Below are 57,671 nucleotides of genomic sequence, written 5' to 3'. Positions count from 1 at the left end.
GCTCCGTCGCGAGCAGCAGCAACGCTCGGTCGTCTGCCACCGCCTCGTGCAAAGCGAGCACGACGGTGCAGCCGGCGCCGGACGCGTTGTCCTGCTTCACCAGCGTGGCGGCGATGGTGACACCGGCCGCGAGGTCGATGCCGCGCGCCAGCCGGCTGCTGGTCTCCGCGATCCAGCGCTCGAGATCGCCGAGCGTCCCGGTAGGCACGTCGACAAAGCGCACCGGCACCGCGGGCAGAAAATCCGACACGGCGATGGATCGTCCGCTGGCATCCTCCACGACGACGAGGCGAAGCGCGTCATGCCGCTCGGCCAGGCGCTGAATCGCATAGCCGACATCCACGGCGGAGATCTTCGGCCCGACGGCGATGCTGACGAAGCGGCACGGATTGCGGTCGTCACAGGCGGCGGCGACCAGCTCGACGCTCAGGCGGGCGCTGTGACCCTCGGCCTGCACCGCCCGCTTGCGGCGGACCGCGATGGCGGCGAGGCCCTCAATGGTCGGCTGTTCGAAGACGTGCTTCAGCTCGATGTCGAGGCCGGCCTCATAGGCGCGCGCGACCAGCCGGATGGTGAGGATGGAATCGCCACCGACGTGGAAGAAATTGTCCTGCACGCCGACCGGCCCGTGGCCGAGCAGATCGCTCCAGATCCGGGCGAGAATTCGTTCTTCGGGCGTGCGGGGTTCGAGGGATGCTTCGGGCAGTGTCTCCATCACGTCCACCTGCGGCAGCGCGCGTGGATCGACCTTGCCGTTCGCAGTCAGCGGCAGGCGGTCGAGAATGGCGTAGGCCTGCGGCAGCATCTGCCGAGGCAGGCGCTCCTGCAGATAATTGCGTAGCTCGGTCGCCGTGAGCGCCGTGCCGGGCTTCGGCGTGACGTAGGCTACGAGGTCGCGATCGCCGCTCGCCCGGCGGGGGGCGATGATCGTCGCACCGCCGACAGCGGGATGCAGCGCCAGCATCGCTTCGATCTCGCCCAACTCCACCCGAAAGCCGCGGATTTTCACCTGCTTGTCGGCGCGGCCGAGGAACACGATGTTGCCGTCCGGTCGCCAGCGGCCAAGATCGCCGGTGCGATACATCCGCGCCTCGCCGGCGGGCGCAAACAGATCCGGGCGAAAGCGCTCGGCGGTCAGCTCCGCGTCGCCCATGTAACCCAGCGCTAGCCCATCGCCGCCGACCCAGATCTCGCCCACCAGTCCCGGCGGCAGCGGCCGGCCGGCAGGGTCCAGCAGATAGGCGGTGCTGTTGGGGATCGGCGTGCCGATCGGGATGCTCAGCTCGTCGTCGCGCAGGCCGGCGATATCGAAAGTGGTGCTGAAGGTGGTGTTCTCGGTCGGGCCATAGCCATTGAGCAGAACGAGTCCCTGGTCGCGGCCGGCAGCCAGAACCGCCCGCGCTGCGACCGGATTGACCACGTCGCCGCCGGTGATGACGAGGCGCCGGCCGGCGAAGGCCGAAGGGTCGATGGCCGCGATCTGCTGGAACAGGCCGGCGGTGACCCACAGCAGCGAAATCCGCGCCTCCGCCAGGAACAGCCGCAACGCGCGCGGATCCATCACCATGGTGCGATCCACCGGCAGCAGCGTGCCGCCATTCAGCAACGGCAGCCAGATCTCCAGCGTCGAGGCATCGAAGGCGGGATTCGAATAGACCGCGGCGCGTAGTCCCGGCGCCGCGAGGCCGCGCGCGCGCGCCAGCCGCACGATGGCGCGATGCGGCACGCACACCGCCTTGGGCGTGCCGGTGGAGCCGGAGGTGAACATCACATAGGCCGGACTTGCCGCCGCCACCGCGCATCCGGGATGCGGAGCTGCCGTCTCCGCGTCGGCGAGGAGCTTGGTCCAGTGTAGCGTAGTGCATCCCGCGGTCGGCTCGGAGTGGTCGAGCGCAACGGCATGCCGGGCACCGACGCATCGGGCGCGGAGGTCACGCTGCTCGGCAGGATATGACGGATCGACCGGCGCAAAGGCGGCGCCCAGCGCCAGCACAGCCAGTTGCGCTTCGATCAGCGCCGCCGAGACCGGCAGCGCCAGCATCACCACGTCGCCGGCCGCTACTCCGTCCGCGGCGAGCACGGTGGCCAGCCGCCGGACCCGCGCGGCGAGCTCGCCATAGGTCAAAGAGATGCCGTTGTCTTCGATGGCGACTGCGTCGGGATGCCGCGCCGCATACCGAAAGAACAGTTCGATGGCGCTGGCGTCGCGCTCATAGTCCAGCGCCGAGGTGTTGAACTCACTGATCAGCGCCGCCCCGTCCGCCAGCGATAGCAGCGGAATTTCCAGAACTAATTGCTCCGGCTGCTCCGCCAGCGCTGCGGCGATGCGACCGAACCAGACGAGCACGGCGTCGATGGTTTCCGCCTCGAATAGGTTGGCGTCATAGCGGCACCACAGCCGCAGGCCGTCCTGCGAGGGGGCATACACCACCGACAGCTCCGCCTTGGCTTCCTGCCCGAGCTGCTCCGGCAGGATTTCGAAACGGCAGCCGTCCTGTGCGGTGATGGGAGCAGGCGGTGCCTCTGCGGCTCCGAATAGGATCTGCATGAAGGGGGCAGCCTCGCCGCGCCGCTCGACGCCGCTCGCCTCCACGATCCGTTCGAACGGCAGGTCGCGATGCGCCATGGCCGCGCGTAGTGTGTCGCGCACGTCGGCAAGAAGTGCTGGGAAGCGCGCATCTTCGCCCACCACGGCCCGGATCGGCAAAGTGTCGACCAGCAGGCCGATCAGCTCCGCGAGTTCGGGGCGGTCGCGCTTGGAGGCCGGAATGGTGACGACGAGATCGTCCAGGCCGCTCCATCGCCGCAACACGACGAACAGCAAAGCGAGATACAGGCTGAATTCGCTGGTGTTGTGCTGCCGCGCCAGCGCCGCGAGTGCGGCAGAGACGTCGCCTGGCACATGCAGATGCGCCTGAGCCGAGCGGGCGCTGTCGGTGTCGGTATCGCTCGGCCGCCGGTCATAGGGCAGGTCGAGCCGCGCCGGGGCGCCCCGCAGGCGCTCGCGCCATGCCGCCATGGCGGCGTCCGAAGCAGGGCCTGCGGCGCCGAAGCGTTCCTGCTCCCAATCGGCGAAATCGGGAAATTGCAGCGGCAGAGCGGGGCGGGTGTCGGCGCGTCCCGACAGCACGTCGTCATAGGCCGCGGTCAGGTCGCTCAGAAACAGCTCGAGCGAGGCCCCGTCGCAAACGATGTGATGAAACACCGCCACCAGTGCGGCGCCTGCATCCGCGGCGATCAGCAGGCAGAACCGGGCGAGCGGCCCGGCCGACAGATCGAACGGCTCATCGACCATCGCCTGCGCCCGCGCCCGCAGTTCCGTCTCGAAGGCTTCACTGCCGTAACAGACTTTGGTCTGAATCGCCGGCAAGGGGAACGAGCCGTCATCGGCCACGGCCTGGACCGGCGCGCCGTCCACCAGCGGAAAGGCCGCGCGCAAGACATCATGACGCCGTACCACCGCATCCAGCGCGGCGCGTAGCGTCTCCACATCGACCTGCCCGGAGATGCGCACGAGCAGCGGCATCGCGAACAGCGTGCGTCCCGGTCGCAGCAGTTCCGCCACCCGGATCTGGCGTTGGCCGAACGAAAGCCCCGCGATGTAGCCGTTCGCCATCAGCGGCATTCCGGCGGTGGGGCGACAATCAAGTTGGTAGCTCCACCCGGGTGCGTCGGCGCACGGCCAGCTCAGGGCCCGGCTGCACTGTGGCCGAGGCCGCGTCGATCCGTTCCGCCAGGGCGGACAGCTGCGGAGCTTCGAACAGGTCGCCGAGCGTCGCCGGCAGCGCGAGATCCCGGCGCACCCGGGCGATCATCCGCATCGCCAGCAGCGAACTGCCGCCCAGCGCGAAGAAATGATCGTGGCGCCCGACCTTGGCGCCACCGAGGAGTTCGCTCCAGATCGCGGCCAGCGAGGTCTCGAGAGGTCCTTGCGGCGGGGCCTCGCTGGCGTGGGCCAGGAAAGCGCGAGGCAAAGCCATGGTGTCGACTTTTCCGCTCGCAATGCGCGGCAGGCGTTGATGTCGCACGAAAGCTTGCGGGATCATGTAGGCGGGAAGCCGGATGGTGAGCTGCCTGCGCAGTTCCGCATCGTCGGCGGCGCCGGGTCCGGCTCCAAGATGCGCCACCAGTCGCGCCGGCTGCCCGTCGGTCTGTTCGACCACCACCGCGGCTTCCAGAATGCCCGGATGGGCCCGCAGCGCCGCTTCGATCTCGCCGGGCTCGACACGATAGCCGGCTAGTTTGACTTGTCGGTCCCGACGGCCATGGAACAACAGCCGCCCATCGAAGCCAAGCGAGACCTGGTCACCGGTGCGATACTCTGGAATGTCAGAAAGCGGAGTCCGTAAGTCGCCCCCCGGCGTCGCGCCCACATAGGCCCGCGCTACCGCCGGCCCGGAGACAATCAGTTCGCCGATCGTGCCGAACGGGCAGGGCCGCCCCGCGGAATCCACCACATGCAGGCGGGTGCCAGGGATCGGATGGCCGATGGCGACGCTCGTGCCGGTGGTCTGCGGCCGACAGCGCTCGACGCAGACCCAGACGGTCGCCTCGGTGGGCCCGTATTCGTTGCACAGCACCGCATGGGGTGCACCGCCCGCATGAGCTGCTACCAGCGCCGGCGGGCAAGGCTCGGCGGCCACCTTGGCCATGCGCACGCCAGGGAAACCCTGCGGGCCGGCGGCGTCGAGCAGCATCGCCCATAGCGACGGTGTCATGCACACATGAGTAGCGTCGGCGCTGCGTATCAGCGCGACCAGCGCATCGACATCGCGCGACGAGGCGGCATCGGGCATCACCAGCGTGCCGCCATCGCACAGCGTGCAGAACAGCCCGGTCACCGATCCGTCGAAAAACAACGGGAATGTCAGCAGGAAACGCCCGATCGGCAGGTCGGCATTCTCCGCCGTGCTGGCGGCGACGTGATAGCGCAGATTGTCGTGGCCGACGCTGACGCCCTTCGGCCGCCCGGTGGAGCCGGAGGTGAAGATCACATAGGCCTCATCCGAAGCCGCCGCTCGCTTCACCGCGTCGAGATCCAACGACTGCGGTGCGATATCCTCCACCGCGAAGGTCATGATGCCCGGAAACGCTGCGGTCGATGCGCGGCGGGTCACCACCGCCGCGATGTCCGCGCTGTCGAGGATCATGGACCGCCGCTCGGCCGGGGCCTCGGGATCGAGCGGCACATAGGCCGCCCCGGCACAGAGAATGCCGAGGATGGCGGCCACCGCCTCCGGGCCATGATCGAGCATCACGGCGACACGGCCGCCGGGCTGCACCCCGGCAGCAGCAAGCCGCGCCGCAAGCGCGGCGGCGCGGGCGCCAAGATCTTGATAGGACCAGACACGGTCGCTCGCCATGATGGCCGGCGCGTCCGGCTGCGCGCTCATCTGCGCGAGAATCAGATCCAGCACCGTGCCCGTCGGTGCGGGTAGCGGCCCGCCCTGCAGCGCGGCTTCGATGGTCGTTCGCAGCGACTCGGACATCACGTCGAGCGTGTCCGCCGCTGCGCCGAGTTGTGCCGGCAGCCGCCGCAGCGCAGTTCCGAGCATGTCGAGAAGCTGGCGCGCCTGCTCGGTCGAGACGTGCTGGTGGTCGAACATCAGGCGGAGCTCGAAGTTTTCGCCGATCTCCACCATCAGATTGAGCGGCATGTCCGGCAGCGTGACGTCGCCGCTGGCGGCGATCTCCAGGCCGGCCGTCCGGAACGCAGCGACGAGCGCCAGAGGATAGGTCTGCACCGCGATCAGGCTGCGCAGTGGCAGCGCATCGCTCGGCAGGCCGAGCAACTCGCGCATGGTGTCGAGGCCCAGCGGCCCGGCCTCGCGACCCGCGACGCGGGCGAGCTGGAGTTCGGCCAACCATTGCCGCAGCGGCGTGGTATCGCGGCGGACGCGGCTCGGCAGCACGCCGATCTGCGGTCCGACCATATGGGTCGAGCGATCGCCCAGCAGCTCCGGCGGCCGTACCGTCTCCACGCAACCGAACAGCAGATCGTCGGCACCGCTGCTGCGCGCCAGCACCAGGGCCCACGCGCCTTCCACCAGCGTACTCAAGGTCAGCCGCTCGGCTCGCGAGACCTGATTGAGGCGCTCAGCAACATCGGCGGGAAGTATGCTCGCCACCTCACCGATGCGCGGTCCCGATCCGGCGGTGCTGCGGATCACGGTGTCCGGCGCATAGCCGGCCAGCACGGCGCTCCAATGCCGGTTCGCGGCCGTCACATCACGGCCCTGCCACCACTCCACGTAACGGCGAAAGCAGACGGCAGGCGGAAGTGATTCGCCTCGGTAAAGCGCCAACACCTCGTCCAGGATGTCGCCCAGCGACCAGCCATCGACGGTGAGGTGATGGCGTGTCCACACCAGCAGATGGCGGTTTGGCGCCAGGGTCAGCAGTCGAACCCGCATCAAGGGCGGACGCCGCACATCGAACGGGTGGGCGCGGTCATCTTCCAGCAAGGCATCGAGCGCGGAGCGCCAGTCGTCCTGTGCGGTCCAATCGATTCGTTGCACCTCGAAGGCCGGGGCGGCAAGAACCATCTGAGTCGGCGCGCCTTTGAGCTCCCAATGAAAGCCCGAGCGCAGCGCGGCGTGGCGCGTCACGACGGCCGCCCATGCGGCGCTGAATCCGACTGCATCGAGCGGGCCGGTCAGCAGCGCCCACCATTGGCCCATAAAGAGAGGTTGATCGGGATAGCTGGCGCAGCGCACCAGCATCGCGCGCTGCATATCGGTCAGGCCGTAGATGTCTTCGATCGGACCTCGGGCCAATGATTTGCCTTTGAAAAGCAGAATGCAGCGCACGCGGCCTGTTCGCACGTCACAGGCGGGAAGAAACTGCGGTCGACCTCAAGTATGATTCCGCACCGAAATGCCTGGAATCGCCCTCGCGCCGCGACGTGACGGTCACCCGCGAATCACCACCCGAGCCGCGACCTGGCATCTTGATACCAGCATTTGCGAACGACTTGCGCGATAGTTGGCGGCGGTCATCGACCGCCGCCGCAATCGTCAGAGGCTTTCGATGTAGAAGCCTTCGCCCTTGATGTCGCCGTCGCACAGCTTCTGGAGCTTCTCGACGATGCCGCCGCCGTCCTTGGCCCGCGGATTGGTGGACATCTTGTCGAAAGCGGCTTCGCTTTCCCACACCGTGGCGACGCCATACATCGACGGGTCCTTCTTGGACTTCATCAGTCCAAAGCCGACCAGACCTTCGATGACGTCCTTCGGCTTCTTGCCGTCGGTAGGAAGCATTTCCTTCTCGAGAAGCGCGCGCGCTTCCTTCTCGCTTCCCGCCTTCACGTGACAACGGGAGATTGTCATGAACATATTAGCCACGGCGATTCCTCCATCTAAAGTTGTAGGACTGGCTTACAGGGACCCGGACCGAATCGCAACTGGCATATTTTTCTGTTTTTAATCAGTAATTTAACTTATCAGGATCAATAACGATAAGGAAATTAAAAATTGTGATGATATAGAATTATCAACTATCACGTGCGAATCACGCGCGGCTTTACACAGGGCGTCGGTACAATGACACGCGGCCGGTTTGCCGCGATGGGCCGGTGGGCGTCCGAATAAGGGATGGGAATGGCGGGTCCGAAGTCAGCGTGGCGTTGCCGTGGCGCGGTTCGCGGTGAAGCCTTCGTGCGGATGGCGGAGTGGCCGCGCATGGCCGGTGACGCGCGGGCCGGAGCGTGGCCACTTGGCGGCGATCGGCGCGCAACCGCTGGACCCGTGCGCAACGCAGCGCCGGCCAAGCGCTCGATTCGCAGATCCCATTATCGCTTAGGCGAATGGCGAGATGACCGGAAACAGATTGCCGCGGATCGGCGCGCCGACGGCGAGGTCCACCTCGAATCCCTCGGCCACCAGCCGATCGACCACGACACGGCCGTGAGGCGCAAGCACCGCGGTTTCGTCGACCCAGCGCGTGACCATACGGCGGCTGTCGTGCGTGAGGTTGTTGCCCGCGGAGCCATGCAGTGTCCTGGCGTGGAAGACGAGGCAATCGCCCGGCTCCATGTCCCAGCTCAGGATGTCGTAGTCCTCGCGGCGCGCCTCGATGTCGGGCACGCGGGAGAACGTTTCGCGCGCCGCGATATCGAACTGCCCATGGTAGCGGGCATAAAACTCTTCCACCGCCGGCAGGTCGCTCTCGGCGTTTTCGAAGAAGTTGGCCGGCATGAACAGCTGATTCCAGCGGTGCGAACCGCGCACGAATTCCAGCGCGGCTTCACGCGGGATCGGGTCGAGCGTGACCCAGACCGAGCAGAACGGTCCGAGGACCACATTGTCATGGTGCCAGGGCGTGCGCGCCTGCGTGCCGGGGCTTTTGGAGAACCAGGTGTCCTGCAGCAGTCGGACGGTGCTGGTCCGCAGGCAGCGGGCGGCGATTGCGGCCGCCGGCGACTGGCGGGCGAAGGCTTCGAATTGCGGGATTTGCCGACGCGACCAGATGTCGGAGTAAAACGCGCCTTCGCCTTCGGGCGAAAAACTCTGGAACATCGGGCCGGGGTGCTTGAGATTGCACCGGATGCCTTCCGCCGCGAGGTCGACCCAATCCTGTGCGAAGGCGCCGCGCAGGCAGATCGCGCCGTCGCGATCGAGCGACTGGACAAGGTCCTCGTCGATCACCGCGTTGTCATTCGGCATGCAACCTCCTGCAATATTCCGCGGCAGAACGTTCGGTTCGGGGGGCGTACTCGTGGGCGAGCACGCCCAGAGCAAAGCGCCGGGCGAACTGCCGAGCGGTCACCGAACACGACGCGCGCAGGATGCGGCACATTGCAGGGCACTGTCCAGCCGCTATACATCTCGTGACGGCGTTTCTGTCGAGGTCGCGCATCGAAACCGAACAAGCCCTCGCTGCCGCCGAGATCCTGCGCTGGGTCCGCCGGATACCAGGCGCGCCAGTGGTCATCTGCTTTCCCCATGCGGGTGGCACCGTGCTGTCCTGCATGGGTCTGGCTGCCGCGCTGCCCGATGATCTCTCCATTGCCACCGTCGTTCTGCCGCGACGCGACGTCGGCGTGGCGGTTGCGGACGCGAGAGGGATGGGCGGCGCCGTGGCCGAAGCGATCGCTCTTGCGTTGGGCGACCAAACCGCCGGGCTGACGCTGCTGGGAAATAGCTTTGGCGCCTTGCTGGCCTTCGAGACGGCCGTCGCGCTGGAGAGGCTCGAAGCTCACGCCGCACAGCGGCTGCATCTCGTCGTCTCCGGATTTCGCTCGCCGAGCCGGCCGCCTTGCGATGCTCCGCTGCACCGATTGCCGCGCGCTCGCTTGCTCGCCGAGCTGCGCGAATGCTTCGGCGCCGTCGGGCCCGATCTCGGCGATCTGCTCGGCGAAGCGCAGGAAGCGGAACTACGGGCGGACATCGAGGCCTGCGAGACCTACCGGCTCGGGACCACGCCGCAGCTACGCTGCGCGCTGTCGGTGATCCGCCTGCTCGCCGATCCTTCGGTCTCCGACGAGGAATGTCGTGCGTGGCGCGAAATCTGCGCCGGCCCCGTGCGTTTCCGCGCGCTCAAGTCGGGCCACTTTCCCTGGACCGGCGCCACCGCCGCGTTCGCCGACCTTGTGACGGAGCTGATCGTGGTCGCACGCTCTGTTTCCGCGGTACCTGAACCGGCCTTGGCCGGGCGATCCATCATCCAGTCAGCACAAAAACCCTAAGGGTCGCCATGTCCAATCGGCATTTCGAATGGTTCAAGAAGAGCGAAACCGACGACGAGGTTCAGCACAAGCTGCAGCGGCTCTACGGCCTTGCATGCGATCGCCTGGCCCTCAACCCGGACAGCAGCTTCATCGCGACCGCGATGGCGGCCAATCCGGCGGAAGCCCGACGCGACCCGGTGCAGCGTCTGGCGCACCACCTGTTCACCTACAAACTGGCGATGCCGAGCGGCGCTTGGGGCCTGCTGGGGCTCGGTCTGCTGCATTCGCTGCTTCAGGAGGTCGTTCGGGAAGACGGCAAGAACCACGTTCCGGTCGCCATCCCGCGCGCGGACGCTCGTGATCTCGATGGTCTCGCGAGTCGGTTGCTGCTGCCAGAAGTGGACCAGAAGGACGTGCGCCGGGCGGCGGCCTTCGTCGACTATCTGCTGAAGGAGCTGGGGCCGAAAGGCTTCATCAAGTTCGGCCGCGAGATGGGGATCGCCGGGACCGCGGATTCCGCCAGCCAGGCGGCCGCTGGCCTCTCCGCCGCTGCCCTCGAACTGAAATGGCAAGAGGCGTCGAACGGCGGTCCGGTCCGCAAAGGACCCGTGCATCTGGTGATGTGGGTGGCGCGGGCGGCGGCGCAGCACAGGGTGCTGCTGTTCTGGTTCCTGCTCGCCAACGCGGTGCAGATTCTCTACGCCGTCACCGTGCCGGTGCTGCTGCAGTCGCTGTTCGACAAGGGCATCAAGCCGAGCGATGTGGAGGCCATCAGCCTCTATCTGGCCTACCTCACTTTGGGCTTTCTGGCCGCGTCCGGATTCGGCGTGGTGCTGGACTACACGCTGGCCAAGCTCGGACCGCGCATCCTCAACGACCTCCGCGAACGGATGTTTCGCAAGATCAACGCCATCGATGCGCGCGAACTGGCCAGCTCCAGCACCGACGAGATCATCGCCCATTTCTCCAACGACATCACCGTGGTGGAAAAGGCCGTGATCTGGGCGGTGCCCGGGCTGTTCTCCAAGGGGCTGATGCTGATCGGCTCCGTCGTGGTGGCGTTCACGCTGGACTGGCAATTGGCGATCGTCACCCTGGTGACACTGATCTTCGCGTTCTGGCTGCCGCGCGGCGTCAGCAAGCGCGCCGTGCGCTACAACTACGAGCGCGGCGCCAAGGACGCCAGGCTTGCGCAGATCGTCAAGGAGACGCTGCTGATGCAGCGGGTGATCCGCATCTTCGGTCTGCGCGACTTGCGGTCGACGCTGTTCGCCGGGCAGATCGGCCAGGTTTTCACCGCGAGCTACCATCAGTACTTCTCGTCCGGCCTGGTGGGCCGCCTGACCAGTTTTGGTGTCAGCGCCGCGCAACTGCTGGTGATCGGGCTCGGCGCCGTGCAGTCGGTGGACGGGCTGGTATCGTCCGGCACGATCGTCGCCTTCATCACGCTGCTGATCACCATCGGCGGCGCGGCCGGCTTCATCGGCGCGCAACTGCCGCTGCTGATTCAGGGCGTCGGCGGCCTCGAGCGAGCGCAGGACCTACTCGCCAAGCCCGATGCCGCGCCGGATCCGGAACGGCCGGAATCGATCGGCGGGGTGGTGCATTCGCTGCAATTCGACGAGGTGAGCTTCAGCTATGACGGCAGCAGCCCGGTGCTGGACAAGATCTCGCTGACGATCGACTGCCCGCGGCGGGTGATGGTGGTGGGGCCGTCCGGCTCCGGCAAGTCGACCATCCTGCGCCTGATCGAGAATCAGTTCTCGCCCGGCAGCGGCCACGTCCGGTTCAACGGCGTCGATCTGCGCCTGCTCGGCGAAGCGCAGGTCCGCTCGCTGATCTCGCTGGTGCCGCAGGACACCATGCTGTTCCAGACCTCGGTGCGGGAGAACATCCGCATGGGCAAGCTCGACGCCACCGATGCCGAAGTGGAGGCCGCCGCGAAGGCCGCCGACATCCACCCGATCATCATGTCGCTGCCCGACGGCTACGACACCAATGTGGGCGAGGCCGGCAACAAGCTGTCCGGCGGACAACGTCAACGCCTCGCCATCGCCCGCGCCATCCTGCACAATCCGCAGATCATGCTGCTCGACGAGGCCACCTCGGCGCTCGATCCGGCGAGCCGCGTCGCCGTGGAGGCGACGTTGCGCAAGGTCACGGCCGGGCGCACCGTAGTGTCGGTCACCCACGACCTCACCCAGTGCGAGCACGCCGATCTGGTCTATGTGGTAAAGGCCGGTCGCGTGGTCGAGAGCGGCACCCATCAGGCGCTGCTGGCCGCCGACGGCGTCTATGCGGATCTGTGGCAGCGCAGCGTGATCGCCGGAGCCGAAGGCGCCGTGCCGCGCGATCAACTGCTCGACCGGCTGCGCAAGCGTCCCATCCTCAAGGGCGTGCCGGCCGACTTCGTCGAACGTCTGCTCGCCCGCATGACGGTGGAAGCGGTTGCGCCCGACACCGTGCTGATCGAGGACGGCAAGCCGGCCGACCGCCTGATCGTCATTACTCAGGGCGAGGTGCAGCAGAGCATTCGTCTCTCGGATGGCACGTTCATGGCGGTGGAGGCGCTCGAAGCGGGGGATACGATCGGCGAATATGCGGCGCTGGAAAACGCCGAAGAGTTCACCCGCGTGGTGACGCGCAAGGCCTGCCAACTGTTGACGATCGATCGCGCGGCGCTGCGGGCGCTGCTCGCCGAGGATCCAGACATCGAGCAACGGATCGTGACGATCCTCGCGGCGCGCCATGAAGCCATGACGCAATATTGCGCCTGGCAGACGTTGCAGCAGCATGCGCGACCGCAATGAGTCCTGACGCGCCCGCCGGCAGCATTGCCACCCGCCTCGCCGCGCTTGCCGCGGCGCCCGACAGCCGCTGGACGATCAGCTTTCTCGATAGCCATGGCGCGGTGGCTGAGCGCTGCGGCGCGGCGGAGCTGGCGGCGCGGGCCGCCGCGGTGGCGGGCTTCCTGGAACGGCAGACCGCGCCGGGCGCGCCGGTGCTGCTAGTGTTCCAGCCTTCGGTCGACTTCCTGGTGGCGTTCCTCGCCTGCCAGTGGTCGGGACGGCTCGCCGTGCCGATCAACCCGCCGCGCCGGCATCGGCTGATTGAGCGGCTGCAAGCGGTGGCCGCCGACAGCGGCGCCGCGGTGGCGCTGACCGGCGGCGTGGCGGAGTCGGCGCTGTGGCTGGCGGACAGCGCGGTGCTCGCGGCGATCCGTTGGCAGGACATCGGCGGCATCGACAGCGACCCCGCGCTGGCGGGTCCGCTGCGCGAGGTCGATCCCGCCGCGACCTGCTTTATCCAATACACCTCCGGCTCGACCGCGCTGCCTAAGGGCGTCGAGGTCAGCCATGACAATCTGATGGCGGATATGGCGCGGATGCAGGACGCCTGGGGCCTGTCGCCATCAAGCACGATGGTGACGTGGTTGCCGGCCTTCCATGACCTCGGCCTGATCTTCGGCCTGTTGCAGACGCTGTTCACCGGCTGTCCGGTGGTGCAGATGGCGCCGAACAGTTTTCTGCAGCGCCCGGTGCTGTGGCTCGAGGCGATCAGCCGCTTCCGCGGCACGCACACCGCGGCGCCCAGTTTCGCCTACGATCTCTGCAGCCGCCGGATTCCGCCCGAGCAACGCGAAGGGCTCGATCTCTCCAGTCTGGTGATGGCGATGAATGCCGCCGAGCCGATCGATCCGCGGGTGATGCAAAACTTCATCGAGAATTTCGGCCCGCATGGTTTTGACGACACGACTTTCGCACCGGCCTACGGCCTTGCGGAATCCACACTCGCGGTCACTGCGAGCCCCGTCGCTGTGGCGCCACGGCTGTTCACGCTGGATGCGACTGCCCTGGAGGACGGACGGATCGCTTTCGACGGTGCTGCGGCCCGACGGACGGCGATCGCCGGCTCCGGCACGCCGCTGGCCGACGTCACGATCGCCATCGTCGATCCCGAGACCGGACGTCGTCAGCCTGCCGACCGGGTCGGCGAAATCTGGCTCGGCGGTCCCACCATTGCGCGCGGCTACTGGCGCAGGCCGGAAGAAAGTGCTGCGACGTTCGGCGTTCACATCGCCGGCGAAGACGACACGATCGGATATCTTCGCACCGGCGATCTCGGTGCGATGATCGATGGCGAACTCTGCGTCACCGGCCGCATCAAGGATCTGATTATTCTATCGGGCGCCAATCACTATCCGCAGGACATCGAGCGAGCGGCGCAGGCCGCTCATTCGGCGCTGCGCGTCGACAGCGGCGCCGCGTTCAGCATTGCGGGCGAGCAGGGCGCCGAACAGGTCGTGCTGGTGCAGGAGCTGGAGCGCACCCAGCGCCGCAGCGATCCGGCGCCATTGTTCAGCGCGATCAGCACGGCGGTCTGGCAGACGCTTGAACTTCAGTTATCCCGCATCGTGCTGGTGGAGCCGGGCGCGGTGCTGCGCACCTCCAGCGGCAAGATCCAGCGCGCGGCCAACCGCCAGGCCTGGCGTGCCGGTGCGCTGCCGGTGATCGCCGAGTGGCGCGTCGCGGGAGAGCAGATTCGTGAGGTTGCGTCCGGGACTAACAGCTCGCTGCCGCCGGGTGACGCGGCGGCGCTAGATCGATGGCTGCGCGAGTGGTTTGCGCGGCGGCTCGAACTGCCGCTGGCGGAGGTGCGGGGGGATCGCGGCGTCGGCGAACTCGGCCTCACATCGGTCGATGCCGTCGAACTCGCCGGCGCGCTCGGCGCGCATCTCGGCCGCAAGCTGCCGCAGACTCTCGCCTATGATCACCCAACGATCAACGCCATGGTGGCGCATCTGTGCGGATCGCCACCGGCGTCTCCCGCCCCAAGTCCGTCGCCGCGCGCCGGCGGCGACCTGGAGGAATTGCTATCGATGATCGAGGGAGGTGGCCGTGGCGACCACTGAGGACCGGCGCGCCAACCTCACCCAACGGCTGGGCCGGCTGCGTCCGGAGCAGATCACCGAATTGATGCTGGCGCTGGAAGGCCGCATCGATGCGCTGCGAACCGAGACGGCGAGGGTCAGCCAGCCATTGGCGATCGTCGGACTTGCCGCCCGTTTCGCCGACGCCGGCTCGGCGGAAGCCTATGGCAAAATGCTGTTCGAAGGGCGCGACGCGGTTCGCGCTGCGCCTGCGGATCGGCCGGAGCGCGACGGACTGCCGCCGGGCGGCTATCTCGACGGGGTCGAGCGCTTCGACGCCGGCTTCTTCGGGCTGCGGCCGGCCGAGGCCGACGTCATGGACCCGCAGCACCGGCTCGCGCTGATGCTGGCCTGGCAGGCGCTGGAAGATGCCGGCTATGCGGATGCTGCGCTGCGCCCGCGCGCGACCGGAGTTTTCCTCGGGCTCGGCGCCAATGACTACGACGCCAGATTTCACACAAGCGACAGCCTCTCCCCTGCGGCCATTCTGGGCAATGCCGGATCGATCGCCGCCGGACGGATCAGCCATTGGCTGGACCTCACCGGCCCCGCTCTGGTGATCGACACCGCCTGCTCGTCGTCGCTGGTGGCGGTTCATGCCGCCTGCCGCGCGCTGCGCGCCGGAGAATGCGACCTCGCGCTCGCCGGCGGCGTCAATCTGGTGCTGGACGCGGCTGTTACCACGGCGCTCGCCGCCGCCGGGATGCTGGGGCCCGGCCATGCCTGCCGCAGCTTCGACGCCGCGGCCGACGGCTATGTGCGCGGCGAGGGCGGCGGCCTCGTGGTGCTGAAGCGGCTCGCCGACGCCGAGCGCGACGGCGACGCCATCCGCGCCGTCATCCGCGGCTTCGCGATCAATCATGACGGCCATTCCAGTGTGCTCACCGCGCCGAACGGCGCCGCCCAGCAGGCGGTGATCGTCGCCGCGCTGGCCGATGCGGGTCTGTCGTCGCGCGACGTGCAGGCCGTGGAATGCCACGGCACCGGCACGCCGCTCGGCGATCCAATCGAGGTGCAGGCGCTCGCCGCCGCCTATGGGCGAGATCGCGACGTGCCGCTGCTGCTCGGCTCCGCCAAGACCAATATCGGCCATCTGGAAGCCGCGGCCGGCATCGCCGGCCTGATCAAGATGGTGCTGGCGCTGCAGGCCGGACGGCTGCCGGCGACGCTGCATCAGTCCAACCCCAATCCACGCATCGCCTGGAGCGATCTAGCTGTCCGCGTCGTCGACCAGGCGATGGATTGGCCTGCCGCTACGCACCGGCGTGCCGGCGTGAGCAGTTTTGGCTTTTCCGGCACCAATGCGCATCTGATCGTCGAGCAGGCGCCGCCGCGTGCCGATGCAGTTGCCGAACAAATTCTGCCGACGATCTTGGCGTTCTCTGCGCGCGATGAGAGCGGCTTGCGCCGGTTCGCCGCCGCGCTGGCCGATCATCTGACCGCTTATCCGGAGACGCCGCTGGCGGGCGTCGCCGCGACCCTTGCCAGCGGGCGCGGGCGCTTCGCCCATCGCGCCGCCTGCCTGGCGCGCAGTCACGACGAAGCCCTCGCAGGTCTGCGCAGCATTGCTGAGGGCGAGCAGCCTGTCGCCGGGGCCAGCGGCGTCGCCGGGTCGGAGCGGCCGAAAATCGCCTTCCTGTTTTCCGGACAGGGCAGCCAGTGGCCCGGCATGGCGGCGGATCTTTATGCCGCCGACCCGATCTTTCGCGACCGGCTGGACACGGCCGCGCGCCGGCTCGGCACCGATCCCGCGGCGCTGCGATTCGATTCCGCCCCCGGCGGTCGGGCGCCCGACACCGCCGAGGTGCAGCCGGCGCTGTTTGTGCTCGAATACGCGCTGGCCGCACGCCTCGCGTCCTTCGGTGTGGTCCCCGACATCGTGGCCGGGCACAGCCTGGGCGAATGGTCGGCCGCCTGTGTGGCCGGGATGCTGCCGATCGAACGCGCGCTCGATGTGGTGGCGGCGCGTGGCCGGCTGATGGGCGCGCTGCCGGACGATGGCGAGATGGCGGCGGTGTTTGCGCCGATCGCGCGCGTCGCGCCGCTGCTGCAGCGTTTCGGCGCGCGCCTCGACATCGCCGCGCTCAATGCGCCGGACGAAGTCGTAGTGTCGGGCGACAAGGCGGCGATCGCGTCGTTACTTGTGGATCTGGACGCCGCAGGCATCAGCTGCCAGCGCATCGCCACCAGCCACGCCTTCCACTCGCATCTGATGGACGCCGCGGTGGTGCCGTTCGAGCAGGTGGTGCGCGACGCCGGCTTGTCGGAGCCGCGGCTGCCGGTGGTCTCCAATGTCACCGGAAGCCTCGCGGCGGATTTTCAAAACCCAGCCTATTGGGGGCGGCAGATCCGCCAGCCGGTGCGGTTTGGCGACAGCCTCGAGACGATCGCTGCTTACGGTGCAGATGTCGTGGTGGAGATCGGCCCCGCCGCGACCCTGGTCGGCTTTGCCCAGCGCGCTCCCGGTTTCCAGGACAAAGCTACGCACTTCATTCCCACGATGCGCCGCAACCGCACGGCGGCTGATACTTTGGCGCTCGCGCTGTGCCGGCTGTTCGCCGCGGGGATCGACATCCGATGGCCAATGAGCGGCGCGGCGCGCGTCAACCTGCCCGGCTATCCCTTCGCGGGAGAACGCCACTGGATCGCGTCGCCGGGCCGGCCGGCGGTCGCGCAACAAGCCGTCTCCGCAGCGCCCGCGTCGCAGCCGGCGGTGACCCCGGCGCTGAGCCCGGAGGAAGTGCGCGCCGCCATTGCGGCGAGCCTGCGCCGCAGCCTGCAACTGGACGAGGCGGCGCTGGCCGGCGATGCCGGCTTCTTCACGCTGGGGGTGGATTCGCTGGCTTTGATGGAAGCGATTTCCACGCTCGAACGGCGCTGGAAAGTGGCGATCCCGCGTCGCGAATTATTCGAGACGTTGACGACGCCACGCGCGCTGCTGGAGCGCGTCGTCAGCGAGGTGGAGGCCCGCGCGCCTGAAACGGCCGCCGCGTCCTCCGCCATGTCGCAAGTAACAGGTGTGTCTACCCTCGTCATGCACCCCGTCGCGCGCATCGCGCCGGCGGGGTCGCAGGCCGAGCCGATCAGCGCAGAAGGCAAAACCTTCATCGCGGATTTCGCCACCCGCTATGGCGCAGCCAGGCAAGCGTCGCGCCGGCAGCGCGAAACTTTTGGCGCCGTGCTGGCCGATAGTCGCGCGGTGGCGGGCTTCCGGCCCGAGACCAAGTCGATGCTCTACCCGATCATCGGCATCAAAGGTCAGGGCAGCCACATCATCGATGCCGACGGCAACGACTATGTCGACCTGACCATGGGCTTTGGCGTGCAATTGTTCGGCCACAACCCGCCGATGGTGGTCGAGGCGATACGAAGCCAGCTCTCGGAGCAGGGCCTGTTCCTCGGGCCGCAGGCGGAGAAGGCCGGCGAGGCCGCGGCGCTGATCGCCCGCCTCACCGGCAATGAGCGGGTGTTGTTCTGCAACACCGGAACCGAGGCGGTGATGACCGCGCTGCGTCTCGCCCGCCATGCCACCGGCCGCCCGCTGGTGGCGATGTTCGCCGGCTCCTATCACGGCCATTTCGACGGCACGCTGGCGCGCGCCGCCGAGGGCGGCAGCCTGCCGCTCGCCAGCGGCACGCCGCTCGGCATGTTGGCCGACGTGGTGGTGCTGGACTATGCCGATCCCGAGGGCAGCCAGGCCGCGCTGGAGGCGCTGTCGGACCGGCTCGCGGCGGTGATCGTCGAGCCGGTGCAGAGCCGGCGCCCGAGCCTGCAGCCGCGCGCTTTTCTGCAATGGCTGCGCGGCTTCACCAGCCGCGCCGGCGCCGCCCTGATCTTCGACGAAGTGCTGCTCGGGTTTCGCGTGGCGTCCGGCGGGGCGCAGGCCTGGGCCGGCGTCCGCGCCGATCTTGTGACTTATGGCAAGATCGTCGGCGGTGGCCTGCCGATCGGCGTCGTCGCCGGCGGCCGCGCGTTCCTCGACGGCATCGATGGCGGCACCTGGCCGCTGCAGGGCGCCGGTGGTCCGCAGGCCGAGCGAACCTTCTTTGCCGGCACTTTCAACAAGAACCCGCTGGCGATGGCGGCCGCAACCGCGGTGCTCAGCCATCTGGACGCCTCCGGGCCGGTGTTGCAGGAACGCCTCAACGCCACAACCGACCGTTTCTGCCGCGAGCTGAACGCGACGCTCGAAGACGACGGCAGCGCCTTGCGGGTCGAGCACTTCTCCTCGGTAATGCGCTTTTCCGGCGCCAGCGATCTGTTCTACAGCCAGCTGATCTCCCGCGGCGTATACGTCTGGGAAGGGCGCACCTGCTTCCTCTCCACGGCGCATACCGATTCCGATCTCGGCCAGGTGGCGCAGGCGGTGCGCGACAGCGCCCGCGCGCTGACGGCGGTCGGTCTGATGGGCTCGTCGCCGCGGCCGGCGGCGCCCGCGACCATCGCCACCTCGCCGGGACAGCAGGCGCTGTGGATGCTCGCGGCCTTCAGTCCCGAAAGTGCTGCGGCCTATAACCAGACGCTGGTTCTGTGCTTCGAAGGCCCGCTCGATCCGCCGACGCTTCGAAGCGCGCTGGCCGATCTGGTGGCGCGGCACGACAGCCTGCGGATGAATTTTGCGGAGGGCGGCGGCGAGGCGCAGATCGCCACTGCAGCTACCATCACGCTGGACGAAGCCGACCTGCCGGATGCCGAGGCTGCGGCGGCCTGGGTACGAGCTGCGGCGGCACGGCCGTTCGATCTGGCGGGCGGCCGGTTACTTAAACTTGCTCTGCTGCGGGTCGGCGCGAGCGCAAGCGCCCTGGTGCTGATCCAGCCGCATATCGTCACCGACGGCTGGTCGATGCAGGTGCTCGCCAACGAGTTCGGCCGGCTCTATTCGGCTCGCCTCGCAGCGACCCCGGCGACCCTGCCGGCGCCGGCTAGCTATCAGCGCTTCGCGGCCTTTGCGCGCAGTGCGGCCGCCGACCCGGACGCCGCGGCGCATTGGAAAGGCGTCTTCGCTGATCTGCCCGCGCCGCTCGATCTTCCCGCCGACCGGACGCGGCCGCCGCTGCAGACGTTTGCGGGCGGGCGCATCGCTGCGCTGCTGCCGCCGGTGCTGGCCGATCGGCTGGCCGCGCAAGCGCGCGTGCAAGACTGCTCGCTGTTCACGCTGTGCCTCGCCGCCTATGGACGGCTGCTGGCCGAACTTTCGAGGCAGGACGACATCGTCGTTGCGATCTTCGCCGCCGGGCAACCGATGGTGGGCGAGCCGGGACTGAGCGGCTATTGCATCTCCACCGTGCCGGTGCGGCTCGCCGGCATCGGCGGCGCGGATGCGCTCAGCGTGACCCGCGCGGCGATGGCGCAGGCGATGGCCTATCCGGCCTATCCGCTGTCCGCCATCGTCAAGGCTAGTGGTTCACGACGCGATCCGTCGCGGCCGCCGCTGGCGAGCGTCTCCTTCAACCTCGACCGCCTGGAGTCGCTCGCGGCGTTCGGCGCCCTCGCGCCAACAATCAGCGCCAACGCCCATGGCAGCGTGCGCTGGGATTTGAACTGGAATCTCGAACTGAGCGAAGCGGGCCTCGCCATCGCGGCGAATTTCAACGCCGACCTGTTCGATGCCGCCCGGGTCGAGGGCTGGGTCGCCCGCTATCGCGAATTGCTGGACGACATCGGCGCGGAGCCCGCGGCACCGGAGGCACCAGTTCGCACGATCGCCGACTACGTGTCGCAATGGGCGTCACAGCGGCCCGATGCGCCGGCGGTGATCGACAACGAAGGCACGCTCAGCTGGTCTCAACTCGCGCAAGCCAGCGAAAACCTCGCGACGCGGCTTGCGGCGCGGGGCGTCGGGCGCGGCGACCGCGTCGCCTTCTGCCTCCATCGCGGCGCCGGTCCATTGGTGACGATGGCGGCCGCCAGCCGACTCGGCGCCGCCTTCGTCCCGCTCGAGCCGGAGCACCCCGCCGCCCACCGCGCCACGCTGCTCGCCGAATCCGGCGCCAAGGTGCTGGTGACGGATGCATCGACGCAGGGCGAGACGGCATCGATTCCGACGCTGGGCTGGAGCCGCGATGCGCCGGCCGCGACGGCGCCGCCGCGCGTTGCGTGCCGCGGTTCGGATCTCGCTTACATCCTATTCACCTCCGGCTCCACCGGGCGGTCGAAGGGAGTCATGGTGTCCTGCGGCGGACTGCACGGCTATGCGGAGGCCATGCTGCGCCGGCTGGCGATCCCAGCGCCTCTAATATTTGCGATCGTCACCTCCTTCGCCGCCGACCTCGGCTACACCAGCGTGATCGGCGCTTTGGCCTCCGGCGGCACTCTCAATGTCGTGGATGCAGCCACCGCGCGCGACCCCGCCGCCTTGATTGCCCGGATGGCGCAGGCGCCGGCCGACGTGCTGAAAATCGTCCCCAGCCATCTCGCCGCACTGATGACGCATCCGGACGCCGCCGCGTTGCTGCCGCGGCGCGCGCTGATCTGCGGCGGCGATGTGCTCACCTTTGCATTGGTGCAACGGCTGGCGGCGCTGCGGCCCGGCTTGCGCGTCTTCAATCATTACGGCCCCACCGAGACCACGATCGGCTGCACCATGGTGGAAGTCACCGCGGCGCTCGCCAACGCGCTGGCGGATGGCCGCCTGCCGATCGGCCATGCGCTCGATGGCGCCGTCGTGGAGATCGTCGATGCCGACGGCACGGTGCTTCCGGTTGGCGAAACCGGCGAGATCCGCGTCAGCGGCGCGGGCGTGGCGCTGGGCTATCTGGCGCCGGCGGCCGATGCCGGCTTCATTCGCCGCGCCGACGGCGCGCGCGCCTATCTCACCGGCGATCTCGGCAGCATCGATGCCGACGGCCTCGTTCGTTTCCTCGGCCGCAACGACGACATGGCAAAAATCCGCGGCCATCGGGTCGATCCCAACGGCGTGGCGGCGGTGCTGCGCGCCTGCCCGGGCGTGTCGGATGCGGCGGTGCTGGTCAAACGCGATGACGCCGGCGCGGCGCGCCTGCTCGGCGCTGTGGTCGCGCATGGCCAGACCGCGGACAGCCTCACCACTCTGTTGATCGACCGGCTGCCGGAAGCGCATCGTCCGTCCCGCCTCATCATCGTCGCGGCGCTGCCGCTCACCGCCAACGGCAAGGTGGATCGCAAGGCGCTGATGCAGCAGTTCGCCGCGCCCCGTGACGTTGCGGTCGCTGCTCCGGTTCACGTCGAAGGCGTCCTCGCCACGGTTTTGTTGTTATGGCGAGAGCTGTTCTCCGGCCTTGGAGACCAGGCGCAAGACATCGGCCCCGATGATGATTTCTTCACGCTGGGCGGTGATTCCATCATGGCGATCCAGCTCGCCGGCAAGGCGAGGGCGGCGGGCTGGCTGATGTCGCCGACGCAGATCTTCACCGCGCCTACGCCGCGCGCGCTGGCCGGCATCATCCAGCCGGTCTCGGCACACGCTGTGGAAGATCGCGGGCCGGTTGCGGAGGCGGTGCCGCTGACGCCGATCCAGCGCTGGTTCATGGACATCGAGATGCCCGACCGCCGCCATTGGGCGCTGACGGCGGTGTTCGACCTTCCTTGCGGCGTGACTGCGGACGCGATGAGCACGGCTCTCGCAGCGGCCGTTCGCCGCCACGATGCGTTGCGCATCCGACTATGCGACGGCGACCCGCCGGCGCAGCAGGTGGAAGCAGCGGCCGTCTCGTCAGCATTGCTGCAGCAGCAGATAGCTGCCGTCGAAGAATCGTCGGCCGCCGAGGATCGGATGGCCGATCGCCTGATAGCGCAGCTCAACCCCGCTGCGGGTCGTCAGTTCGCCGCAGGCCTTGTCGAGACCGGCGCCGCGAAGCGCCTCGTCGTGGCTGTGCATCATCTGGTGTTCGACATGGTCTCCTGGACAATCCTGGCGGACGATCTCGCCAACGCGCTGTCGGACCCGCCGCGGCCGGTGGCGACACCCGCCACCGCGTGGTCGTGGTGGTGCCGTCATCAACCGGCGTCGGTCGCCGCCTTCGAGGCCGATCGCCCCTATTGGCAGGCGGTGGCGGAAACGTCAGTGACGGTGCCGCTCGATCATCCGGACACCGAGGATCTTGAAGGCGACGCGCAACACCGCGAATTGCGGCTGGACGCCGAGCTGTGCCGGCCGCTGTTTGCCGATCTGAGCGAACGCTTCGGCCACCAGCCGCACGAGAGCGTCCTCGCTATCGTCGCCCGCGCTTTATTCACCTGGGCGGGCCGCGCGGTGCAGCTGGAACTGGAAGGCCATGGCCGCGAACCGGGTGACGCCGACATCGATCTGTCGCGCAGCATCGGCTGGTTCACCACCCGCTATCCGGTGGCGCTACCGGCGGACGCCACCGACCTGCCGCGCTGGCTGCTGGCCGTGAAAGACACCGCGCGCTGGGCGACGGCGCGGTCGATGGGTTACGGACTGCTACGCTCTGCCGCTGTCCCGCTGGCCGCGCCGCGGCCAAGACTGTCCTTCAACTATCTCGGCGACATCGGCCGGTTCGGCCATGCCGGGCTGCCACTGATCCGGCTGGGGGCGGGCCGCGAGCGCGCCGCCCGGGCGGTTCGTCCGCATCGCTTGGCCTTCAATTGCTGGCAGGATGCCGGCGCTCTCATCGTGCGTTGCGAATTCGGCGCCGGCCATCAGGCCGCGACCATCGAGCGCCTGCTGGACGCGGTCGCTGTCGCGGCGGACGCCTGCCGGTCCGTGGCGGGCAATTCCGAGCGCCGCTATTCGCCGAGTGACTTCTCGGCGCTCGACCTCAGCCAGGAGGATCTCGACGCCCTGACCCTCTTCAATTGACAGGTATCGCTTCTCCAAAGCGCAAGAGTGCCGGGTTTCGATCGGTTGTGTTTCGGCCTGGATAGAGTTTTTGCGGACGACGCAAGTTCACGGAGCGCTTCGTCGATGGCGTCCTGGCGCGGCGACCGGCACGATTGTGCGATGTGGTCCATCACCTTCCTCGCATTGGGTGGCCGGCCGGGGCAAGCATCGCCCGCCGGCTGATGCCGGACAGGGAGCCTGCCACCGCTCAAGCCTGGCTCGCGGCGCAGCCACAGATCGCCATGGTGACGCGCGACCCCCGCGGCAGCTAACGGCGAGCCGGGAATGGCCAATACCAATAGAAGTCATTGCTGGTGCGCTCGGAGAGATTCGAACTCCCGGCCCTCGGAATCGAAATCCGATGCTCTATCCAGCTGAGCTACGAGCGCACGCCGGCACCATACCTGGCCGCGCCGCGAAAGGAAGCCCCCCGGACGCCGCGACGCCTGCTTTTTTCCACGTCTTTTCAACGGGCTGGGCATTTTTTCGGCAGATTGCCATGCTTAACGAAATGCTAACACAGTAACGCCAGACTCTTGCCGTCTGGTGCGCTGCCGCCGGACCACGTAACGTCGACTTGTTCAACCTGGGTTTGCAATCGATCCATGCGTTTATCTCCGCTCTTGCTGCTGCTGCTGCCCGCCGTGCTGGTCACCGGATCAGCGCGCGCCGACCTCCGCATCACCCGCGACCACGGCGGCTATGTCACGGAGTACAAAGCAAAGTACGAGCGGATCAGGGATCGCCGCGAGCGCGTCATCATCGACGGCATCTGCAATTCGGCCTGCACCATGGTGTTCGGCATCGTACCGAGCAACAAGATCTGCGTCACGCCGCGCGCCAGCCTCGGGTTCCACCAGGCCTATTACGACAAGGCGTTCACCTTCGGCATCAAGGTCACCAGCTACGAGGGCACCTCGGACCTGATGTCGTATTACCCCCGGCCGGTGAAGGAATGGATCAGCCGCAATGGCGGGCTGACCACCGAGATGAAGAAGATCAAAAACGGCACCGATCTGTGGAAGATCGTCGATCCCTGTCCGGAAGATTTCTAGGGCACGATCCAGCAAGATGGATACCGGTTTCGGAACCGATCATGATCGATTAAAATCCGAGAGCAGGATGATGGTTCGAAGAAAGATCATCCTGCTGTAGCCCGCGTCCCACGCCGCGGGGCGCGGTGTTCAGCATGCCGCGGCCGAGCGCCGCCGACCGTCGACCGAGCCGCGCTCGGGTGTCGTCCAGATCGCATCGCGCGGTGGCAAAAGAACCCTGGATGCAGTTCAGACGAACACGCGGTCGCGGCCGGCCTGTTTGGCGCAGTACAGCGCCTGGTCGGCGCAGCGCAGCGAATCGGTGACATCCTCCGCTGTCGTCGCGCTGTAAGCGCCGATGCTGACGCTGACGAACGCCTCGGGGCCGAGTCCGGGATTTGGAATCCGCAACGCACCGATGGCGGCGCGCAAGCCCTCGGCGACCTGCATGGTCTCGAACAGGTCGGCATCGGGCAGCACCACCGCGAACTCCTCGCCGCCATAGCGGATCACGGCGTCGTCCGAGCTGCGCAGGCTGCGCTGAATCGCCGTGGCGATCAGCCTCAGGCATTGATCGCCATGCAAATGCCCGCAGCGATCATTCAAGAACTTGAAATGGTCGACGTCGATCATCAGCAGGCCGTAGCCGGCATTGGGCGCGATCGAAATCGCGAGCTGATCGACCAGGCGGTCGAGATAGCGTCGATTGAATACGCCGGTGAGCGGATCGGTGTGCGAGAGCAGCGAGAGCTTGTGATTGGCGTCGCGCAGTTCGCTGGCGTGGCTGGAATCGAGCTTCCGTAGGTTGATGATCTCCGCCAACTGCAGGTCCTTGCGGCGTCGCAAGTAGAGCGCAATCGCAGTGGTGGTGAGGCAGAACACCACCAGGTCGAGGTTGCCGTCCAGCGGAGGCCACCGCAGTCCGCTGGATACGATCAGCGCGAATCCGGCGACGGCGATCAACGTCATCAACTTGGTCAGACGCCATGGCAGCGCCGTGAACACGGCGGCGCCGAAAATCAGGAACTGGGCCGCCATCATGTAACGGGTGGCATAAGGCTCGGCGGCGTATTGCCCGAGCGCGGTGGCGACCAGGCTCAGCGCCAGGGTGGCCGCAGCCGTCGCCCACGCCTGCAACCTTGTGTGCGTGGTGAAGTGGCAGAGCCACAGCCCGAATATACCGATCGGCGCAACCACGCCGAGGCGCAACAGCAGGGCCAACGAGAAATGCTGCCGCAACACGATCCAGTCGATCAGCAGCGGCGACAGGTTCAGCACCGTGATGGTGAACAGCCAATACTCATGTCCGTGGCCGCGCGGCGACCGGCGATCCTTCTCCAAAGCCGGATCCAGCGCGTGGCCGTGCTCCGACGCAGGCGCTTCGGCATGCCGGAGCGCCGCTTCTGGTTGCGCGTGGAAAATGCTCATAGCCTTTGTCTGGTGATGCGGCCGCCGCAGCAGCGCCGGGGCAATTTAGACCCTGACGACCGAATTCAAACGACGGAAACGATGCAGCGCGGCACAGTGCTCCCGATAGCTAAATTGGTGTTAATTCGATCGACGGCATTTGATCGAGTCGGCTGGCCGGCTGCTGACGCGCCGGCAACCTGCAAGATAATCCAAAGGCCATCGGTCTCGCGGTCGCTGTGCCGCGGTGAGCCATTGGTCAGGGCAGGGCGATCGATCCGCTCATCACCGGCGCGCAACAGCCGCCGATCATGGTCGCGGTGACCACACCGCTCCGCTTCTCGGCGGTGGCGTGCAGCAGGCTCGGCCGGCCCATCTCGACGCCTTGCGCGATGCGCTTGGACAGCGATAGATCCGGCTCAGCGCGCAACGTCGCCAACAGCCCGATCAACGCGACGTTGGCGCTGCCGGTGGCCGGGTCCTCATAGATTCCGCGATGCGGCGCGAACATCCGGGCGCGGATATCGACCTCTTCGTCGTCGACCTGGGTGTACAATAGAATGCTGGTGGCCGGCTGCCGCGACACCTGATCGCTGAACACATCGACCCGCGGATCGGCGGCGGCCAACGCGTCGCGGTTGGTGAGCTCGGCGAAGATGAACGCCGCCCCGCAGGAGGCGATGCACGGCTGGTGGTTGCCGGTCTCGATGTCGTCGAACGACAACGAACAGGCCGAGCCGATCAGTTCGGCCGCGACCTTGGGGCCGATCGTCAATGGCTGCGGCGACGCCAGCCGGGCTCCGGCGATCGTTGCTCCCGCCCGCAACACCTCGACCGGGACCAGCCCGGCCTGCTCCTCGAAGGTGAGGGTGTCGCCCTCGATCGGCCGGCCGTAGCAGGCGCCGGCGCGCGCCAGCACGAACGCGGTGCCGACGTTCGGATGCCCGGCGAACGGCATCTCGTGCCGCGGCGTGAAGATTCGGACTTGTGCGGTATGCGTCGGATCTTTCGGCGGCAACACGAAGGTGGTCTCCGAGACATTGAATTCGGCGGCGATCGCCTGCATCTGATCGCTCGACAAGCCTTCGGCATCGAGCACCACGGCCAGCGGATTGCCGCTGAACTGCGTCGAAGTAAAAACGTCTACGGTCTCGAACGAGAGTCGCATCATTTTCTCCTGGCTATCGCCTGATGCGGCATCGATTGCGCACCGACCGATTATCGTATTGTGTAGTTCCACAACATACGATCCGGCGCCCAGGGAGACAATGAAACGAAATATCGACAACTTCGCCGCGCGCGCCGCGCCGGCGATCTTCGTGGTGCTGTGGAGTACCGGTTTCGTCGGCACAAAATATGCACTGAACGGCGCCGAGCCGCTGACCTATCTGGCGATCCGGATGGTGCTGGTGGTCGCCTTGATGGCGATCATCGCGGCGATCGGGCGGCCGGTTTGGCCGGATCTCAAGGGCGTCGGCCACAGCGTCGTCGCCGGCCTTCTGGTTCATGGCTTCTATCTCGCCGGCACCTCGATCGCGATCGCGCATTCGATCCCCGCCGGGCTGTCGGCGCTGATCCCGGGGCTGCAGCCGATTCTGATCTCGACGCTGGCGAGCCGGTTTCTCGGCGAACGGGTGACGCCGCTGCAGTGGGGCGGACTGCTGCTCGGGCTCGGCGGCGTGCTGATGATCCTGCACAATCGCTCGATGAGCGGCGACGCCGGTTGGGGCTGGTTCGCCTCCGGCGTCTCGCTGGTCAGCATCACGCTCGGAACGCTGTATCAGAAGCGGTTCTGCAGCAAGATCGACTGGCGGGCTGGCAACGTCATCCAGTATCTGGCGGCGTTGACGCTCTTTGCCGTCGGCGCCTGGCTGTTCGAGACCCGCGAGGTGCATTGGACCGCGGAGTTCGTGGCCGCGGTGGTCTGGCTCGCGGTGGTGCTGTCGATCGGCTCGATCGGACTTCTGTACTGGCTGATCCGGCGTCACGCGTCGACCTCGGTGGCCAGTCTGTTCTACCTGGTGCCGGCGGTGACGGCGCTGATGGCCTATGGGCTGTTCGGCGAGCGGCTCGATGCGGTGGCGATCGCCGGCATGGTGGCCTGCGCTGCCGCGGTGTTTCTGGTCAACCGACCGCGCCGGTGAACGGTCGCGGCTTGCGTCGGTGAACTCTCGGCTGTCGCTCGGGCGGAGCTGAAGGGTTTTGCACCGCGAGGCAGCGGATCAGCGCCAGCAGAAGCTGTTTCTGCTCCTCGTCAGGGCATTTCGCCATGAGCTGCTGATAGAGCTTGAAGGTTTCGTCGCGGGCGGATGTGTCCATCGCAAATCTCGCGGATCTTTGGGCGAAGGTGTTGAGCCCTCAGTCACCGGTCGATGCCCAGCTGTTCGCAGTGACAACCACGCTTATCACCCGGGGAACCATGGTGTCGGCCCGGTTTCCGACGCAGTCCGGCTGTTATGGTCGGTTCGCCTTATGGCCCGTCCGACGCGGCTGCCATCGTCTTCGAGCGAGGGCAACGGCGAGGGCCGGTCGGCGGAAGCCTCCAGAGTTGCCTGGAGGCTTCCGCCGACCGAAGCGCTTACGATCAGCGCTTCGACTTCTTGGCCTTCTTCGGTGCGGTCTTCTTAGCGGTCTTCTTGGCGGCTTTCTTCGTGGCCTTCTTGCCGACCGACTTGGTCGCCTTCTTCACAGCCTTCTTCGCCGACTTGCCGGCCTTCTTCGCCGCCTTGGCGGCTGTCTTGGCGGTTTTCTTCGCGGTCTTGGCGACCGACTTGGCGGCTTTCTTCACGGCCTTCTTGGCCTTCTTGCCGGTCGCGGCGGCCTTCGCCTTGGTGGCCTTCTTGGCTGCGCCCTTCTTGGCTTTCTTCGCAGGCGCCTTGGTCGCCTTGGTCACCTTCTTGGCGACGCTCTTGGCGGCCTTGCGCGCGCGCTTGACCACTTTCTTCGCGGTCTTCTCTGCGGCCGTAGCGGCCTCACCAAAGGCATCGGTTACTTGATCGATTATCGGCTTGTCGTCGTTCATCTTCATCCCCCAAGGGTTATCGAAAGCGCGACGATAACCGATTCGCGGCAATGGTGCTGATGTGGCGCGCGTCAATCAGTTGTTTCGCACAGTCGCGTATGCGGCAAGTGCACGCTGTCGCGCGGCGCGGTGATCGACGATCGGGTTCGGATAGGTGTCACCGAGCGTGACGCCGGCGGCTTCGAGTTCGAGCGGCGTCGCAGTCCATGGCTGATGGATCGACTTGTTCGAAAGACCGGCGATTTCCGGGATGAAGCGGCGAACATAGTCGCCCTCGGCATCGAACCTCTCGCCTTGTAGGATCGGATTGAACACCCTGAAATACGGTGCGGCATCGGCGCCGCAGCCGGCGACCCACTGCCAATTCGCCGGGTTGCTGGCGGGATCGGCATCGACCAGCGTGTCCCAGAACCAGGCTTCGCCGCAGCGCCAGTCGAGCAACAGATGCTTGACCAGGAACGACGCCGCCACCATGCGCACGCGGTTGTGCATCACTCCGGTGAGCCGGAGTTCGCGCATTCCGGCGTCGACAAGGGGATAGCCGGTGCGGCCTCGCTGCCAGGCGCGCAACGCGATCGGGTCGGTGGTCCAGGGAAAGCGATCGAACGCCGGCTGCAGGTTGCGGGTCGCAAGGTCCGGGTTGTCGAACAGCAGGTGCCGGCAGAATTCCCGCCATCCCAACTCGCTAAGAAACTTGTCGACGTCGGCGGCAATCGCCGGGCGCTCGGCTGCTGCGAACCGTGCCGCGTGCCAGACCTGCCGCGGACTGATTTCGCCAAAGCGCAGATGCGGCGACAGCGTCGAGGTGGCGACGCGGTCGGGGCGGTCGCGCTCGGTGGCGTAGCCCGCGATGGCGCCGTGGAGGAAGTGTTGCAGGCCGCGTTGCGCGGCCGCTTCGCCAGGCTGCCAGCGCGCGCGCAAACCGCCGGCCCAATCCGGCCGGGTCGGCTCGAGCTTCCAGTCATCGAGGGTGTCGCTGGCGAGGCTTGGGACAGAGCAGAGAGCTTTCGGTGCGGTTAGCGGTTGCGGCGGATCGCCAAGCGCAAGCACCCGTTTCCAGAACGGCGTGAACACCCTGAGGCCGCGGCCTTGCTGCGTTCGGACCGTCGCCGGCGCCGCCAACAGATCGCCGGGGCAGCATTGCGCGGCGACGCCGAGATCGCCGAGCCGCGCGGCGAGGTCGTCGGCAACGGCGCGGGCGGGCCGGTTCGGGACGTCATTCCAACTGACGCGAACGGCGCCGGCCTCGCGCGCGACCTCGGCGACGATCCGGGCGGCGGGGCCGCGCCGCAGGATCAGCACGCCGCCGCGCGCGGCGAGGTCGGCGCTGAGGCTGCGCAGCGATTGCGCCAGCCACCAGCGCGCGGCGCCGCCGAGCGGCCGCAGTCCGGCGCTCTCTTCGTCGAGCACGTAGAGGCACACGACCGCCGCGCCGCTTCGCCCGGCGTCGTCGAGTGCGGGGTGGTCGGACAATCGCAGGTCGTCGCGAAACCAGACCAGCGAGATCGGCGCAGGGGCGTTTGCCATCGGGCTATGTTAGCCGGATCCGCGATCCGCAGGTGGTCGGTGTTGGCCGCGTGTTGCAACCTTGGCCGATTTCGCGCGTATCTTGGGAACCGGCTCAGCAGCACTGTGGAGGACGACTTGAAGCGATATGCAATTCTCTATCTGGCGACGTTCCTGATCCTGATCCCGCTGGATTTCCTGTTTCTCGGCACCATCGCCAAGAACTTCTTCTTCGCCCAGGTCGGCGACATGCTGGGCGAGGTCCGGCTTTCGGCGGCGATCCCGTTCTATTTGCTCTACATCGTCGGCGTGCTGGTGTTCGTGAACGGCGGCCGCGACGCCACCTGGTCGTCGACGCTGGTCTATGGCGCGCTGTTCGGCATGTTCTGCTACGCGACGTTCGAGCTGACCGCGATGTCGTTGCTCAAGCACTGGACCTGGCCGGTGGTGGCGCTCGACATTTCATGGGGGGCGTTCATGACCGCGGTGTCGGCGACGCTCGGACTGCTGATCACCAACTGGCTGGCGCCCAAGCTGTAGCGCGCAGTCAACGTTTTGTGATCGCAAGCGACCGCAGGCGGAGCTTCGTCCTGCGGTCGCCTAACTGGTTAATGTTCGTTAACAGCCATTTGAAAACACTGCGAAATATTGAGTTTAATTTGTCCGGCTGGGGGATCACCCGCAGTTGCCGCGTGGGCTAAGCCCCGGTACCAAAATCAGACTTCGAACTGCCCCGATAAAGCCGCTGACGCGCCGCACCGGCGCCGGACCGGCCTGCGACTCGAACGGTCGTGACGAACGTCACGGCGACAACGGGTCATCGCATCGGTTCAAGGTGCGACCAAAGTCGAGGTCTTAACGGATCGTTTACACCGGCATGGAAATGCTGGGCGATAGCAAAAAGAGAAGAGCATCCAATGACTGCCACCGCCATAGCCGAATTGATCGGCGCCATTGAACCCTCCCGGATTGCCGACCGCTATACTGCGGCGCAAGCGCTCGCCGTTGTGCGCGACGGAGTGATCACCGGTGAGGGCCCCACGACCATGGGTCGTATCCACTTTTCCCGCGCGCTGGATGCCGATGACGCGGCGCTGTGCGCGCGGATCCTGACCGCGGCCGCGGTTGAGAACCAGCCGGTGAGCCGCGCCGAAGCCGAGGCGTTGTTCGAGATCAACAACGCCGCCGCTGAGCGCAGCGACGACGGGCTGTTCGACGATCTGTTCGCCAAAGCGGTGGTGCATCACGCCGCCTCGGCCTCCGGCCTGCCGGTGCCTTCGCGCACCGTGGCCTTGGCGCCGGACACCGCGATCGAAAGCTGGGCACCGACCCAGGCGGTCGGCGTCAATACAGAAGTGCTGGAGTGGATCTCCCGGCAGATGCGCGGCACCCGCCGCAGCAATCAGACGCTGACGCGGCTGGTCGCTACCGTGATCGGCGCTGCGACGCTGCCGTTGCTGCAATGGCCGGGCGTGTTCGACCTCGGCGCCTGAGCGTGCAGCACATCACCGGATCGGATGCGGCGGGCCAGCAATCTAGTGGCCCGCCGTTTTTTGTTGATTCGCGCTCGGGGGGCGAGCCCAGCGTGCGCCCGGAAAACCAGCGACGTCGAACTAGCGCTGGTCGCCGACCCGCTGGAATTTCAGCACGGTGCGCAGGCCGCTGAGGCCACGTTGCGACCGCAGAGTTTCGGTCGTGGCCTGGGGCGTGGCGCTGTTCGGCATCGCTTCGGTGATCACCCGGCCGATCAGTTTGTCTTTGGACTTGGTGCCGGCGGACATCCCCGACGCGTTGGCCATGGCCGTTCCCGCATGCAAGCTCACTCCAAAAGTAGGGTCCCGGAATCCCGGCCCACGGCAATATTTAGTTTTTTCGAGCGACAAAATTGTTACAACGTGACCCGCACGCCCAGATAGGCCTCCCGCTCGGGGAGCGCCGTCCACCTCCCAAGGTCGCAAGCAAACAAGCACATGTTCAAACGCATTCTGATCGCCAATCGCGGCGAAATCGCCTGTCGGGTCATCAAAACCGCCCGCCGCATGGGTATCGAGACCGTCGCCGTTTATTCGGAGGCCGACCGCGATGCGCTCCACGTCGAGATGGCCGATCATGCCGTCCTGATCGGGCCGCCGGCCGCCTCCGAGAGCTATCTGGTGATGGAGAAGATCATCGAGGCCTGCCGCAAGACCGGCGCCGAAGCGGTGCATCCCGGCTACGGCTTCCTGTCCGAGCGCGAGGCATTCGCAGTGGCGCTGGCTGACGCCGGCATCGTCTTCATCGGCCCCAACCGCGGCGCGATCGCCGCGATGGGCGACAAGATCGAATCCAAGAAAGCGGCCGCCGCGGCCAACGTCTCGACCGTGCCGGGCTATCTCGGCGTCATTGAGGACGAAAAGCACGCGGTGAAGATCGCCGACCAGATCGGCTATCCGGTGATGATCAAGGCCTCCGCCGGCGGCGGCGGCAAGGGCATGCGGATCGCGCATTCGACCTCCGAGGTCGCCGAAGGTTTCGGCCTCGCCAAGGCCGAGGCGAAGTCTTCGTTCGGCGACGACCGGGTGTTCATCGAGAAATTCATCGTCGATCCGCGCCACATCGAAATCCAGGTGCTCGGCGACAAGCACGGCAACGTCATCTATCTCGGCGAGCGCGAATGCTCGATCCAGCGCCGCAATCAGAAGGTGATCGAGGAGGCGCCGTCGCCGCTCTTGGACGAGACCACGCGGCGCAAGATGGGCGAACAGGCGGTGGCCTTGGCCAAGGCGGTGAATTACGATTCCGCCGGCACCGTGGAATTCGTCGCCGGCCAGGACAAGAGCTTCTACTTCCTGGAAATGAATACCCGGCTGCAGGTCGAGCATCCGGTCACCGAAATGGTCACCGGGATCGATCTGGTCGAGCAGATGATCCGGGTCGCGGCCGGCGAGAAGCTGCAGCTGGCGCAGAAGGACGTGACGCTGACCGGCTGGGCGGTGGAGTCGCGGGTCTATGCCGAGGATCCGTTCCGCAATTTCCTGCCGTCGATCGGCCGGCTGGTGAAGTATCGCCCGCCGAAGGAAAGCTCGCACAACGGCATCACCGTGCGCAACGATACCGGCGTGCAGGAAGGCGGCGAGATCGCGATCTACTACGATCCGATGATCGCCAAGCTGGTCACCCACGCGCCGTCGCGGACGGCCGCGATCGAAGCGCAGGCGCATGCGCTGGATGCGTTCTACATCGACGGCATCCGCCACAACATTCCGTTCCTGTCGGCATTGATGACGCATCCGCGCTGGCGCGAGGGCAATCTGTCCACCGGCTTCATCGCCGAGGAATTCCCCAAGGGCTTCACCGCGCGGGTGCCGGAGGGCGAAATCGCCCGCCGCATCGCCGCGGTGGGAGCGGCGATCGACCGCGTGATCGGCGAGCGCAAGCGCAAGATCTCCGGCCAGATGATCGGCCGCGCGGTGATCCGCGAACGCCGCCGCTGCGTGTGGCTGGAGCGCAGCGAGGTGCCGCTCGACGTCACCCGCGAAGGCGAGGGCTTCGTGGTTCGCTTCGTCGGCGCCGACGGCACCATGGGGCAGCCGCATCTGTTGCTGTCGCCGTGGATCCCCGGCGATCCGGTGTGGCACGGCACCATCGACGGGCGGCCCGTCGCGGTGCAGGTGCGGCCGATCCCGAACGGGGTGCGGCTGGCGCATCACGGCTATGAGGTCGCGGTCAACGTCTTCACCGAACGCGAGGCGTCGGCGGCGCGCTGGATGCTGGTCGGCAACAAGGCCGACACCGGCAAGAAGGTGCTGTGCCCGATGCCCGGACTGGTGGTGTCGATCGCGGTCGCCGAAGGCCAGGAGGTCAAGGCCGGCGAAACGCTGGCGATCGTCGAGGCGATGAAGATGCAGAACGTGCTGCGTGCCGAACGCGACGGCGTGGTGAAGAAGATCCACGCCGCACCGGGGGCGACGTTGGCGGTCGACGCCACCATCCTCGAGTTCGCCTAAGACGATGACCTGGCGCAGCCGTCGCGAAGCTTTGCGCGCGATCCTCTCCGGATCGCGTTGCGCGCGGCCTGCGTCGGTGTTTGATCCGATCTCGATGCGGATCGCCGAGGATCTCGGCTTCGAGGTCGGGATGTTCGGCGGCTCGGTGGCCTCGCTGGCGATCCTCGGCGATCCGGACATCGCGCTGATCACGCTGACCGAGCTGGCGGAACAAGTGCGGCGGATGTCGCGTGCCGCGGCGCTGCCGATCCTGGTCGATGCCGACCACGGCTACGGCAACGCGTTGAACGTGCGCCGCACCGTGCAGGAGCTGGAAGGGGCAGGGGCCGCCGGCCTGACCATCGAAGACACCGCGCTGCCGCAGCCGTTCGGCGAGGCCACGCCGCAGCTCATTGCGATCGAGGAGGGGTTCGGCAAGATCAAGGCGGCGCTCGACGCCCGCGGCGATCCGACGCTGGTGATCGTCGGCCGCACCGGGGCGTTGGCGATTACGTCGCTTGAGGATGCGATCGAGCGCGCGCAGGCCTATGAGGCCGCGGGCGTCGACGCGCTGTTCTTCACCGCCGTGAAAACCAGGGCGCAGCTCGAAGCGATCGCCGCGGCGACCACGCTGCCGATCGTGCTCGGTGGCCCGTCCGAGGAGATTTCCGACTGGGACTATCTCGCCGCGCAGCGGGTGCGGATCGCGGTGCAGGGCCATGCGCCGATCGCCGCGGCCACCCAGGCGGTGTTCGACACCTTGAAGGCTGCGGCCGCCGGCACACCGCCGATGCAGTTGCAGGGACTGGCGTCTTCGGAGCTGATGGATTGGGTGACCCGTGCGGCGCTGGTGAAGCAGCGCGGCGCGAATTTTCTCGGGCTGAAGAAATAGATGAGCACCATCGTTCGGCAGGTGACGGTGCAGGGCCGCGTGCAGGGCGTCGGCTACCGCGCCTTTGTCGAATATCAGGCGATGAAGCTCGATCTCGAAGGCTGGGTGCGCAACCGCCGGGACGGCAGCGTCGAGGCGCTGTTTGCCGGCCCTGCCGAGGCGGTTGCCGAGATTATCGCACGATGCCGGCGCGGACCGTCGTCGGCGCGTGTCACCAAGCTCGACGAGCAACCAGGTAGTGTCGACGCGCTCGATCTGCGGCGGCCGGGCGAGCGGTTCTCGACGCTGCCGACGCTGTAAGCCCTGGTACCATGTCAGCACGCGCTGAGCATTCGGACGGCCGGATGGCAACCGCCGGCGCTGATCCCTGTAGTGTTACTTAGTCGCGATTTTGCCCTTCGTTAGTGAGATTCCGTCAATCATTTCGAAAGGCTGCGACAACCAGCTCTGTTTGGCCACGCCGTTCGCGTCGCAACAGCGGCACGTTGATCCGCCTTTGAGGGGGGCCGCTGTGTTGATTCTGATCGTCTTTGGCGTTCTGATGCTGGTCGTTGCGGGCTCGGCGTGGTCCAGCGTCAGTTCATTCTATTTTGAACGCGGCCGGCTGCGCGGGAGAGCCGAAGCCGCGAGCGAGATCGTCAACGGAGTGGGTCACCACTTCGAACGGGGGGGCCGCAAGATCCCCGCGGCCGTCCCGCGTTATTTGAAGACCGCCAAGCTCGTCGATTCGGTGTTCGCCAAACCGAGCGAGGCGTGCGGGTCCGAGCTATGGCTGCTCGGCGAGGCGATCGGCATGGATTGCTGGAATGCCGGGCAGGCTGCGGCTCTGAAAAAGACGATGCCCGCGCAGGACGTGCTGCGGATCGACCTGCCGTTGATCGAAGCGCTGCATCTGGCGCATCTGGCGCATTTCGGCTTTCAGCAAATGATGCCGAATTATCGCTCGTTCGAGATCTGCCGTTTTTCCGGCGAGCAGGATGCCTGCGAGGCCGCGCTTGCCGTCGAGCAGCTCGAGGCTGCGATCTTCCTGAAGCATCGGTCGTTCGGGAATTCCGAGACGCAATGCGAGGGCCGGCACGCGCTGATCAGCAATTGGTGGCGGCCGAACGAACAGCGCCGGACCGCGTAGCCGGCGCCGGGCCTGCGTCATCGCAACAGCGCCGCGTCGTCCGCTGGGAGCCCGGCGTCGGCGGTCGGGCCGAATACCTGTTCGAATGCCTGCCGCAGCGCGACGTCGACATCCTGCAGCGTGACCGGGAGGCCGAGATCGACCAGGCTGGTGACGCCGAAGCGCGGATCGGTGACGCCGCACGGCACGATCGCGGAAAAATGCGTGAGGTCCGGTTCGACGTTGATGGCGATGCCGTGGAACGAGACCCAACGCCGCAGCCGCACCCCGATCGCCGCGATCTTGTCCTCGAAGCCTGCGCCCTTGTCGGGGCGCGCCACCCAGACCCCGACCCGGTCCTCGCGACGTTCGCCCCTCACATTGAAGTGCGCCAAGGTGCCGATGATCCATTGCTCCAGCGCGGCGACATAGGCGCGCACGTCCGGCCGCCGCCGTTTCAGGTCGAGCATGACATAGGCCACCCTTTGACCGGGGCCGTGATAGGTGACCTGGCCGCCGCGGCCGCTGGCATAGAGCGGGAAGCGGGGGATGAGCAGGTCGCCGTCCTTGCCGCTGGTGCCGCTGGTGTAGAGCGGCGGATGCTCCAAGAGCCACACCAATTCCGGCGCCTGGCCCGCGGCGATGGCGGCCGCCCGCGCCTCCATCGCGGCGATGGCCTCCGGATAGGGCACCAGCGCATCGGACACTTGCCAAGCCACGGCCGGGGCCCCCGGCGGCAGCGAAAGCGGCACCAAATCGAGGGTTTCGCGATCGTTAATCATTGGTTCACCATAACGTGGTGTTGTCGGCCGGCAATCTCGCATGGTGTGAGTTTCATCCGCAGTGCCGACACTCGATAAAGTCTCCGTCGATCTGATGGTGGTCCTCGGAACCACCTCCATGCCGATTCATCAGGTGCTGCGGCTGTCCCGCGGCGCCATCATCGAGCTGGACGCCACCGAGGCCGACGAGGTCAAGATCCTCGCCAACAACATGCCGATCGCCAGCGGCATGGTGCTGGTGGATCGCAACCGCATTGCGGTCGAAGTCAAGCGAATGTTGCCGCGATCCCCGGATCGAAGGTAAGTCACCGCGGGCCCTTGTCGCATCAAGATTGATTTGTTACATGGGCGCCGTTGATCCGGTCTGGCGCGAGCCGTCGACCGAGATTCGGATCGAGATAAAGCGCTCGTGGCGGAATTGGTAGACGCGCTGCCTTGAGGTGGCAGTGAGTAAAATCGTGGGGGTTCGAGTCCCTCCGAGCGCACCACAGGCATAAGTCATTGATGCGAAGGTTTCTCGCGTTTCCATGGCTCCCACATTGTTACCCATCCCGAGCTATATTCTTCCCATGTCACCTTCCTCTTTTGATCTCTGATCGTTGCATTTTTATTTGAAGTAATGCCCTGCGGAAACGACCATCTCCTCACGAGAGAGCAGTGGCGTAGCCCATCGTAGAAATCGGCGGACTCGTATCTGTTTGACGAATGCCCCGCCGCGAGGCGGGCATCAGCGATCTCCTCGCCACAGTGCTCGTTCGCCAACGGCGCGTCTATCGCGGCGTAGGCAGAGTTGCGAAGGGATCGAGGGTGGGCACGCCAAGCGGCTCGAAATGCTTCAGATTGCGCGATAGAACCGTCAATCCGTGCTGGAGCGCCGTCGCGGCGATGATGATGTCGGCGAAGCCGGGCGCTTGCCCTTTTCCGCGCGCGCGATCGGACAACATTCCCGCCACGCGAGCCGTTGCGGCGTCGAAGGTTAGAACGCGCTCGCTATAGAGATGCAGCAGAGTGTCAAGCCAAGCGTCGAGGTCGGACGCCTTACGGGTCGCGCCCTCGCGCCGCGCCTTGGCGATGCCGTCGCCGATTTCCGCGACCGTGACCGCCGAAATATAAAGCTGCGGCGAATGGTGATCCATCCACGCGATCAGCGCTGCTGGCGCTGCTCTCGACGGCGCTCCGGCCGAGATCACGTTGGTGTCCACCAGATACAAGGCGATTAAAACTCGGTTTGACGCAGCGGCATGGTATCGCGTGGTGGCAGATCGTCCGGCGAGAGTGGTGCAGCCATCAGCAGGCGGCCGAAGGAGGGGACCTGCGAAAGCCGCTCCCATTCCTGATAGCTCAGAAGCACGGCCTCGCGTTTGCCGTGTCGGGTGATGATGGCCGGCTCGCCGCCCACGGCATCATCGACCAGTGCCGATAAGCCAGACTTCGCGTCCCGGAGCTGAATTTCCCGCATAGTGACAACCCAACTGCATATGACTACAGTAGTCATATAGCGGTCTTGTTGCGAAAATCAACCTGGAGTCACCTCGTTTGGTGCACACGGGGGCGCCTACTTCTAAGAGGATCCAAACTGAAAAGCACCGCTTGGGTTTGACTGGCCCCTTACCGTTCGCTGCACTCGAATAGGCCATTGAAATCGTAACGAATAAGACCGCCCTCCGAGCGCACCGGCAGCTCGATCACTTTTTTCATGCGTTGCGGCCTCGGTTCAGGTCGCCGGGTTCGGCAGCCCCGCACGACGCAACGTTGCGCTTTCGGCTCGGCAAAATCGTCACGAAATCGCGCTATGGAATGTTGACACGCGGTCCGGAACGGGGACAAACGATCCGGCCCGCATAACGGATATTTCATCCGAATGGCGAAGATTGCAGCCGTGGTCTGGGCTGAACTGCGCGGGGGTTGCCCCTCGCTGGCGTCTGATGCCTCGGATACCTTCACCTGCTTAACGTCGATCTGCCGCCGCTTCAACGATTGTAAGATCCATGACCTTCCTCAGCTATGTGAACCGCTTCGTTTCCAACTTCGTGCTGTTGGCGGTCGCCTATTACAGCCTGAACGCGATGGACAAGTATCAGCAGCGCGCGATCCTGGCGTTCATGATTCTCGTCTATGTGGCGATGCGCGCGGTGTCGGCGCTGCGCTCGTTCAGTTTCTTCCACCGGATCGAGCGGCTGGAGAAAGAAGCCCGGCGGCTCGGCGGCATGCTCGGCCTCGGCCCTGAGGAATCGCTGTTTCGCCGGCAGATCATCACCGATGTCTCTACCATCCGCCGCAGCGGGGAAATGAAGTCGTATATCGACCTGATGTTCCTGCTGCTGATCGTACTGATTTGCGTGACGAAGATCGTGACCGACTGAAACCTCACCGGGCTTATTGCGCCGCGGGTTCGGCGCGCCGCGATTGGCTGGTGAGCTCGCTGGGATGCGCGGGCAGATCGAGCCGCCGATGCAGTCCGCCCTCCGCCACCGCATCAGGGGCGGGGGCTGCGGGTTCGATTGCAACGGCGTGACGCCGCAACGCGCTCAGTGCTTTGACCTCGGCATGAATGCTCTCAGGAACCTGGAAGACGTCGCGGGCCGGGACCGGCATATCGGTCGAGGCACTCGTCGGCTGCAGCGGCCAGTGCCGCGGCCAGGGCGCGGCTTCCGGCAGCGGCACGGCGCCGCGCGCCAGACGGCGCGGGCGGCTGGAGCCCGGCGCCACCAGGCCGCCGTCGTGCACATCGGACTCCGACAGCACCGGGGCCGGCAGCATCTGCGCATTGGCAAATACGAAGTGCGGGACCTTCGGCCAATGCGAGGTGGCCACCGTCTCGGTGATCGGATGCAAACGCCATTGGCCAGGCTCGGTCGGAGTTGCCGGCCGTTCCGCCGTCGCCGGCACCACATGGACGATCCGGTAACCGCGCGCCTTCAATTGCTGCAGGATACGCGGCAGCGCGACCGCGGTCCGCTGCTGGATATCGTGCAGCAGCAGGATGCCCTTGCCCTTGGCCTCGAGCCGGCGCATCGCCGTGTCGTAGACTTGGGCCGGCGAAATGTGCCGCCAGTCGTCGGCTGGAAAATCCGCGCTCCAAGTCTGGATGCCTTGCGAAGCGAGATATTCCTCCACCGCTGCGGCCCGTAGCAGCCCCGGGATCCGAAAGAACGGCGCCAGCGCCTTGTCGTCGCCGAGCGCGGCGGCGGTCGAGGCGATGCCGGCGTCGACCTCCTGCTTGGCCTGCTCCAGCGACATCCGGTTCATGCTCAGCGGGTGGTTCTGGCTGTGGGTGCCGATGGTGTGGCCGGCGTCGCGCAGCTTGCGGACGCCCTGAGGATGCTCCTGGGCCATTCGACCGACCACGAAGAACGTCGCCTTGACGCATTGCGCGGACAGAATCTCCAACACCTCGTTGCTGTGACGCGGAATCGGCCCGTCGTCGAAAGTCAGCACCACCTCGTGGTCCTGCAGCGGCAAGGTTTCGGCATATTGCATGGTGCCGATGCGCGGATGTTCGCGCGGATCGACCACCAAAGTGCGGGAGGTGCCGAGCGCATCGGGGTTGCCGGGACAACCGCCGGCCGATGCCGAATTGAGCCCGAAGCAGCCGGTCGCAGCCGCAAGGCCGAAGCACAACGTTGCCCAGTGTCGGGCCCGCTGGCCGACCGATCCTTTACCCGACATCAAACACCGCAATCCGTGACCCGCCGCCTTGTGCCGGAAACTTACAGTTGGCGCCATGAACGAGGCCTTAACCAAAGAACTTCGCACAAGGTTTTGTGCGTCATCTCCGCAAAGCCGCCTCCCGGCGCCGGCCCCGGCGCTCAGTGCGTGACGTTGGGTTCTGCCTTCGCCACGACGTGGACCACGCGATAGTGGTTCTCGCGCAGATAGCGCAGGAAATCGGGCAGCATCGCGGCGGTCTGCGCCCGCGGATCGTGAAACAGGATGATGCCCTTTCGCGCGGCTTCGAGCCGTCCGGTCACCAATGTGAGCTGCTGCTGTGGGGTCATCAGGTTCCAGTCGCTGGCCCACAGGTCCGCACCGAACACCACGATGCCCCGCGACTGCAACTGGTCGAGCAGTGCGGGCGTGGAGTCGAACCAGGGGAAGCGGAAAAACGGCGTACTCGGCACGCGGCTCGCCTTGCCGTGCAGCGCGGTCTCGACCGCGGCGATGCCGCGATCGATTTCTTCGGCCGCTTCCTCCGGCTTCAGGTTCTTCAGGTTCTTGTGCGACCAGGTGTGGGTGCCGATACTATGGCCCTCGGCCGCCACCCTGCGCACCAGCTTGGGCAGTGCCGCAACCCCGATCCCGACCATGAAGAAGGTGGCCTGAACGCATTCGTGGCTCAGCGCTGACAGCACCTGCGGGGTGGTGTTGGCGGGGCCGTCGTCGAACGTCAGCACCACCTCCTTGTCCTGCAGCGGCAACGTCTCCGGAAAGCTCTTCAGTCCGACGCGTGGCGTCGTGACCGCATCGACGCTGAGAACCCGCGAGGTGCCGAGCGCTCCGGCGCGCGGACAATCCGCCGCTTGGGCCGGCGTCACCCCCGCGAGCAGGGCGGCAATGGCGATCAGTCGTGACGCGGTCATGACGGGCTCCAGTGGTGGTTTTCTCGATCTCAGTTGTACATTTTTCATTGCACTTTGCATCGCCTATTGGCTATTGCCTCAAATACTCTTGGGCGATCGATCGGACTGCGATTTTCGCCTGACGGCGTGCAGGATCCGCAACCGATCAACATGGCGAGGTGCGGTATGGCCGACAATGCTGACGATGGCCGTGCCGCCGCCGACATGTTGCTCGAGCGACTGCCGATGCGCGACCAGGACGGCGATATCCGTCCGGAGTTTGTCGCCGAAATCGCCCGCGCCATCGCGGCCAAGGACGATGGCTTTCTGCGCGAAATCGTCGCCGAGTTGCACGAGGCCGATCTCGGCGATCTGATTGAAGCGCTGGAGACCGACGAGCGCGTCAGCCTGGTCGAACTGACCGGCGCCGATTTCGACTTCTCCGCACTCAACGAAGTCGATGACGCGGTCCGCGAAGAAATCCTCGAGGAGCTCGAGCCGCAGACCGTCGCCGAAGGCGTGCGCGAGCTGGATTCCGACGACGCCGTCGAGTTGCTGGAAGCGCTCGACGAGGAGGATCAGGACGAAATTCTCGAAAAGCTGCTGCCTGCGGAACGCGACGCGCTGGAACGCAGCCTGGACTATCCGGAAAACTCCGCCGGCCGGCGGATGCAGACCGAGTTCATTGCGGTGCCGCTCGACTGGACCGTTGGCCACGCGATCGACCACATGCGGGAAACCCCCGAACTGCCGGAGCGGTTCTACGAAATCTACGCCGTCGACGCCGCCCAGCATTGGCACGGCGCGGTGGCGCTCGATGCGTTGCTGCGCTCGGGCCGGCAGGTGCCGCTGGCCGATCTGATCGACGAGGACCGCCGCAAGGTCTCGGTGCTCGACGATCAGGAGGAGGTGGCGCGGCTGTTCGGCAAGTACAATCTGGTCGCCGCTCCCGTAGTGGACGTCGACAACCGTCTGGTCGGCGTCATCACCATCGACGACGTGGTCGACGTCATCGAGGAAGAAGCCGAGGAAGACATCAAGGCGCTGGGCGGCGTCGCGCGCGACGAAGAACTGTCCGACAACGTCTGGACCATTGCCCGCGGTCGCTTCAACTGGCTGCTGGTCAATCTCGCCACCGCGTTTCTGGCCTCGTCGGTGCTCGGCCTGTTCGAGGGGCAGTTGGAGAAAATGGTGGCGCTGGCGGTGCTGGCGCCGATCGTGGCGAGCCAGGGCGGCAACGCCGCGACCCAAACCATGACGGTGGCGGTACGCGCGCTGGCGACCCGCGAATTGGGCGCCAGCAATGCCTATCGCATCGTGATGCGCGAGGCCCTGGTCGGTCTGGTCAACGGCATCGCCTTTGCCGTCATCACCGGAGTCGCGGCGGTGGCCTGGTTCAAGATCCCCGGGCTCGGCGTGGTGATCGGGCTCGCCATGCTGTGCAATCTGGTGGCCGGCGCCTTGGGGGGCATCCTGATTCCGATGGTGCTGGAGCGGGTGCGCGCCGACCCCGCGGTGGCGTCCGGCACCTTCGTCACCACCATCACCGACGTAGTCGGGTTCTTCTCGTTCCTCGGCATCGCCACGTTGTGGTTCGGCCTGAGTTAGCGTGCCATGCTGCAAGCCCTTCATCGGCCATTAACGCAGATCGCCGATGATCCATGGCCCCGCCAAACGGCGGCGCATTCGGCTGAACGGACTGGCGATATGCAATTCGTTGAAGCCCACGGCGCAAAGATCCCGGTGCTCGGCCTTGGGACCTGGGAACTCAGCGGGCGGATCTGCTCGCGCGTTGTCGAGCAGGCGCTCCGGCTCGGCTATCGCCACATCGACACCGCGCAGATCTATGAGAACGAACGCGAGGTCGGCGAAGGCCTGCGCGCCTCCGGGGTCCGCCGCGACGACGTGTTTGTCACCACCAAAGTCTGGACTACGCATTTTGCGCCGCACGATCTGTTGCGCTCGACCAAGGACAGCCTGTCGAAGCTGCGGATGTCCGATGTCGATCTGTTACTGCTGCACTGGCCGAACTCGCATGTGCCGCTGGCGGAGACGCTGGGTGGGCTCGCCCGGGCCAAGGAACTCGGGTTGGCCCAGCACATCGGCGTGTCGAATTTCACCGTCGCTTTGATCGAACAGGCGGTCACGCTTTGCACGCAGCCTTTGGTGTGCAATCAAGTCGAGTATCACCCCTATCTCGATCAGACCAAGGTGATCAACGCCTGCCTCGATCACGGCATGGCCGTGGTGGCCTACAGCCCGATCGCCAAGGGCCGCGCCAAGAACGCCGAGACGTTGATCCGGATCGGCTCCGGCTACGGCAAGACCGCGGCGCAGGTTTGCCTGCGCTGGATCGTGCAACAGGACATTGTGGCGATCCCTCGCACCTCGAAAATCGAACGGTTGTCGGAAAACATCGGGGTTTTCGATTTCGAACTGAGCGAGGAGGAGATGCGCGAAATCTTTGCGATGGCGAGCCCCAAGGGACGGCTCACCAATGTCGGCTTTGCGCCGAAATGGGATTGAGCAACCGCCAGCGGCCACGGCGGCCGTTTCGTCGCAGCAGGGTCGGCTGAACGATGTTCTTCACGGCTTCCAAAATCGTCGGATTCTTCGCGGTGCCGTCGAACGCGATCGTGATGATCTGCGTGCTCGGCGCGGTGCTGCTGCCGACCCGCTGGCGCCGCGGCGGACTGCGCATCCTGACGCTGGGATTGGCGCTGTTGCTGATCGCCGGGTTTTCGCCGCTCGGCAATGTGCTGCTGCTGTCGCTCACCGAGCGGTTTCCGGCCTGGCAGGCAGACGGCCGCGCGCCGGATGGCGTGATCGTTCTCGGTGGCTCCATCGATGCCGAGGTCTCGACGGCGCGCAATGCGCTGGAACTCGATGCGTCGGCGGAGCGGATCGTGGTGATGTTGCAGTTGGCGCGGCGGTTTCCCGACGCGCGGATCGTGTTCAGCGGCGGCAGCGCCAACCTGTTGCAGGCGCCGGTGGCCGAGGCGCCGATCGCCGGCCGGTTGCTGCATAGCTTCGGGATCGCGCCCGAACGCATCGTTCTGGAAGACCGTTCGCGGACCACGGCGGAGAATGCCGCCTTCACCCGGGCGTTGGTGACACCGGCCGCCGGCGAGCGTTGGCTGCTGGTGACCTCGGCGTTTCACATGCCGCGGTCGATCGCCGCGTTCCGTGCGGTCGGCTTCGATGTCGAGGCCTATCCGGTCGATTGGCGCACCCGCGGCTGGATTGATGCGGCGATGCCGTTCGATAGGCTCAGCGCCGGGTTGGCGCGGACCGACGTCGCAGTCCACGAGTGGGTTGGTCTGATCGCCTATCGGTTGGCCGGGCGGAGCAGCCAACTGATGCCGGGACCGTAGCCATAGCGCTCAGCGCTCAATCGTGGCGGGGCAGGCCGAGCCGATAGACGCCGCGGAAATCACTCGGGTCGGCGGGCTTGCCTTTGCGGTAGATCACCAGCCGGCCAGCCAGCGCCAGCGCCACCGCGCTGCGGCGGATCGGCATCAATAGCCCGTGCCAGTCGCCGTCGGGCGCCAGCGCATGGGCGATTTCCGGCGCGCTCAGCGTGCCGCTGCCGGCGTCCGCCAGCACTTTCAGAATGGCATCGTCGAGCGACGGGGCGGGAGAGGACTTCGAATCTTGCAAGGTCATCCGCCTGCAGTGGCGCATCGCGCCGCGCGCCGCAAGCGCTGCCTTGGTTGCCGGGCCGGGTTGATCGCGTCGGGGATCGCGTGGCAGATTGCGCGCCGCAAGGAGATCGGTGATGGCGCTCATTCTGGTGATCGGCAACAAGAACTATTCGTCGTGGTCGCTGCGGCCCTGGCTGGCGTTGAAGGCGACCGACATCGCCTTCGACGAGGTGGTGATCCCGCTCTACACCGGCGCCGCCGACAAGCAGCGAATTCTCGATGTCAGTCCGGCCGGCAAAGTTCCGGTGCTGGTCGATGGCGACATCACGGTGTGGGATTCGCTGGCGATCATCGAATACGCCGCGGAGCGATTTCCCCAAGCTCAGCTGTGGCCGGACGACCGCGCCCGCCGTGCCCATGCCAGGGCGGTGTCGGCGGAGATGCATTCGGGCTTTCCGGCGCTGCGCAACGAATGCGGCATGAACCTGCATCGGCCGGTCGGCGCCAAGCCGCTCTCGGCGGCGGCGCAGGCCGACATTGCGCGCATCCAACAGATCTGGTCGGAGTGCCGGCAACGCTACGGCCAGCTCGGCCCGTATCTGTTCGGCGCTTTCAGCGCCGCCGATGCGATGTATGCCCCGGTGGTGCATCGCTTTCTGACCTATGCGATCGACATGCCGGGCGAGCTGCGCAGCTACGTCGAGGCGATGACCGCGCTTCCGGCATTTCGGCAGTGGACCGAAGCTGGGCGTGCCGAGACCCTGGTGATCGACAAGTTCGAGCAGGATTGAACGTTTAACGCTTGGTAAAGCGCCGCTCGGCGGAGCTGCGAAGGGGTCGCGGCCACGGCTTCGCCAGGGAATCCATATGACCTGATAAAAAACACCCATCATACTGAAATGGCTGCAAATTCCGAGCATTTGCCATGCCGGTATGCAACTGGCCAAAAAGCCGTCCTGCGTGCTATATGCAACCCAAGCTATCGGCCGGAACTGCCGCGGGGCTGGGGCAGGCCGGCATTCTCGTTGCGTGATGGAGAGGATCGTTGAAGCATAAGTTTATCGTCGGAGAAAATGTGTATTTTACCGCCAGTAATGTGGCCCGCCCGGCTGCCAGCGGCATTTACGAGGTGATCCGGTTGCTTCCCACCGAGGGCGACGACTTCCAATATCGGATCAAGAGTTCGACCGAAGCCTTCGAGCGGGTCGCCAAGGAAAGCCAACTCGACGTCTGCTGATCTCGTCTTAACTAAAATCGTCTCGTTTCAGGACCATCGGCCGCATTCTTCACATGAATGCGGCCGGTCTTGTTTCTGGCCGCCAAAACTTGCGCATAATTGACCTGCAAGACCGCACTCTCGTCGACGCGACGTGCAGGGGACAACGCGTATGAATTGGGCTTGGGCAAATTCGATCGATCAGCTGTGGCGCCAGCCGAGCTTTCCGATCTGGCTGACGATCGCAGCCGCCGGATGTTTCGCGATCATTCTGTTCGTGACGCTGCTGCGGGCCCAGAAATCGGTGGCCAACGCCGCGCTCGCGGTGATCGCCCTGCTGGCGATCGGGACCGCGGCGGCGACCACCATCCGCGGCTTCGGCCCCGGCGAAGGCTCCTCACGGCCGGCGAATGCACCGGAGACCGCCAACGCGGCGTTGCCGGCTCTGGCCTGCCTCGACGAACTGGCCGGCGAAGCGGTGCTGGCCGGGTGTGAGAAGCAGTTGTTCGGCTCGCCCGATACCATCGCGGCCGCCGTCGGCGCCACCGCGAGCCGGATCGCACGGCTGACCGCAATGGGCGACGTCGCCGCGGCCAACAAGGTCATGACTCCGGATTTGGAGCGCTTGCGGCGCTCGCTCGAACGCGACCGCTATGGTCTGGTCGCCTATGTGCTGATGGCCCGCGATCGCTGCCAGGCCAACGAGTGCGCAGCCTATACATCGCTGACCGACCACAATCAGATCGCCGCCAACATGGATGAGCGGGTCTATGAGGGCCTGGTGCTGCGTTACGCGGCGGCCTGGAACGCGCCGGCGAACTCTCCCGCGCTGGCCGCGCTGCCGCCGTCGCTGCCGACCGGCAAACCGACCACCGCGGACTTCCCCACCTCGGCGTCGATCCCGCCGGTGACCATCATGACGCCGGAGCCGTCAGCCTCGGCGCGTCCGGCGGCGCCTGCCGCCAATGCCCAGGCTTTGGCGCGCCCGCCGCAGCCGGCGGCAAAGAAGCCGCCGGCGCCGAAACCGCGCGCGACGGCCCCGGTTCAGTTGGCACCGACGCAGCCCGCACCTGCCGCTGAGGGCGCCACAGAGTAGCCATTCGCCCGGTTCTGGAGTATCCGCTGCGACCATGCCGCTTCATCTCATCAAGCTCGCCGTCGGCTGTGAGTCGGTGAAGGACTTTGAAAGCCGGGTCTCGGCCCGGGCCAAGCTCGCCAAGGCGCAAGGCCTGCCGCCGCGGCATATCCACGTCACCAGGATGACGCCGAAGCGCGATGCCGAACTGCTCGATGGCGGCTCGATCTATTGGGTGATCCGCGGCGAAATCGCTGCGCGGGAGAAAATCGTCGCGATCGAGCCGTTCCGCGACGGCGACGGCATCGCGCGCTGCCGGCTGATCATGCAGCCCAAGGTGATCGCGGTGGCGCCGCGGCCGATGCGGCCGTTCCAGGGCTGGCGCTATCTGGCCGCGACCGACGTGCCGCCGGACCTCGGCAGCGCCGCCGCCAGCATCGCCGCGATGCCGGAGCCGATGCGCCGCGAATTGCGCGATCTCGGGCTGCTGTAGATTCTCAATTGAGTATTTCCTGCTGGAAAACCGCGATCGGGGTTTGCCGGATCATCGCTCGCTACACCGCGACGTTGTCGATCAGCCGGGTGGTGCCGATCGTGGCGGCGACCAGCAGCCGGATCGGGCCGTCCTTGCGCGAGGCGACCGGCGCCAGCGTCTCGGCGTGGCGGGCTTCGAGATAATCGATCTTGAATCCGGCCGCGGTGATCAGCGCGGCGCTGCCCGCCAGGGCTGCCTCGATGGCCTCGCCGGCCCGGATCCGTTTCGCCGCCTCCTTCAAGCCGCGGCACAGCGCCGTCGCGCTCTCGCGGTGCTCCGGCGACAGATAGCGGTTGCGCGACGACATCGCGAGCCCGTCGCGCTCGCGGACGATCTGCGCGCCCACCACCTTGACGCCGAGATCGAGGTCGCGCGCCATCCGCGCCACTACCCGCAACTGCTGAAAATCCTTCTCGCCGAACAGCGCCAGATCCGGCCGGACCTGGGCGAACAGCTTGCCGACCACGGTGGTGACGCCGCCGAAGAATTGCGGCCTGAAGCGGTCCTCGAGCCCGGCCAGCGCCGGGCCTTCGGTGAGGATCTTGCTGGCGAAACCGGCCGGATACATCGTCTTGGCATCCGGATTCCAGATCAGATCGACCTTCTCGGCGGTGAGTCGGGCGAGATCGGCCTTCCAGGTCCGCGGGTAGGCGGCAAAGTCCTCGTTCGGCGCGAACTGCGCCGGGTTGATGAAGATCGACACCGCAACTTTGCTGGCGCGCCGCTTCGCCAGCCGGACCAGCGAGACGTGGCCGTCATGCAGCGCGCCCATGGTGGGCACCAACGCCAGGCTGGCGTTACGGGCACGAAGCGTATCCAGCGCGCGGCGCAGGGCCGGCAGGGTGCGGACGATAACAGGGGAACGGGACATTGCGACTCGATCGGTGCAGTGGCGGCGGGACGGCAACTCTAACAACCTGGGCCCGGCACTGCCAATGCCGCGTGACGGATTCATGATGAGTTCAGATCGCACCTGCGTTGCGCTGCGTAAATCCGGCGCAAGATTGCGGAGACTTGTCGCAACTTTCGATGGCCGGTGCGTTAGTTATGCTCGCGCTCGCTGCACAGCGCCACGATCAGCTTTGCGTCGGTGCGTCTGGCGAGCATGATTTGCCATTTGCACATCCTGCCCAATGATCGGGCCGGGGCAGCTAATCTTTGTTCTTCTTGGCGGTCGTCGGCGGCGTATAAAAGGTATAATGGATCTTGAGAACGATCGGCTGACGAGACTGGCCAAGTGGTTTCCGCCAAGTGGTTTCCACCAAGTCGTTTCTGCCAAGTCGTTTCTGCCGATCGAGGATCGCAGATGAAGCGCGGAATTACCATTCTGAGTTTGCTTTGCGTGTTGTTCGCCGCCGGCTATTTCACCGCGAGCAAATGGGCGATCCGCCACGAGACCCTGACTTTCTATGACACCGCGCGCAATAGGCCGGTGCAGGTCGACATCGCGGTGCGCCGCGATCGCGAAATGCAGTCGGCCGCCGGAATGCTGAAGTTGCCGGTTGCGATCCTCAATCACGGCAACACCGTCAAATTCACCGAATACTCTTTCCTGGCCAATCTGTTCGCCGCGCGCGGCTACATGGCGGTGAGCATTCAGCACGACCTCGCCAGCGACGCGCCGCTGGTGACCAACGTCGGCGAACCCTATGTCGGCCGTCTGCCTGTCTATCAGCGCGGCATCGCCAATATCAATTTTGCGATCGACCAGCTGAAGACCACGCAGCCGAACTCGGACTACGACCACCTCACCATGGTCGGACATTCCAACGGCGGCGACATTTCGATGTACTTCGCCAGGACCAATCCGGATCGCGTCACCAAGGTGGTGACGCTCGACAATCTGCGAGTGCCGTTCATGATCGACGGCAAGTTCAAGATCCTGTCGTTCCGCTCCAAGGACCCGGGGTTCAAGCCGGATCCCGGCGTCATTCCTGACACCGAAATCTGCCAGAGGGCCGGGATCACGGTGGTCAACACCGGCTTTCAGCACGGCGATATGAGCGACCGCGGTCCGGCCAGCGTCAAAACCAAGATCCAGGGCGTGCTCGACAAGTTCCTACAGGACAGCGATGTTGCGCCGGGGCAATCCCGGCAGCAGCCCGGGCCGTGGGCGGACGCCATGCCGCTCTCGGCCCATGGGCGCGGCCATTGAGCGCTGGGCGGGCGTGATCGCGGCGCATCTTGGTCGACTCATTGACCGCATGGCACGCACTGTCCACATAAGCTCGCCATAACAGCGAGCCCCCATGACACGCCAACCGACGAAACCTCCTTCGCCGCCGCCGGTTTCGCCGACCGGCTCGCTGCCGGACAGTAAGATTTCGCCATCCGAGGAGATCGCCGCCTTCGTCGCCAAGGCGCGCGCGATGTCGCCGCACGCCGCCGGCGCCAAAGGCCGACTGGTGTTCGCTCTCGACGCCACCATGAGCCGGCAACCCACCTGGGACATGGCCTGCAGCCTGCAGGCGGAGATGTTCCGCGAAGCCGCGGCGATCGGCAGTCTGGACATTCGGCTGGTGTATTACCGTGGCATCAACGAGTGTCGCGCCAGCAGTTGGATCTCGGATTCCGCAAAGCTCGCGACATTGATGGCGAAGATCGACTGCCGCGCCGGCAACACCCAGATCGGCAAGGTGCTCTCGGAGGCTCGGCGCGATGCGGTGGCCTCCGGCGTGCGCGCCGTGGTGTTCGTCGGCGATGCGATGGAAGAGTCGGCCGACGACCTTTGCGCCAAGGCCGGCGAGTTGGGGCTGCTCCAAGTGCCCGTGTTCCTGTTCCAGGAAGGCCACGACCCCGCCGCCGAACAGACCTTCCGCCAGATCGCTAGGCTTACCGGCGGGGCCTGGTGCCGGTTCGATCCGGGTGCCGCGGGGCAATTGCGCGAACTGTTGCGGGCGGCCGCGGCCTATGCGGCCGGCGGCCGCGAGGCCTTGCAGCGGCTGTCGACATCGACCGGTGCCGCAGCCCGGCTGCTCGGCCAGATGAAGTGAGCCGCAGCCCGCCGCGGCCGCTGCGGAGAGCGGTGCATTTCTCGTCAGGCCGCACTATATGGAGGCCATGCCTACGCTGATCGCCGGCGTCGTCGCCGTCATAGTGCTGTATTCGCTGTTGCAGATGTTCCGGGCCGCCAACCCGGCGGTGCTGGCGCGTGGCATCAAGATCGGCGGCGGCGTGGTGACGCTGGCGGTGGCGGCGTTCACCGGCATCAAGGGCGAGTTGGCTGTGGCGATCCCGTTGGGGATCTTCGGCGCCGGGCTGCTCGGCTGGGCCCCATTCGGCAGCGGCGCCTTCGGCAATCTCGGGACACTGTTCGGCTCGCGCGGAAAGCGCTCGGCCGGCCAGACCTCGCGCGTGGTATCGCAATACATCGAGATGATGCTGGACCACGACAGCGGGGCCTTGAGCGGCCGGTTTCTGGCCGGGCCGCAGGCCGGCCGCGCGCTCGACGAGTTCGATCTGCCGCAACTGGCGGCGATGATCCCGGCGTTGGACGCCGAAAGCTGCGCGCTACTTGAAAGCTATCTTGACCGCCGGTTTCCCGCTTGGCGTCAGAACGCGCAGGGTGAGCGGGCAGGGGGGCAGAGCCGCGAGACGTCGAGCGGCAAAATGACGGACGAGGAGGCCTATCAGATCCTTGGCCTGAAGCCGGGTGCGGGGCGAGCTGAAATCGGGCAAGCCCACCGTACGCTCATGAAGAAACTGCATCCCGACCAAGGGGGGTCGACGTACCTTGCCGCCCGCGTAAACGCGGCCAAGGATACTTTGCTTCGCACTCATCGCAGCTAACTCCAGCACGCTACATACGCTACCGACTGCGAGTTGCTCTGGTCTCTGCTCAACGCCCCGGGGCCGCCCGCCGTTTGCCGGCATGGTCGACCATCCGCATCCGTTGTATCGGGCAATCCTTGATGAGTGGTTTTCAGCGGAATTTTTTTATCGGCCGTCAACCATGACGCTCGGCCGCGCGGCTCAGGCCCGCGCCGACGCAGCCAGCAACGCTGCACCGCGACGACGCCGCGGCGTCGTCGGTTCTTGCGTCGTCAGTTCTTGATGGTGATGCAGGAAATCTCGGAGCGCTTCAGCGCGCGGCAGACCGCTTCGGCCTGGTCGCGATCCAATCCGGCGAAGCGGGCGCGATACAGCTTCTTGTCGCCCTTGGCGACCGTCTCGGTGAAGGGCTCCGCCTTGGCGAGGGTGCCGCGGGCCTGCTCGCGCGCGGCTTCGAGCCGCTGGCGGGCTTCGCTTTCGCTGTCCAGCGCGCCGACCTGAACGATCCAGCCGCTCCGTACGGCCGGCTTGACGGTGCCGTTCTGCTGCGTAGCCAGCGGCTGGCCGCGCGACGGTTCGGCATAGGCCATGGCCTGCGAGGAGGAGGTGCCCGAGGCCGGCAGCACGCCAAGCACGCCTTGCCCGGTGCCGTGATTGAGCGGCTGCGGCGGCATCATTCGCGCCGTTTCCGTGCGCATGGTATCGGCCTTGGCGATCATCGACCCAGAGGTTTCGGCCACTTCGGCGCGGGCCGGGATCGCATTGGTGATCGGCGGCGCCGACTGCGGCGAGCCGGCCGAGGCCAGCTTGACGGCACCGGCCTTGACCTGGACCGTCTTCACGCGCACCGGCTTCATCGGCTCGTTCGAACCGGGGATCGCTGCGAGTTGCTGCTGAACGACGCCGCTGTTGAGCGGCCCGGTTTCCGGCTTCTGCACGGCCTGTGCCGGCGGGATCAATGATCGGGCAATCGGAGCGGCGGGGCGCGGCGTGGCAACCGGCTCCGCGGTGGCCGACGCGACTTGCACCGGGGCTTGGATGCCGCCTTGAACCTGGACCGTCCGGGTCGGGCGATTGTCCGACTCGTCCTCGGCCACCTCGGCATTCGCCTCCGACGTGCTGCGTTCGGCGACGGCGGTAACGGTGCGCCGGGTCGAGGCCTTGTCGAGATTCGCCGCGAGCAGGTTGCGCATGATGGCGTCGCGCGAGCCGCCGCTGCGGCCGCCCAGCACCACGCCGATCAGATGGCGGTTGCCGCGGTGCATCGAGGTCACGAGATTGAAGCCGGAAGCCCGGGTGTAGCCGGTCTTGATGCCGTCGACGCCTTCGACGCTTCCCAGCAACCTGTTATGATTGCGGATCGCGTTGCCGCGATAGTTGAAGACGCTGGTCGAGAAGAACCGATAATAGCGCGGGAAGCGCTCTTGGACGGCGCGGCCGAGCGTGGCCTGATCGCGCGCGGTGGTGACCTGGTCGTCGTCGGGCAGGCCCGAGGCGTTGCGGTACACGGTCCGCGTCATGCCCAGCGAGCGCGCCTTCTTGGTCATCAGCTTGGCGAAGTCGCCTTCGTCGCCGGCGATCGCTTCCGAAATCACCACGGCGGCGTCGTTGGCGGATCGCGTGACCAGCGCCTTGATCGCGTCCTCGACGCGGATGGTCTGGCCAGGACGCAGTCCCAGCTTGGTCGGAGCCTGAATCGAGGCGTGTTCGGAGACGTCCATTTCGCTGTCGAGCTGCATCTTGCCGGATTCCAGACGCTCGAACAGCAAGTACAACGTCATGATCTTGGTCAGCGACGCTGGATGACGCAGGCCATCGGGATTGTTGGCGGTGAGGATGTCGCCGGAATTGCCGTCGACGATGATCGACGCGAAGGCCGGATTGTAGCTTTCCGTCGCAACGTGATGCCGGACATGAGGGCGAGAGCGGTGACGGCGGGCATCGGCGGAGTCGGTGGTGTAAATCACGGCCGCGGTGACGGTGGCCAGCCCGAGCACGCAGACCCGAAGGGCGCGCGAAACTGAGGTGTTGCGATGCATAAACGTCCCCGTCCGATTCTCAGTACATCACCGGTCCGTGAGGCCAAATTAAGCCCGACGCCCGCCGACCGTGCTGCGGGTTGCGCCGTGTTCGGTCGGCCGGTTGGGTGAAGCGGCCCCAATTTTCCGGATAACTCGTTGTGTACACGCGACAATTCATCTCGACGCGACATTCCAAAGGGCAGGTTAGGCTGGCTGAGTTTCGAAAAGGTTAAGCAACTGTTGCACGGCATCGTTGAATTCGTCGTAAATCCGACTTGTGCAGTGCACAAAATTCTTGACATTTTTGTGCAGCGCACTATGTTCGCCTGGTGAAAAGCCGGGTCGCCCGGCGACAGCAGTCTTGGGAAAGGACTCGATGATGGCCAACGTTGAAGAGATCCAGCAGTACGGCAAAGAGCAGCTCGATACCGCGATTGCGTCGGCAAGCGGCGTTCAGAAGAGCTATCAGGCGATCGCCACTGCGGTCGGCGACTACACCAAGAAGTCGTTCGAGGACGGCAACGCCTTCGTCGAGAAGCTGTCGGCGGTGAAATCGTTCGACAAGGCGATCGAGTTGCAGACCGAATACGCCAAGTCGGCCTACGAGACGTTCATTGCGGAATCGCAGAAGATCGCCGGCCTCTACACCGATCTGGCCAAGCAGAGCTTCAAGCCGCTCGAGAGTCTGGCCGCGAAATTCGTGCCGGTCGCCCGTTAATCCGGTTTCGTTCGACAGAACGCGAAAGCCCGGCCGCGATGGCCGGGCTTTTTTTGCGGCGCGAGAAGGGGTGTTATTGAGCCAGCCGTAGCTTGGTCAACGACGAGCCAATCGACTGGAACGCGATTTCGATCTGGTCGGCGGTGGTTGATTGAAAGAACTGACCGTCACTGGCGCAGTATTTCAGAACTGCGGACTCATCGTCGCCGTCAGTGTTGACCTGGATGGTGAAGATCGTCGTCGTGCCGTTCAAGGGGTCCTTGATATTGTCGCACAGTTTCTTTTGCCGGGCATCGATCGCGCTGACAGAATTACTGTTGCCGCTTTGCGTGTTGTCCCCGTCTGACAGCAGGATGATGGCGTCGGTGTACTTGTATTCCGTATCTTTAGCGGGCGTATTGAGCGGCACGCCAGTCTGCAGCGACATCCACGCCCAGAACAGACCGATCGGCTGATTGGTGTTGCCCTCGGCGTCCAATTTGTTGATCTTGCCCTTCAGCGTCGATTCAGCGGTCGAAGTATCCGACTCGTTGGACGAGTAGGCGGCTTTCATCGGCAGCAGCGACAACGGGCAGGCCGAATAGCTCTTCGCGAGGAACAGCGTCGCCGGTGTCGCGGTGGTCGGAGGGGTCTTGATCACATCGTAATCGTTCGACGTGGTGCGGTCGGTGACGCATCCCTTCCAGTTGCTGACGCCGCTTGGGATCCAGGTTTCTCCGCCTGCCACGCAGGTGCTTTTCCGAGTGTATCTGGATGTACAGCTATTGGCCCACCAGGACCAAGTTTCGCCCGCGGCCTGACAGCTGTTCTGGGTCGTGCGGTTCGATTTACAACTTCCGTAATCGGTGTCCCAATCGAGCCACTCCGCGTCCTTGTTGGCGGTGCCGACGTTGACCATGACGTTGAAGGGAATGATAGAGATATAGACGTCCGCGTCGGTGGATGCGGTCGCCTTAAGCGTGTTCACGAGTTTGATGGCCGCGGTCTTCATTGCCGTCAGTTTGTCATCCCAATCCATCGAGCCGGTGACGTCGAGCGCCATCGCGACGCGCAACCGGGTTGCGCCCCAGGTCGACGTTGAACTCGCTGTGAACGGCAGCGCGGTGAAGCCGGCGACTTTCAGGAACGATGTCGGCATACTGCCCGAGGTATTCATCACCACCGTCGAGCTGCCGTTGGCGGATCTCGCCGTGTAGGTCGCCGTGACGGTGACATTGTTGATGCCCGGGCTGGTATACAGCGCCTTGAAGTACTTTTCCGCGGTGGCCTGGATGTCGCTGGCCCTGATCACGCCGGCCGCATAATCCTTCGACACCATCAGCGTGGCGGAGTCCGCAGCCCCCTGCATGGCCGAACGCGCCGCCGTGGCCCGGCTGTAATCCACTGCGACACCGACGAAGCTGATCAGGGGAATGACGGCGATCCCGAACAGCACCGCGATGTTGCCGTCGTCGGCTGCATGGAAAGCCTTGGCCGTGCGGCGCAGCCAGCCGAAAGGTGAGGCGAGAGGCATGGATTTTCCCGAATTCCGGTTCTTTCGGTCATTTCGGGCGCGCGCGATGAACACAGGGTAAAGATGTCCTGCAAAAACAGGTCAATTGCCGTGGAAATACGAGGTTTGCCGCGGCCAGGACCTGGCTATCGTCAACGCTAGGTGAATCGTGCCGGGCTGATTCGGCGGTGTGCCGGCCGGTTCCGGTGAACGCGCTCCAGGCGCTGCGGTCGAAACCCAGGGGGAACGCGGATCCGGAATCGGAATCGCTCAAAATCTCCGTGCTTGCGGCCAAGCGGATGCTGACCCATATTCATGCCATCCGGTCCAGTCGGCGGATCGGCCGCTGCCGTCGAGCGGCTCCCAAAACGCTGGATAGAACGCAATCGAGGGCCTGTATGGGGGGCGCTTGTCGTTTGTCGTGAATGCCTCCCTGGATTCCGAACACCTGAAACATGCTGCACGCGACTTCACATCGAGCATATTCGCCCTTCCATCGGTCTGCGACGCAGAGCCGCCTTCGCTCCGCTCCGCGCATGGGCAATGACGAAGGCCGCTCCAGCGGTCCCGGCAATCCGGCGACCTCGGTTATCACCAAGGTTAAGCCGAAGACCAAGCGTCCCAATCTGTACCGCGTGTTGATCCTGAACGACGATTACACGCCGATGGAATTCGTCGTGCACGTGCTGGAGAAGTTTTTCCAGATGGATGTCGAAGCCGCGACCCAGGTGATGTTGCACGTGCATCATCACGGGATCGGTGAGTGCGGCGTCTTCACCTATGAGATCGCCGAAACCAAAGTGACGCAGGTGATGGATTTTGCACGCAAGCACCAGCACCCTCTCCAGTGCGTCATGGAAAAGAAGTGACGCGGCCGGGCGCAGAAATCCGGAACGGGTCTTGCATTGATTGCTTCGGCGGGCTGAACCTACGCTCCGCGCTCGGCCCGCGCGGAACCGGACTTTCGCCACGAGGTTGGATGACTATATGAGCAAGGTTGTTGTTGCCTGACCAAGCATCGGCGGCCATGATAGGCGGGGGCCATAGAGGACGAGAATGCCAACATTTTCACAGAGCCTTGAGCAATCCCTGCACCGCGCCCTCGCGATCGCGAACGAGCGCCATCACCAATATGCGACGCTCGAGCATTTGCTGCTCTCGCTGGTGGACGACTCCGATGCCGCGGCAGTGATGCGGGCCTGCAGCGTCGATCTCGACAAGTTGCGCACCAGCCTCGTCAATTATCTCGAGACCGAATTCGAGAACCTGGTGACCGACGGCGCCGACGACGCCAAGCCGACCGCCGGCTTCCAAAGGGTGATCCAGCGCGCGGTGATCCACGTGCAGTCGTCCGGCCGCGAAGAGGTCACCGGCGCCAACGTGCTGATCGCGATCTTCGCCGAGCGCGAAAGCCACGCCGCGTATTTCCTGCAGGAGCAGGACATGACGCGCTACGACGCCGTCAATTACATCAGCCATGGCATCGCCAAGCGGCCCGGAGTGTCC

At 65.9% G+C, this 57,671-nt stretch carries 46 protein-coding genes and 2 tRNA genes (2 of these 48 cut by a window edge); 28 read left to right on the top strand and 20 right to left on the bottom strand.

Going from position 1 to position 57,671, the window contains the following annotated elements; genetic code table 11:
- The 4 genes from RPC_RS16915 to RPC_RS16900 all read right to left on the bottom strand — a co-directional run.
- Positions 1 to 3,616, bottom strand: partial view of a non-ribosomal peptide synthetase gene (locus tag RPC_RS16915; RefSeq protein WP_041802984.1) — the 5' portion only. The gene continues 3,323 nt to the left of window position 1, outside the view; only the first 3,616 of its 6,939 coding nucleotides appear in the window; it begins with the start codon at positions 3,614 to 3,616; the stop codon falls past the left edge of the window.
- A gap of 28 nt (positions 3,617 to 3,644) precedes the next feature.
- On the bottom strand, positions 3,645 to 6,809 hold the full coding sequence (locus RPC_RS16910; protein WP_415914729.1) for a non-ribosomal peptide synthetase: 3,165 nt from the start codon (positions 6,807 to 6,809) through the stop codon (positions 3,645 to 3,647).
- A gap of 207 nt (positions 6,810 to 7,016) precedes the next feature.
- A complete protein-coding gene (locus RPC_RS16905) occupies positions 7,017 to 7,328 on the bottom strand; it encodes a putative quinol monooxygenase (RefSeq protein ID WP_157043339.1) in 312 nt (103 codons plus the stop codon).
- 468 nt (positions 7,329 to 7,796) lie between these two features.
- Positions 7,797 to 8,645: a phytanoyl-CoA dioxygenase family protein gene (locus RPC_RS16900; RefSeq protein ID WP_415914728.1), complete on the bottom strand. Its 849-nt coding sequence runs from the start codon at positions 8,643 to 8,645 to the stop codon at positions 7,797 to 7,799.
- A gap of 182 nt (positions 8,646 to 8,827) precedes the next feature.
- Between RPC_RS16900 and RPC_RS16895 the strand changes: the two genes are divergently transcribed.
- From RPC_RS16895 to RPC_RS16880, 4 genes are read left to right on the top strand one after another with little or no spacing between them, the layout of a single operon-like run.
- Positions 8,828 to 9,685 (top strand): thioesterase II family protein, encoded by an 858-nt coding sequence (locus RPC_RS16895; RefSeq protein ID WP_011473794.1) that lies wholly within the window; start codon positions 8,828 to 8,830, stop codon positions 9,683 to 9,685.
- An 8-nt stretch (positions 9,686 to 9,693) separates the two neighbouring features.
- The gene (locus tag RPC_RS16890) at positions 9,694 to 12,477 is read left to right on the top strand and encodes an ATP-binding cassette domain-containing protein (RefSeq protein ID WP_041801973.1); all 2,784 of its coding nucleotides are present in this window, start codon (positions 9,694 to 9,696) and stop codon (positions 12,475 to 12,477) included.
- Positions 12,474 to 14,579, top strand: a complete 2,106-nt coding sequence (locus RPC_RS16885; RefSeq protein WP_011473792.1) for an AMP-binding protein — start codon at positions 12,474 to 12,476, stop codon at positions 14,577 to 14,579. Before RPC_RS16890 ends, RPC_RS16885 begins: the two co-directional genes overlap by 4 nt.
- Entirely contained in the window at positions 14,566 to 23,397 is an 8,832-nt protein-coding gene (locus RPC_RS16880) for a type I polyketide synthase (RefSeq protein ID WP_011473791.1), read from the top strand. Before RPC_RS16885 ends, RPC_RS16880 begins: the two co-directional genes overlap by 14 nt.
- Before the next feature lie 333 nt (positions 23,398 to 23,730).
- Here the strand turns inward: RPC_RS16880 and RPC_RS16875 are convergent.
- Positions 23,731 to 23,807, bottom strand: a tRNA-Arg gene (locus tag RPC_RS16875).
- Positions 23,808 to 24,023: 216 nt separating this feature from the next.
- Here RPC_RS16875 and RPC_RS16870 point away from each other — a divergent pair.
- Positions 24,024 to 24,473 carry a hypothetical protein gene (locus RPC_RS16870; protein ID WP_011473790.1) on the top strand — a complete coding sequence of 150 codons (450 nt, stop codon included), beginning with the start codon at positions 24,024 to 24,026 and terminating at the stop codon, positions 24,471 to 24,473.
- A 228-nt stretch (positions 24,474 to 24,701) separates the two neighbouring features.
- Here RPC_RS16870 and RPC_RS16865 read toward each other — a convergent pair whose 3' ends face one another.
- Together RPC_RS16865 and RPC_RS16860 are read right to left on the bottom strand one after the other, a co-directional pair.
- Positions 24,702 to 25,880 (bottom strand): GGDEF domain-containing protein, encoded by a 1,179-nt coding sequence (locus RPC_RS16865; protein ID WP_011473789.1) that lies wholly within the window; start codon positions 25,878 to 25,880, stop codon positions 24,702 to 24,704.
- 238 nt (positions 25,881 to 26,118) lie between these two features.
- Positions 26,119 to 27,030: a PhzF family phenazine biosynthesis protein gene (locus RPC_RS16860; protein WP_208855620.1), complete on the bottom strand. Its 912-nt coding sequence runs from the start codon at positions 27,028 to 27,030 to the stop codon at positions 26,119 to 26,121.
- Positions 27,031 to 27,127: 97 nt separating this feature from the next.
- Here RPC_RS16860 and RPC_RS16855 point away from each other — a divergent pair, with 97 nt between their 5' ends.
- Complete coding sequence (locus tag RPC_RS16855; protein ID WP_011473787.1) at positions 27,128 to 28,003, top strand: DMT family transporter; 876 nt, start codon at positions 27,128 to 27,130, stop codon at positions 28,001 to 28,003.
- Here the strand turns inward: RPC_RS16855 and RPC_RS16850 are convergent.
- From RPC_RS16850 to RPC_RS16840, 3 genes are all read right to left on the bottom strand, one after another.
- Complete coding sequence (locus RPC_RS16850) at positions 27,984 to 28,178, bottom strand: hypothetical protein (RefSeq protein ID WP_041801971.1); 195 nt, start codon at positions 28,176 to 28,178, stop codon at positions 27,984 to 27,986. The genes RPC_RS16855 and RPC_RS16850 overlap by 20 nt on opposite strands.
- 265 nt (positions 28,179 to 28,443) lie before the next feature.
- A complete protein-coding gene (locus RPC_RS16845; protein ID WP_011473786.1) occupies positions 28,444 to 28,881 on the bottom strand; it encodes a hypothetical protein in 438 nt (145 codons plus the stop codon).
- Between the two features lie 75 nt (positions 28,882 to 28,956).
- Positions 28,957 to 30,408, bottom strand: coding sequence for a cryptochrome/photolyase family protein (locus tag RPC_RS16840; RefSeq protein WP_011473785.1), 1,452 nt, complete (start codon positions 30,406 to 30,408; stop codon positions 28,957 to 28,959).
- A gap of 117 nt (positions 30,409 to 30,525) precedes the next feature.
- On the opposite strand from RPC_RS16840, the gene RPC_RS16835 reads away from it, so the two are divergent.
- Both RPC_RS16835 and RPC_RS16830 read left to right on the top strand, forming a co-directional pair.
- A complete protein-coding gene (locus tag RPC_RS16835; protein WP_041802975.1) occupies positions 30,526 to 30,927 on the top strand; it encodes a DUF2177 family protein in 402 nt (133 codons plus the stop codon).
- A gap of 377 nt (positions 30,928 to 31,304) precedes the next feature.
- Complete coding sequence (locus RPC_RS16830) at positions 31,305 to 31,880, top strand: hypothetical protein (RefSeq protein ID WP_011473783.1); 576 nt, start codon at positions 31,305 to 31,307, stop codon at positions 31,878 to 31,880.
- Between the two features lie 120 nt (positions 31,881 to 32,000).
- Here RPC_RS16830 and RPC_RS16825 read toward each other — a convergent pair whose 3' ends face one another.
- Positions 32,001 to 32,186, bottom strand: a complete 186-nt coding sequence (locus tag RPC_RS16825; protein ID WP_041801969.1) for a hypothetical protein — start codon at positions 32,184 to 32,186, stop codon at positions 32,001 to 32,003.
- 171 nt (positions 32,187 to 32,357) lie between these two features.
- On the opposite strand from RPC_RS16825, the gene RPC_RS16820 reads away from it, so the two are divergent.
- The 4 genes from RPC_RS16820 (at position 32,358) to RPC_RS16805 (ending at position 36,373) form a co-directional block, all read left to right on the top strand.
- Entirely contained in the window at positions 32,358 to 34,373 is a 2,016-nt protein-coding gene (locus tag RPC_RS16820) for an acetyl-CoA carboxylase biotin carboxylase subunit (protein ID WP_011473782.1), read from the top strand.
- A gap of 4 nt (positions 34,374 to 34,377) precedes the next feature.
- Positions 34,378 to 35,244, top strand: a complete 867-nt coding sequence (locus RPC_RS16815; protein WP_011473781.1) for an isocitrate lyase/PEP mutase family protein — start codon at positions 34,378 to 34,380, stop codon at positions 35,242 to 35,244.
- Positions 35,245 to 35,544 (top strand): acylphosphatase, encoded by a 300-nt coding sequence (locus RPC_RS16810; RefSeq protein ID WP_011473780.1) that lies wholly within the window; start codon positions 35,245 to 35,247, stop codon positions 35,542 to 35,544. It abuts the gene before it with no gap.
- A gap of 241 nt (positions 35,545 to 35,785) precedes the next feature.
- Positions 35,786 to 36,373, top strand: a complete 588-nt coding sequence (locus RPC_RS16805; RefSeq protein ID WP_157043233.1) for a hypothetical protein — start codon at positions 35,786 to 35,788, stop codon at positions 36,371 to 36,373.
- Between the two features lie 17 nt (positions 36,374 to 36,390).
- On the opposite strand, the gene lipB is transcribed toward RPC_RS16805, so the two are convergent.
- On the bottom strand, positions 36,391 to 37,134 hold the full coding sequence (lipB, locus tag RPC_RS16800; RefSeq protein WP_011473778.1) for a lipoyl(octanoyl) transferase LipB: 744 nt from the start codon (positions 37,132 to 37,134) through the stop codon (positions 36,391 to 36,393).
- Positions 37,135 to 37,195: 61 nt separating this feature from the next.
- Here lipB and RPC_RS16795 point away from each other — a divergent pair, with 61 nt between their 5' ends.
- Positions 37,196 to 37,438, top strand: coding sequence for a FliM/FliN family flagellar motor switch protein (locus RPC_RS16795; RefSeq protein WP_011473777.1), 243 nt, complete (start codon positions 37,196 to 37,198; stop codon positions 37,436 to 37,438).
- Between the two features lie 99 nt (positions 37,439 to 37,537).
- Positions 37,538 to 37,622 (top strand) — tRNA-Leu (locus RPC_RS16790).
- A 282-nt stretch (positions 37,623 to 37,904) separates the two neighbouring features.
- On the opposite strand, the gene RPC_RS16785 is transcribed toward RPC_RS16790, so the two are convergent.
- Complete coding sequence (locus RPC_RS16785; protein ID WP_011473776.1) at positions 37,905 to 38,345, bottom strand: type II toxin-antitoxin system VapC family toxin; 441 nt, start codon at positions 38,343 to 38,345, stop codon at positions 37,905 to 37,907.
- Positions 38,346 to 38,350: 5 nt separating this feature from the next.
- A complete protein-coding gene (locus RPC_RS16780; RefSeq protein WP_041801966.1) occupies positions 38,351 to 38,593 on the bottom strand; it encodes a type II toxin-antitoxin system Phd/YefM family antitoxin in 243 nt (80 codons plus the stop codon).
- A 529-nt stretch (positions 38,594 to 39,122) separates the two neighbouring features.
- On the opposite strand from RPC_RS16780, the gene RPC_RS16775 reads away from it, so the two are divergent.
- Positions 39,123 to 39,497 (top strand): hypothetical protein, encoded by a 375-nt coding sequence (locus RPC_RS16775; RefSeq protein ID WP_011473773.1) that lies wholly within the window; start codon positions 39,123 to 39,125, stop codon positions 39,495 to 39,497.
- Between the two features lie 13 nt (positions 39,498 to 39,510).
- Here RPC_RS16775 and RPC_RS16770 read toward each other — a convergent pair whose 3' ends face one another.
- Positions 39,511 to 40,803 (bottom strand): polysaccharide deacetylase family protein, encoded by a 1,293-nt coding sequence (locus tag RPC_RS16770; protein ID WP_011473772.1) that lies wholly within the window; start codon positions 40,801 to 40,803, stop codon positions 39,511 to 39,513.
- 140 nt (positions 40,804 to 40,943) lie between these two features.
- Positions 40,944 to 41,714: a polysaccharide deacetylase family protein gene (locus RPC_RS16765; protein ID WP_011473771.1), complete on the bottom strand. Its 771-nt coding sequence runs from the start codon at positions 41,712 to 41,714 to the stop codon at positions 40,944 to 40,946.
- A gap of 165 nt (positions 41,715 to 41,879) precedes the next feature.
- Between RPC_RS16765 and mgtE the strand changes: the two genes are divergently transcribed.
- The 3 genes from mgtE to RPC_RS16750 all read left to right on the top strand — a co-directional run bounded on the left by mgtE (position 41,880) and on the right by RPC_RS16750 (position 45,067).
- Positions 41,880 to 43,301 (top strand): magnesium transporter, encoded by a 1,422-nt coding sequence (gene mgtE / locus RPC_RS16760; RefSeq protein ID WP_011473770.1) that lies wholly within the window; start codon positions 41,880 to 41,882, stop codon positions 43,299 to 43,301.
- Between the two features lie 99 nt (positions 43,302 to 43,400).
- Positions 43,401 to 44,219 carry an aldo/keto reductase gene (locus RPC_RS16755; protein WP_011473769.1) on the top strand — a complete coding sequence of 273 codons (819 nt, stop codon included), beginning with the start codon at positions 43,401 to 43,403 and terminating at the stop codon, positions 44,217 to 44,219.
- A gap of 53 nt (positions 44,220 to 44,272) precedes the next feature.
- Positions 44,273 to 45,067, top strand: a complete 795-nt coding sequence (locus tag RPC_RS16750) for a YdcF family protein (protein ID WP_011473768.1) — start codon at positions 44,273 to 44,275, stop codon at positions 45,065 to 45,067.
- Between the two features lie 16 nt (positions 45,068 to 45,083).
- Here the strand turns inward: RPC_RS16750 and RPC_RS16745 are convergent, their stop codons facing one another.
- On the bottom strand, positions 45,084 to 45,359 hold the full coding sequence (locus tag RPC_RS16745) for a DUF3253 domain-containing protein (protein WP_011473767.1): 276 nt from the start codon (positions 45,357 to 45,359) through the stop codon (positions 45,084 to 45,086).
- Positions 45,360 to 45,471: 112 nt separating this feature from the next.
- On the opposite strand from RPC_RS16745, the gene RPC_RS16740 reads away from it, so the two are divergent.
- The 4 genes from RPC_RS16740 to RPC_RS16725 all read left to right on the top strand — a co-directional run bounded on the left by RPC_RS16740 (position 45,472) and on the right by RPC_RS16725 (position 48,121).
- Complete coding sequence (locus RPC_RS16740) at positions 45,472 to 46,128, top strand: glutathione S-transferase family protein (RefSeq protein WP_011473766.1); 657 nt, start codon at positions 45,472 to 45,474, stop codon at positions 46,126 to 46,128.
- A 254-nt stretch (positions 46,129 to 46,382) separates the two neighbouring features.
- Complete coding sequence (locus RPC_RS16735) at positions 46,383 to 46,574, top strand: hypothetical protein (RefSeq protein ID WP_011473765.1); 192 nt, start codon at positions 46,383 to 46,385, stop codon at positions 46,572 to 46,574.
- Between the two features lie 151 nt (positions 46,575 to 46,725).
- Positions 46,726 to 47,649 carry a hypothetical protein gene (locus tag RPC_RS16730; protein WP_011473764.1) on the top strand — a complete coding sequence of 308 codons (924 nt, stop codon included), beginning with the start codon at positions 46,726 to 46,728 and terminating at the stop codon, positions 47,647 to 47,649.
- Positions 47,650 to 47,683: 34 nt separating this feature from the next.
- Positions 47,684 to 48,121: a DUF1489 family protein gene (locus tag RPC_RS16725; RefSeq protein WP_011473763.1), complete on the top strand. Its 438-nt coding sequence runs from the start codon at positions 47,684 to 47,686 to the stop codon at positions 48,119 to 48,121.
- Positions 48,122 to 48,182: 61 nt separating this feature from the next.
- On the opposite strand, the gene panC is transcribed toward RPC_RS16725, so the two are convergent.
- Positions 48,183 to 49,034 (bottom strand): pantoate--beta-alanine ligase, encoded by an 852-nt coding sequence (panC, locus tag RPC_RS16720; RefSeq protein ID WP_041801964.1) that lies wholly within the window; start codon positions 49,032 to 49,034, stop codon positions 48,183 to 48,185.
- Positions 49,035 to 49,469: 435 nt separating this feature from the next.
- Between panC and RPC_RS16715 the strand changes: the two genes are divergently transcribed.
- The 3 genes from RPC_RS16715 to RPC_RS16705 all read left to right on the top strand — a co-directional run bounded on the left by RPC_RS16715 (position 49,470) and on the right by RPC_RS16705 (position 51,952).
- Complete coding sequence (locus RPC_RS16715) at positions 49,470 to 50,318, top strand: alpha/beta fold hydrolase (RefSeq protein WP_011473761.1); 849 nt, start codon at positions 49,470 to 49,472, stop codon at positions 50,316 to 50,318.
- A gap of 94 nt (positions 50,319 to 50,412) precedes the next feature.
- Positions 50,413 to 51,156 carry a hypothetical protein gene (locus RPC_RS16710; RefSeq protein WP_011473760.1) on the top strand — a complete coding sequence of 248 codons (744 nt, stop codon included), beginning with the start codon at positions 50,413 to 50,415 and terminating at the stop codon, positions 51,154 to 51,156.
- Positions 51,157 to 51,223: 67 nt separating this feature from the next.
- Complete coding sequence (locus tag RPC_RS16705) at positions 51,224 to 51,952, top strand: DnaJ domain-containing protein (protein WP_041802969.1); 729 nt, start codon at positions 51,224 to 51,226, stop codon at positions 51,950 to 51,952.
- A gap of 254 nt (positions 51,953 to 52,206) precedes the next feature.
- Here RPC_RS16705 and RPC_RS16700 read toward each other — a convergent pair whose 3' ends face one another.
- Positions 52,207 to 53,973 (bottom strand): serine hydrolase, encoded by a 1,767-nt coding sequence (locus RPC_RS16700; protein WP_011473758.1) that lies wholly within the window; start codon positions 53,971 to 53,973, stop codon positions 52,207 to 52,209.
- 361 nt (positions 53,974 to 54,334) lie between these two features.
- Here RPC_RS16700 and RPC_RS16695 point away from each other — a divergent pair, with 361 nt between their 5' ends.
- Complete coding sequence (locus tag RPC_RS16695) at positions 54,335 to 54,673, top strand: phasin family protein (protein WP_041801962.1); 339 nt, start codon at positions 54,335 to 54,337, stop codon at positions 54,671 to 54,673.
- A 73-nt stretch (positions 54,674 to 54,746) separates the two neighbouring features.
- Here RPC_RS16695 and RPC_RS16690 read toward each other — a convergent pair whose 3' ends face one another.
- The gene (locus tag RPC_RS16690; RefSeq protein WP_011473756.1) at positions 54,747 to 56,186 is read right to left on the bottom strand and encodes a pilus assembly protein TadG-related protein; all 1,440 of its coding nucleotides are present in this window, start codon (positions 56,184 to 56,186) and stop codon (positions 54,747 to 54,749) included.
- A 515-nt stretch (positions 56,187 to 56,701) separates the two neighbouring features.
- Here RPC_RS16690 and clpS point away from each other — a divergent pair.
- Both clpS and clpA read left to right on the top strand, forming a co-directional pair.
- Entirely contained in the window at positions 56,702 to 57,034 is a 333-nt protein-coding gene (gene clpS, locus RPC_RS16685) for an ATP-dependent Clp protease adapter ClpS (protein ID WP_041801960.1), read from the top strand.
- A gap of 187 nt (positions 57,035 to 57,221) precedes the next feature.
- Positions 57,222 to 57,671: the beginning of an ATP-dependent Clp protease ATP-binding subunit ClpA gene (gene clpA, locus RPC_RS16680; RefSeq protein WP_011473754.1), read on the top strand. 1,959 nt of this gene lie beyond the right edge of the window; only the first 450 of its 2,409 coding nucleotides appear in the window; the start codon lies at positions 57,222 to 57,224; its stop codon lies beyond the right edge, outside the window.

It is taken from the genome of Rhodopseudomonas palustris BisB18, assembly GCF_000013745.1.
In the GTDB taxonomy this organism is placed as follows: Bacteria; Pseudomonadota; Alphaproteobacteria; order Rhizobiales; family Xanthobacteraceae; genus Rhodopseudomonas_A; species Rhodopseudomonas_A palustris_F.
This window is presented reverse-complemented; position numbering and strand designations above follow the sequence as displayed.

Bases quoted from the DNA above. Each gene is read 5' to 3' on its own strand.
- mgtE (WP_011473770.1), top strand. From the start codon at position 41,880: ATGGCCGACAATGCTGACGATGGCCGTGCCGCCGCCGACATGTTGCTC.
- RPC_RS16810 (WP_011473780.1), top strand. From the start codon at position 35,245: ATGAGCACCATCGTTCGGCAGGTGACGGTGCAGGGCCGCGTGCAGGGC.
- RPC_RS16855 (WP_011473787.1), top strand. From the start codon at position 27,128: ATGAAACGAAATATCGACAACTTCGCCGCGCGCGCCGCGCCGGCGATC.
- RPC_RS16840 (WP_011473785.1), bottom strand. From the start codon at position 30,408: ATGGCAAACGCCCCTGCGCCGATCTCGCTGGTCTGGTTTCGCGACGAC.
- RPC_RS16725 (WP_011473763.1), top strand. From the start codon at position 47,684: ATGCCGCTTCATCTCATCAAGCTCGCCGTCGGCTGTGAGTCGGTGAAG.
- lipB (WP_011473778.1), bottom strand. From the start codon at position 37,134: ATGATTAACGATCGCGAAACCCTCGATTTGGTGCCGCTTTCGCTGCCG.
- RPC_RS16715 (WP_011473761.1), top strand. From the start codon at position 49,470: ATGAAGCGCGGAATTACCATTCTGAGTTTGCTTTGCGTGTTGTTCGCC.
- RPC_RS16870 (WP_011473790.1), top strand. From the start codon at position 24,024: ATGCGTTTATCTCCGCTCTTGCTGCTGCTGCTGCCCGCCGTGCTGGTC.
- RPC_RS16885 (WP_011473792.1), top strand. From the start codon at position 12,474: ATGAGTCCTGACGCGCCCGCCGGCAGCATTGCCACCCGCCTCGCCGCG.
- RPC_RS16700 (WP_011473758.1), bottom strand. From the start codon at position 53,973: ATGCATCGCAACACCTCAGTTTCGCGCGCCCTTCGGGTCTGCGTGCTC.
- panC (WP_041801964.1), bottom strand. From the start codon at position 49,034: ATGTCCCGTTCCCCTGTTATCGTCCGCACCCTGCCGGCCCTGCGCCGC.
- RPC_RS16730 (WP_011473764.1), top strand. From the start codon at position 46,726: ATGAATTGGGCTTGGGCAAATTCGATCGATCAGCTGTGGCGCCAGCCG.
- RPC_RS16845 (WP_011473786.1), bottom strand. From the start codon at position 28,881: ATGAACGACGACAAGCCGATAATCGATCAAGTAACCGATGCCTTTGGT.
- RPC_RS16890 (WP_041801973.1), top strand. From the start codon at position 9,694: ATGTCCAATCGGCATTTCGAATGGTTCAAGAAGAGCGAAACCGACGAC.
- RPC_RS16780 (WP_041801966.1), bottom strand. From the start codon at position 38,593: ATGCGGGAAATTCAGCTCCGGGACGCGAAGTCTGGCTTATCGGCACTG.
- RPC_RS16740 (WP_011473766.1), top strand. From the start codon at position 45,472: ATGGCGCTCATTCTGGTGATCGGCAACAAGAACTATTCGTCGTGGTCG.
- RPC_RS16705 (WP_041802969.1), top strand. From the start codon at position 51,224: ATGCCTACGCTGATCGCCGGCGTCGTCGCCGTCATAGTGCTGTATTCG.
- RPC_RS16710 (WP_011473760.1), top strand. From the start codon at position 50,413: ATGACACGCCAACCGACGAAACCTCCTTCGCCGCCGCCGGTTTCGCCG.
- RPC_RS16905 (WP_157043339.1), bottom strand. From the start codon at position 7,328: ATGACAATCTCCCGTTGTCACGTGAAGGCGGGAAGCGAGAAGGAAGCG.
- RPC_RS16745 (WP_011473767.1), bottom strand. From the start codon at position 45,359: ATGACCTTGCAAGATTCGAAGTCCTCTCCCGCCCCGTCGCTCGACGAT.
- RPC_RS16820 (WP_011473782.1), top strand. From the start codon at position 32,358: ATGTTCAAACGCATTCTGATCGCCAATCGCGGCGAAATCGCCTGTCGG.
- RPC_RS16825 (WP_041801969.1), bottom strand. From the start codon at position 32,186: ATGGCCAACGCGTCGGGGATGTCCGCCGGCACCAAGTCCAAAGACAAA.
- RPC_RS16755 (WP_011473769.1), top strand. From the start codon at position 43,401: ATGCAATTCGTTGAAGCCCACGGCGCAAAGATCCCGGTGCTCGGCCTT.
- RPC_RS16750 (WP_011473768.1), top strand. From the start codon at position 44,273: ATGTTCTTCACGGCTTCCAAAATCGTCGGATTCTTCGCGGTGCCGTCG.
- RPC_RS16850 (WP_041801971.1), bottom strand. From the start codon at position 28,178: ATGGACACATCCGCCCGCGACGAAACCTTCAAGCTCTATCAGCAGCTC.
- clpS (WP_041801960.1), top strand. From the start codon at position 56,702: ATGGGCAATGACGAAGGCCGCTCCAGCGGTCCCGGCAATCCGGCGACC.
- RPC_RS16770 (WP_011473772.1), bottom strand. From the start codon at position 40,803: ATGTCGGGTAAAGGATCGGTCGGCCAGCGGGCCCGACACTGGGCAACG.
- RPC_RS16805 (WP_157043233.1), top strand. From the start codon at position 35,786: ATGCTGGTCGTTGCGGGCTCGGCGTGGTCCAGCGTCAGTTCATTCTAT.
- RPC_RS16695 (WP_041801962.1), top strand. From the start codon at position 54,335: ATGGCCAACGTTGAAGAGATCCAGCAGTACGGCAAAGAGCAGCTCGAT.
- RPC_RS16815 (WP_011473781.1), top strand. From the start codon at position 34,378: ATGACCTGGCGCAGCCGTCGCGAAGCTTTGCGCGCGATCCTCTCCGGA.
- RPC_RS16830 (WP_011473783.1), top strand. From the start codon at position 31,305: ATGACTGCCACCGCCATAGCCGAATTGATCGGCGCCATTGAACCCTCC.
- RPC_RS16775 (WP_011473773.1), top strand. From the start codon at position 39,123: ATGACCTTCCTCAGCTATGTGAACCGCTTCGTTTCCAACTTCGTGCTG.
- RPC_RS16690 (WP_011473756.1), bottom strand. From the start codon at position 56,186: ATGCCTCTCGCCTCACCTTTCGGCTGGCTGCGCCGCACGGCCAAGGCT.
- RPC_RS16860 (WP_208855620.1), bottom strand. From the start codon at position 27,030: ATGATGCGACTCTCGTTCGAGACCGTAGACGTTTTTACTTCGACGCAG.
- RPC_RS16765 (WP_011473771.1), bottom strand. From the start codon at position 41,714: ATGACCGCGTCACGACTGATCGCCATTGCCGCCCTGCTCGCGGGGGTG.
- RPC_RS16865 (WP_011473789.1), bottom strand. From the start codon at position 25,880: ATGAGCATTTTCCACGCGCAACCAGAAGCGGCGCTCCGGCATGCCGAA.